General features: G+C 60.8%; 53 protein-coding genes (1 of these 53 running past the window's edge). 25 read left to right on the top strand and 28 right to left on the bottom strand.

From position 1 onward, the window contains the following. On the bottom strand, nucleotides 1-239 hold the start of the coding sequence (locus tag M6G53_RS19090) for a cytosine deaminase (protein WP_207188402.1). 1030 nt of this gene lie to the left of the window's left edge; only the first 239 of its 1269 coding nucleotides appear in the window; the start codon lies at nucleotides 237-239; the stop codon falls past the left edge of the window. Between the two features lie 303 nt (nucleotides 240-542). On the opposite strand from M6G53_RS19090, the gene nirB reads away from it, so the two are divergent. The 3 genes from nirB (at nucleotide 543) to cysG (ending at nucleotide 4926) form a co-directional block, all read left to right on the top strand. Then, nucleotides 543-3092: a nitrite reductase large subunit NirB gene (gene nirB / locus M6G53_RS19085; protein WP_253333764.1), complete on the top strand. Its 2550-nt coding sequence runs from the start codon at nucleotides 543-545 to the stop codon at nucleotides 3090-3092. Next, on the top strand, nucleotides 3089-3415 hold the full coding sequence (gene nirD / locus M6G53_RS19080; protein WP_253333762.1) for a nitrite reductase small subunit NirD: 327 nt from the start codon (nucleotides 3089-3091) through the stop codon (nucleotides 3413-3415). Before nirB ends, nirD begins: the two co-directional genes overlap by 4 nt. A 107-nt stretch (nucleotides 3416-3522) precedes the next feature. Next, nucleotides 3523-4926 carry a siroheme synthase CysG gene (gene cysG / locus M6G53_RS19075; protein ID WP_253333760.1) on the top strand — a complete coding sequence of 468 codons (1404 nt, stop codon included), beginning with the start codon at nucleotides 3523-3525 and terminating at the stop codon, nucleotides 4924-4926. Nucleotides 4927-4983: 57 nt separating this feature from the next. On the opposite strand, the gene trpS is transcribed toward cysG, so the two are convergent. The 12 genes from trpS to pilM all read right to left on the bottom strand — a co-directional run bounded on the left by trpS (nucleotide 4984) and on the right by pilM (nucleotide 14996). After that, a complete protein-coding gene (trpS, locus tag M6G53_RS19070) occupies nucleotides 4984-5991 on the bottom strand; it encodes a tryptophan--tRNA ligase (RefSeq protein WP_253333758.1) in 1008 nt (335 codons plus the stop codon). Between the two features lie 2 nt (nucleotides 5992-5993). After that, on the bottom strand, nucleotides 5994-6692 hold the full coding sequence (locus tag M6G53_RS19065; RefSeq protein WP_253333756.1) for a phosphoglycolate phosphatase: 699 nt from the start codon (nucleotides 6690-6692) through the stop codon (nucleotides 5994-5996). Beyond that, on the bottom strand, nucleotides 6685-7362 hold the full coding sequence (gene rpe, locus M6G53_RS19060) for a ribulose-phosphate 3-epimerase (protein ID WP_019456160.1): 678 nt from the start codon (nucleotides 7360-7362) through the stop codon (nucleotides 6685-6687). The genes M6G53_RS19065 and rpe overlap by 8 nt, the downstream gene beginning before the upstream one ends. 50 nt (nucleotides 7363-7412) lie before the next feature. Next, nucleotides 7413-8225 (bottom strand): adenine-specific DNA-methyltransferase, encoded by an 813-nt coding sequence (gene dam / locus M6G53_RS19055; protein ID WP_253333754.1) that lies wholly within the window; start codon nucleotides 8223-8225, stop codon nucleotides 7413-7415. 84 nt (nucleotides 8226-8309) lie between these two features. Next, the gene (locus tag M6G53_RS19050; protein WP_253333752.1) at nucleotides 8310-9320 is read right to left on the bottom strand and encodes an SPOR domain-containing protein; all 1011 of its coding nucleotides are present in this window, start codon (nucleotides 9318-9320) and stop codon (nucleotides 8310-8312) included. 160 nt (nucleotides 9321-9480) lie between these two features. Further along, the gene (gene aroB / locus M6G53_RS19045; protein ID WP_253333750.1) at nucleotides 9481-10575 is read right to left on the bottom strand and encodes a 3-dehydroquinate synthase; all 1095 of its coding nucleotides are present in this window, start codon (nucleotides 10573-10575) and stop codon (nucleotides 9481-9483) included. A gap of 106 nt (nucleotides 10576-10681) precedes the next feature. Then, complete coding sequence (gene aroK, locus M6G53_RS19040) at nucleotides 10682-11203, bottom strand: shikimate kinase AroK (RefSeq protein WP_004391482.1); 522 nt, start codon at nucleotides 11201-11203, stop codon at nucleotides 10682-10684. Nucleotides 11204-11552: 349 nt separating this feature from the next. Further along, complete coding sequence (gene hofQ, locus M6G53_RS19035; protein WP_253333748.1) at nucleotides 11553-12797, bottom strand: DNA uptake porin HofQ; 1245 nt, start codon at nucleotides 12795-12797, stop codon at nucleotides 11553-11555. Beyond that, nucleotides 12794-13153 (bottom strand): HofP DNA utilization family protein, encoded by a 360-nt coding sequence (locus tag M6G53_RS19030; protein WP_253333746.1) that lies wholly within the window; start codon nucleotides 13151-13153, stop codon nucleotides 12794-12796. Before M6G53_RS19030 ends, hofQ begins: the two co-directional genes overlap by 4 nt. Then, entirely contained in the window at nucleotides 13146-13640 is a 495-nt protein-coding gene (locus tag M6G53_RS19025; protein WP_253333744.1) for a hypothetical protein, read from the bottom strand. Before M6G53_RS19025 ends, M6G53_RS19030 begins: the two co-directional genes overlap by 8 nt. Next, nucleotides 13633-14163 carry a PilN domain-containing protein gene (locus M6G53_RS19020; protein WP_253333742.1) on the bottom strand — a complete coding sequence of 177 codons (531 nt, stop codon included), beginning with the start codon at nucleotides 14161-14163 and terminating at the stop codon, nucleotides 13633-13635. The genes M6G53_RS19025 and M6G53_RS19020 overlap by 8 nt, the downstream gene beginning before the upstream one ends. After that, nucleotides 14163-14996: a type IV pilus biogenesis protein PilM gene (gene pilM, locus M6G53_RS19015; RefSeq protein WP_253333740.1), complete on the bottom strand. Its 834-nt coding sequence runs from the start codon at nucleotides 14994-14996 to the stop codon at nucleotides 14163-14165. The genes M6G53_RS19020 and pilM overlap by 1 nt, the downstream gene beginning before the upstream one ends. 121 nt (nucleotides 14997-15117) lie before the next feature. On the opposite strand from pilM, the gene mrcA reads away from it, so the two are divergent. Next, complete coding sequence (gene mrcA / locus M6G53_RS19010; RefSeq protein WP_060443799.1) at nucleotides 15118-17676, top strand: peptidoglycan glycosyltransferase/peptidoglycan DD-transpeptidase MrcA; 2559 nt, start codon at nucleotides 15118-15120, stop codon at nucleotides 17674-17676. A gap of 51 nt (nucleotides 17677-17727) precedes the next feature. Here mrcA and nudE read toward each other — a convergent pair whose 3' ends face one another. Continuing rightward, nucleotides 17728-18282 carry an ADP compounds hydrolase NudE gene (nudE, locus tag M6G53_RS19005; RefSeq protein WP_253333738.1) on the bottom strand — a complete coding sequence of 185 codons (555 nt, stop codon included), beginning with the start codon at nucleotides 18280-18282 and terminating at the stop codon, nucleotides 17728-17730. A gap of 445 nt (nucleotides 18283-18727) precedes the next feature. Between nudE and M6G53_RS19000 the strand changes: the two genes are divergently transcribed. The 7 genes from M6G53_RS19000 to M6G53_RS18970 all read left to right on the top strand — a co-directional run bounded on the left by M6G53_RS19000 (nucleotide 18728) and on the right by M6G53_RS18970 (nucleotide 25624). Further along, nucleotides 18728-20860 (top strand): intracellular growth attenuator family protein, encoded by a 2133-nt coding sequence (locus M6G53_RS19000; protein ID WP_253333736.1) that lies wholly within the window; start codon nucleotides 18728-18730, stop codon nucleotides 20858-20860. A gap of 98 nt (nucleotides 20861-20958) precedes the next feature. Continuing rightward, the gene (yrfG, locus tag M6G53_RS18995) at nucleotides 20959-21639 is read left to right on the top strand and encodes a GMP/IMP nucleotidase (RefSeq protein WP_253333734.1); all 681 of its coding nucleotides are present in this window, start codon (nucleotides 20959-20961) and stop codon (nucleotides 21637-21639) included. After that, on the top strand, nucleotides 21636-22043 hold the full coding sequence (hslR, locus tag M6G53_RS18990; protein ID WP_015379306.1) for a ribosome-associated heat shock protein Hsp15: 408 nt from the start codon (nucleotides 21636-21638) through the stop codon (nucleotides 22041-22043). Before yrfG ends, hslR begins: the two co-directional genes overlap by 4 nt. A gap of 25 nt (nucleotides 22044-22068) precedes the next feature. Next, entirely contained in the window at nucleotides 22069-22947 is an 879-nt protein-coding gene (hslO, locus tag M6G53_RS18985) for an Hsp33 family molecular chaperone HslO (RefSeq protein WP_015379307.1), read from the top strand. Nucleotides 22948-23141: 194 nt separating this feature from the next. Beyond that, a complete protein-coding gene (gene pckA, locus M6G53_RS18980; RefSeq protein ID WP_015379308.1) occupies nucleotides 23142-24761 on the top strand; it encodes a phosphoenolpyruvate carboxykinase (ATP) in 1620 nt (539 codons plus the stop codon). A gap of 126 nt (nucleotides 24762-24887) precedes the next feature. Further along, nucleotides 24888-25148, top strand: a complete 261-nt coding sequence (locus tag M6G53_RS18975; protein WP_015379309.1) for a FitA-like ribbon-helix-helix domain-containing protein — start codon at nucleotides 24888-24890, stop codon at nucleotides 25146-25148. After that, nucleotides 25145-25624 (top strand): type II toxin-antitoxin system VapC family toxin, encoded by a 480-nt coding sequence (locus tag M6G53_RS18970; protein WP_015379310.1) that lies wholly within the window; start codon nucleotides 25145-25147, stop codon nucleotides 25622-25624. The genes M6G53_RS18975 and M6G53_RS18970 overlap by 4 nt, the downstream gene beginning before the upstream one ends. Nucleotides 25625-25658: 34 nt before the next feature. Here the strand turns inward: M6G53_RS18970 and envZ are convergent, their stop codons facing one another. From envZ to cbpA, 4 genes are all read right to left on the bottom strand, one after another. Then, on the bottom strand, nucleotides 25659-27029 hold the full coding sequence (envZ, locus tag M6G53_RS18965) for a two-component system sensor histidine kinase EnvZ (protein ID WP_038881686.1): 1371 nt from the start codon (nucleotides 27027-27029) through the stop codon (nucleotides 25659-25661). Then, nucleotides 27026-27745, bottom strand: coding sequence for an osmolarity response regulator transcription factor OmpR (ompR, locus tag M6G53_RS18960; protein ID WP_004709363.1), 720 nt, complete (start codon nucleotides 27743-27745; stop codon nucleotides 27026-27028). Before ompR ends, envZ begins: the two co-directional genes overlap by 4 nt. Nucleotides 27746-28002: 257 nt before the next feature. Next, entirely contained in the window at nucleotides 28003-28308 is a 306-nt protein-coding gene (locus M6G53_RS18955; protein ID WP_049202813.1) for a chaperone modulator CbpM, read from the bottom strand. Nucleotides 28309-28313: 5 nt separating this feature from the next. Continuing rightward, nucleotides 28314-29276: a curved DNA-binding protein gene (gene cbpA, locus M6G53_RS18950; protein ID WP_253333732.1), complete on the bottom strand. Its 963-nt coding sequence runs from the start codon at nucleotides 29274-29276 to the stop codon at nucleotides 28314-28316. Nucleotides 29277-29506: 230 nt separating this feature from the next. On the opposite strand from cbpA, the gene greB reads away from it, so the two are divergent. The 5 genes from greB (at nucleotide 29507) to M6G53_RS18925 (ending at nucleotide 35927) form a co-directional block, all read left to right on the top strand. Then, entirely contained in the window at nucleotides 29507-29980 is a 474-nt protein-coding gene (greB, locus tag M6G53_RS18945; protein WP_038878177.1) for a transcription elongation factor GreB, read from the top strand. Nucleotides 29981-30137: 157 nt separating this feature from the next. Next, complete coding sequence (locus M6G53_RS18940) at nucleotides 30138-32471, top strand: Tex family protein (RefSeq protein ID WP_253333730.1); 2334 nt, start codon at nucleotides 30138-30140, stop codon at nucleotides 32469-32471. Between the two features lie 605 nt (nucleotides 32472-33076). Further along, the gene (gene feoA / locus M6G53_RS18935; protein ID WP_253333771.1) at nucleotides 33077-33301 is read left to right on the top strand and encodes a ferrous iron transporter A; all 225 of its coding nucleotides are present in this window, start codon (nucleotides 33077-33079) and stop codon (nucleotides 33299-33301) included. Nucleotides 33302-33372: 71 nt separating this feature from the next. Continuing rightward, complete coding sequence (gene feoB / locus M6G53_RS18930) at nucleotides 33373-35688, top strand: Fe(2+) transporter permease subunit FeoB (protein WP_253333728.1); 2316 nt, start codon at nucleotides 33373-33375, stop codon at nucleotides 35686-35688. Continuing rightward, complete coding sequence (locus M6G53_RS18925) at nucleotides 35688-35927, top strand: FeoC-like transcriptional regulator (RefSeq protein ID WP_253333726.1); 240 nt, start codon at nucleotides 35688-35690, stop codon at nucleotides 35925-35927. The genes feoB and M6G53_RS18925 overlap by 1 nt, the downstream gene beginning before the upstream one ends. Nucleotides 35928-35970: 43 nt before the next feature. Here M6G53_RS18925 and M6G53_RS18920 read toward each other — a convergent pair whose 3' ends face one another. Both M6G53_RS18920 and bioH read right to left on the bottom strand, forming a co-directional pair. After that, a complete protein-coding gene (locus M6G53_RS18920; RefSeq protein WP_049202818.1) occupies nucleotides 35971-36255 on the bottom strand; it encodes a YdgH/BhsA/McbA-like domain containing protein in 285 nt (94 codons plus the stop codon). A gap of 270 nt (nucleotides 36256-36525) precedes the next feature. Further along, entirely contained in the window at nucleotides 36526-37296 is a 771-nt protein-coding gene (bioH, locus tag M6G53_RS18915; RefSeq protein ID WP_253333725.1) for a pimeloyl-ACP methyl ester esterase BioH, read from the bottom strand. Between the two features lie 40 nt (nucleotides 37297-37336). Between bioH and gntX the strand changes: the two genes are divergently transcribed. After that, nucleotides 37337-38020 (top strand): DNA utilization protein GntX, encoded by a 684-nt coding sequence (gntX, locus tag M6G53_RS18910; RefSeq protein WP_253333723.1) that lies wholly within the window; start codon nucleotides 37337-37339, stop codon nucleotides 38018-38020. A 58-nt stretch (nucleotides 38021-38078) separates the two neighbouring features. Next, the gene (gene nfuA / locus M6G53_RS18905; RefSeq protein ID WP_253333721.1) at nucleotides 38079-38654 is read left to right on the top strand and encodes a Fe-S biogenesis protein NfuA; all 576 of its coding nucleotides are present in this window, start codon (nucleotides 38079-38081) and stop codon (nucleotides 38652-38654) included. A gap of 185 nt (nucleotides 38655-38839) precedes the next feature. On the opposite strand, the gene malQ is transcribed toward nfuA, so the two are convergent. Further along, nucleotides 38840-40930, bottom strand: coding sequence for a 4-alpha-glucanotransferase (malQ, locus tag M6G53_RS18900; RefSeq protein WP_253333719.1), 2091 nt, complete (start codon nucleotides 40928-40930; stop codon nucleotides 38840-38842). Between the two features lie 9 nt (nucleotides 40931-40939). Beyond that, nucleotides 40940-43345, bottom strand: coding sequence for a maltodextrin phosphorylase (gene malP / locus M6G53_RS18895; RefSeq protein ID WP_253333717.1), 2406 nt, complete (start codon nucleotides 43343-43345; stop codon nucleotides 40940-40942). 460 nt (nucleotides 43346-43805) lie between these two features. Between malP and malT the strand changes: the two genes are divergently transcribed. Next, on the top strand, nucleotides 43806-46520 hold the full coding sequence (gene malT / locus M6G53_RS18890) for an HTH-type transcriptional regulator MalT (RefSeq protein WP_253333715.1): 2715 nt from the start codon (nucleotides 43806-43808) through the stop codon (nucleotides 46518-46520). A 3-nt stretch (nucleotides 46521-46523) separates the two neighbouring features. Here malT and M6G53_RS18885 read toward each other — a convergent pair whose 3' ends face one another. The 6 genes from M6G53_RS18885 to ulaA are packed head-to-tail and all read right to left on the bottom strand — an operon-like array spanning nucleotide 46524 to nucleotide 50949. Further along, complete coding sequence (locus M6G53_RS18885) at nucleotides 46524-47210, bottom strand: L-ribulose-5-phosphate 4-epimerase (RefSeq protein WP_253333769.1); 687 nt, start codon at nucleotides 47208-47210, stop codon at nucleotides 46524-46526. Between the two features lie 4 nt (nucleotides 47211-47214). Continuing rightward, on the bottom strand, nucleotides 47215-48069 hold the full coding sequence (locus M6G53_RS18880; protein ID WP_253333713.1) for an L-ribulose-5-phosphate 3-epimerase: 855 nt from the start codon (nucleotides 48067-48069) through the stop codon (nucleotides 47215-47217). A 9-nt stretch (nucleotides 48070-48078) separates the two neighbouring features. Further along, a complete protein-coding gene (locus M6G53_RS18875; protein WP_253333711.1) occupies nucleotides 48079-48735 on the bottom strand; it encodes a 3-keto-L-gulonate-6-phosphate decarboxylase UlaD in 657 nt (218 codons plus the stop codon). Between the two features lie 12 nt (nucleotides 48736-48747). Continuing rightward, nucleotides 48748-49218, bottom strand: a complete 471-nt coding sequence (ulaC, locus tag M6G53_RS18870; RefSeq protein WP_047729674.1) for a PTS ascorbate transporter subunit IIA — start codon at nucleotides 49216-49218, stop codon at nucleotides 48748-48750. A gap of 10 nt (nucleotides 49219-49228) precedes the next feature. Continuing rightward, nucleotides 49229-49537 (bottom strand): PTS ascorbate transporter subunit IIB, encoded by a 309-nt coding sequence (ulaB, locus tag M6G53_RS18865; protein ID WP_047729673.1) that lies wholly within the window; start codon nucleotides 49535-49537, stop codon nucleotides 49229-49231. Nucleotides 49538-49551: 14 nt separating this feature from the next. Further along, a complete protein-coding gene (gene ulaA, locus M6G53_RS18860) occupies nucleotides 49552-50949 on the bottom strand; it encodes a PTS ascorbate transporter subunit IIC (protein ID WP_253333709.1) in 1398 nt (465 codons plus the stop codon). Nucleotides 50950-51303: 354 nt separating this feature from the next. On the opposite strand from ulaA, the gene ulaG reads away from it, so the two are divergent. The 6 genes from ulaG to glpD all read left to right on the top strand — a co-directional run bounded on the left by ulaG (nucleotide 51304) and on the right by glpD (nucleotide 57217). Beyond that, complete coding sequence (gene ulaG / locus M6G53_RS18855) at nucleotides 51304-52368, top strand: L-ascorbate 6-phosphate lactonase (protein WP_253333708.1); 1065 nt, start codon at nucleotides 51304-51306, stop codon at nucleotides 52366-52368. Nucleotides 52369-52480: 112 nt separating this feature from the next. After that, nucleotides 52481-53236: an HTH-type transcriptional regulator UlaR gene (ulaR, locus tag M6G53_RS18850; RefSeq protein WP_253333706.1), complete on the top strand. Its 756-nt coding sequence runs from the start codon at nucleotides 52481-52483 to the stop codon at nucleotides 53234-53236. Nucleotides 53237-53320: 84 nt separating this feature from the next. Beyond that, nucleotides 53321-53647, top strand: a complete 327-nt coding sequence (glpE, locus tag M6G53_RS18845) for a thiosulfate sulfurtransferase GlpE (protein ID WP_004930790.1) — start codon at nucleotides 53321-53323, stop codon at nucleotides 53645-53647. 171 nt (nucleotides 53648-53818) lie between these two features. Further along, complete coding sequence (gene glpG, locus M6G53_RS18840) at nucleotides 53819-54655, top strand: rhomboid family intramembrane serine protease GlpG (protein WP_253333704.1); 837 nt, start codon at nucleotides 53819-53821, stop codon at nucleotides 54653-54655. Nucleotides 54656-54705: 50 nt separating this feature from the next. Further along, nucleotides 54706-55464: a DeoR/GlpR family transcriptional regulator gene (locus M6G53_RS18835; protein ID WP_004930797.1), complete on the top strand. Its 759-nt coding sequence runs from the start codon at nucleotides 54706-54708 to the stop codon at nucleotides 55462-55464. 244 nt (nucleotides 55465-55708) lie between these two features. Then, nucleotides 55709-57217, top strand: coding sequence for a glycerol-3-phosphate dehydrogenase (gene glpD / locus M6G53_RS18830; RefSeq protein WP_253333701.1), 1509 nt, complete (start codon nucleotides 55709-55711; stop codon nucleotides 57215-57217). Nucleotides 57218-57374 lie beyond the last annotated feature (157 nt).

The following is a 57374-nucleotide window of genomic DNA, read 5'->3' as shown; positions in this document are numbered from 1 at the left end:
CCCTCGAACAACGTGCCGGACTGGTTCCAGGCCGGCTGGCCAGCGGTTTGCGTGGTATCCAGATGGATATGCGGTTCGACGAACGCCGGCAACGCCAGCCCGCCCTGCGCATCCAGCACGTCGCTGCGCCACTCCTGCCCTTCCGGCTGCGGCACCAGATGCGCGATGCGCCCCTGTTCGATCGCCAGTTGCCACAACCCTTCATGCCCGCTTAAACGCAGGTTGTCGATAAACTTCAATGGACGTTTCGCCACCCTTCACCTCTGCCGTTGCGCTGGTTTTCTTCATCATACTGGCAGCGGATCGCACTGACAAAGTCGCCGTTCGTTTCAGGCCCCTCTTGAGTACCCCCTGAGGGGTAATTCAGACAAGGGTCGCGTCGCACCGAACAAAGGTGAATAAAATCCGCAACTTATAAAATATATATAAAAATCACTCACATACCACGTTGTGGGTAGATGAAAGGCCGCTTGATTTGCATCAATAAATCCCCTCCCGGGCGGGATAAGGTAGGCCCAGGAAACCCGAATTTTGAGGCAATAATGAGCAGAGTCAAACTTGCCGTCGTTGGCAATGGCATGGTCGGCCACCGGTTCATCGAAGATCTGTTGGATAAAGCAGACCAAGGCCGGTTCGACATCACCGTATTTTGCGAAGAGCCGCGCATCGCTTACGATCGCGTGCATCTCTCTTCTTATTTCTCGCACCATACCGCCGAAGAGCTGTCGCTGGTGCGCGAAGGCTTTTACGAAAAACACGGCGTGAAGGTGCTGATCGGCGAACGCGCTATCACCCTCAATCGAGACGAGAAAGTCATCCACTCCAACACCGGCCGCACCGTCTATTACGACAAGCTGATCATGGCCACCGGCTCCTACCCGTGGATCCCGCCGATTAAGGGCGCGGATAGCCCGGACTGCTTCGTTTACCGCACCATCGAAGACCTGAACGCCATCGAAGCCTGCGCGCGCCGCAGCAAACGCGGCGCGGTGGTCGGCGGCGGGCTGTTGGGGCTGGAAGCCGCCGGCGCGCTGAAAAGCCTGGGGGTGGAAACGCACGTGATCGAGTTCGCTCCGGTGCTGATGGCCGAACAGCTCGACCCGATGGGCGGTGACCAGCTGCGCCGCAAGATCGAGCGCATGGGCGTCAAGGTGCACACCGGCAAAAATACCCAGGAGATCGTCAACGGCGGCGGCACGGCGCGCAAAACAATGCATTTCGCCGACGGCAGCCTGCTGGAAGTGGATTTCATCGTGTTCTCCACCGGCATCCGCGCCCAGGACAAGCTGGCGCGTCAGTGCGGGCTGGAGATTGGCCGCCGCGGCGGCATCGCCATCAACGACAGCTGCCAGACGTCGGATCCGGACGTGTACGCCATCGGTGAGTGCGCCGCCTGGCGCGATCGCACCTTCGGCCTGGTGGCGCCGGGTTACAAAATGGCACAGGTGGCCGCCGATCACCTGCTGGGCCGAGAAAACGGCTTCCAGGGCGCCGATATGAGCGCCAAGCTGAAGCTGCTGGGCGTGGACGTCGGCGGCATCGGCGATGCCCACGGCCGCACCGAGGGCGCCCGCAGCTACGTCTATCTGGACGAAAGCAAAGAAGTCTACAAACGCCTCGTGGTCAGCGCCGACAACAAAACCCTGCTCGGCGCGGTGCTGGTGGGCGATACCAACGATTATGGCAACCTGCTGCAGCTGGCGCTGAACGGCATCGAGCTGCCGGAGAACCCGGACGGCCTGATCCTGCCGGCCCATGCGGGTAGCAAACCGGCCATCGGCATCGATTCGCTGCCGGAAAGCGCGCAGATCTGCTCCTGCTTCGACGTCAGCAAAGGCGACATTATCCAGGCGGTCAACAAAGGCTGCCACACCGTGGCGGCGCTGAAAGCCGAAACCAAGGCCGGCACCGGCTGCGGCGGCTGCATCCCACTGCTCACCCAGGTGTTGAACGCCGAACTGAGCAAGCAAGGCATCGAGGTCAACCATCACCTGTGCGAACACTTCGCCTATTCGCGCCAGGAGCTGTTCCACCTGATCCGCGTCGAAGGCATCAAGTCGTTCGAGGCGCTGCTGGCCAAATACGGCAAAGGCTACGGCTGCGAAGTCTGTAAGCCGACCGTCGGCTCGCTGCTGGCTTCGTGCTGGAACGAATACATCCTCAAGCCGCAGCATACGCCGCTGCAGGATACCAACGACAACTTCCTCGGCAATATCCAGAAAGACGGCACCTATTCGGTGATCCCGCGCTCCGCCGGCGGTGAAATCACCCCGGACGGCCTGCTGGCCATCGGCCAGATCGCCAAGGAATACAAACTCTACACCAAGATGACCGGCTCGCAGCGCATCGGCATGTTCGGCGCACAGAAAGACGATCTGCCGGCCATCTGGCGCAAGCTGCTCGCCGCCGGCTTTGAAACCGGCCACGCTTACGCCAAGGCACTGCGCATGGCGAAAACCTGCGTCGGCAGCACCTGGTGCCGCTATGGCGTCGGCGACAGCGTCGGCTTCGGCGTCACGCTGGAACATCGTTACAAAGGCATCCGCACTCCGCACAAAATGAAGTTCGGCGTCTCGGGCTGTACCCGTGAATGCGCCGAAGCGCAGGGCAAGGACGTCGGCATCATCGCTACCGAAAACGGCTGGAACCTGTATGTCTGCGGCAACGGCGGCATGAAACCGCGCCACGCCGACCTGCTGGCCGCCGACCTCGATCGCGAGACGCTGGTGCGCTACCTCGACCGTTTCATGATGTTCTATATCCGCACCGCCGATAAGCTGCAACGTACCTCGGTGTGGCTGGAAAGCCTGGAAGGCGGCATCGATTACCTGCGCCAGGTGATCGTCGACGACCGGCTCGGCATCAACGATCAGTTGGAAGCGGAGATCGCCCGCCTGCGCGACGCGGTGATCTGCGAGTGGAAAGAGACGGTCGAGCATCCGGAAACGCAGCTGCGCTTCGCTCACTTCATCAACAGCCCGCTGCGCGATCCGAACGTGCAGGTAGTGGCCGAACGCGACCAGCACCGCCCGGCGCGCCCGGACGAACGCATTCCCGTCACCCCGATCGATACCGAGGAGAGCCACGCATGAGCCAGTGGATTACCGTTTGTCCCGTCGCCGACATCTTGCCCGGCACCGGCGTGTGCGCCCTGATCGGCGATCGGCAGGTGGCGGTGTTCCGCCCTTATGCTGACGAGCAGGTATTCGCCATCAGCAATATCGACCCGTTCGCCCAGGCCAGCGTGCTGTCGCGCGGCCTCATCGCCGAGCATCAGGGCGAGCTGTGGGTCGCCAGCCCGCTGAAGAAACAACATTTCCGCCTGTATGACGGCCGCTGTCTGGAGGATGACAGCCGTTCCGTCGCCAGCTTCACCAGCCGGGTGGTCGACGGCATTGTGCAAGTCGCGGCATAACCCGTTCGCCGGCGCCCTAAACGGCGGGGAGACCCCTCGCCGTTCGTCAAGATCGCCTGAGTTGGGGGGGCATCTGCTCCCACATCGATTTATCCCGAGGAATGCCGATGGACTACCTGCCGATTTTCTGCCAACTGCAACACAAAGCCTGCCTGCTGGTCGGCGGCGGCGAGATCGCCGAACGCAAGGCCCGCCTGCTGCTGGACGCCGGCGCGGCGCTGACCGTCAATGCCCTGGCATTCAGCCCACAGTTCCAGCAGTGGGCGACAGCAGGCCTGCTAACGCTGGCCGAGGGCGAATTCAGCCCGGCCCTACTGGCGGATAAATGGTTGGTGATCGCCGCCACTGACCGGCTGGAAGTCAACGCGCGGGTGTACCAATGCGCCAACCAACGACGAGTGTTCTGCAACGTGGTGGACGATCCGAAACGCGCCAGCTTTATCATGCCGTCAATCATCGATCGTTCGCCGATTATGGTGGCGGTCTCCTCCGGCGGTAAAGCGCCGGTGCTGGCACGGCTGCTGCGCGAAAAACTGGAGGCGATGCTGCCACAGCACCTCGGCAAGCTGGCGCAACTGGGCGGCTCGCTGCGCCAGCGGGTAAAGCAACGCTTCCGCAGCCTCGGCGCACGCCGTCGCTTCTGGGAACGGTTGTTCGCCCACGATCGGTTGGCCCAGTCGCTGGCCAACGACGACGCGGCGCTGGCTGAACGCCAACTTGAGCAGCTGTTCAGCGAACGGCCGGCCGATCGCGGTGAAGTGGTGCTGGTGGGCGCCGGGCCGGGCGATGCCGGCTTACTGACGCTGAAAGGGCTGCAGCAAATCCAGCAGGCCGACGTAGTGGTTTACGACCGGCTGGTCTCGGAAGAGGTCATGACGCTGGTGCGCCGCGACGCCGAACGCATCTTCGTCGGCAAACGCGCCGGCCACCACTGCGTGCCGCAGGAGCAGATCAACCAAATCCTGCTGCAACAGGCGCAGCAAGGCAAACGCGTGGTGCGCCTGAAAGGCGGCGATCCCTTTATCTTCGGCCGCGGCGGCGAAGAGCTGGAGACGTTGGCGGACGCCAACGTGCCGTTCTCGGTGGTGCCGGGCATCACCGCCGCCTCCGGCTGCTCCGCCTACAGCGGTATCCCGCTCACCCACCGCGACCATGCGCAGAGCGTGCGACTGGTGACCGGGCACGCCAAGGCCGACGGCGGATTGGACTGGGCAACGCTGGCCGCCGGGCAACAGACGCTGGTGTTCTATATGGGGCTGTCGCAGGCAGCGGAGATCCAACGCCAACTGATCGCTAATGGATTGGCGACCACCACGCCGGTGGCGCTGGTAGAAAACGGCACCTCCTGCCGCCAGCGGGTAATGGAAGGCGAGCTCGGTCAACTGGGTGCCCTGTCTCGGCAGGCCGCCAGCCCCAGCCTGATCATCGTCGGCAGCGTGGTCAGCCTGCGCAACAAGCTCAACTGGTTCGCCAGCGAGGCGCCGCCCGCCGGCCTGGCGCAAATGGCGTGATAGCGACGTAAAAAAAAAGCGGCCTAAGGCCGCTTTTTCTATTTGCTTGCGCCGGCGTTACGCCTGCGGCGGTACGAAACCGACGGCCTGATAAACCTTCGCCAGAGTTTCCTGGGCGCGGGCGCGAGCCTTGGCGGCGCCGTCGCGCATCACCTGCTGCAGATAAGCTTCGTCGTTGCGGAAGCGGTGGTAGCGCTCCTGCAGTTCACCCAGCATGCCTGAGACGGCTTCCGCCACCGCGCCTTTCAGGTGGCCGTACATCTGGCCTTCGAACTCGGCTTCCAGCTGCGCGATGCTCTTGCCGGTCACGCCGGCGAGAATATCCAGCAGGTTGGAGACGCCCGCCTTGTTGGCCACGTCGTAACGCACGACAGGCGGCTCTTCCGAGTCGGTCATCGCGCGTTTGATCTTCTTGGTCACCGCTTTCGGATCTTCCAGCAGGCCGATCACGTTATTGCGGTTGTCGTCCGACTTGGACATCTTCTTGGTCGGCTCCTGCAGCGACATCACGCGCGCGCCGGATTTAGGAATAAACGGCTCCGGCACTTTGAACACGTCGCCGTACAGCGCGTTGAAACGCTGGCCCACGTCGCGGCTCAGTTCCAGGTGCTGTTTCTGGTCTTCGCCCACCGGCACCTGGTTGGTTTGATACAGCAGGATATCCGCCGCCATCAGCACCGGATAGCTGAACAGCCCGGCGTTGATGTTCTCGGCGTAGCGCGCGGATTTGTCCTTGAACTGCGTCATGCGGCTCAGTTCGCCGAAATAGGTGTAGCAGTTCAGCACCCAGCTCAGCTGCGTGTGCTCCGGCACGTGCGACTGCACGAAGATGGTGCTCTTTTCCGGATCGATGCCGCAGGCCAGGTACAGCGCCAGCGTATCCAGCGTGGCCTTGCGCAGCTTCTCGGCGTCCTGACGCACGGTGATGGCATGCAGATCGACGATGCAGTAGATGCAGTCGTAGTCATCCTGCATCTGCACCCACTGACGCAGCGCACCCATGTAGTTGCCGATGGTCAGTTCGCCGGACGGCTGCGCGCCGCTAAATACGATGGGCTTACTCATGTTTAAATTTCCTGATTCTCTAAAGATGACAGCCCAAGAGCGGGCAACAAATCGGCGAAGCGCTCCAACACCCGATCGGGGTGGCTCAGGGCGATCGATTCGCCGTAGTTATAACCGTAGGTAAAGCCGACGCTCGGGCAACCGGCGCCCTGCGCGGCTTGAATATCGTTGCGGGAGTCGCCGACGAACAACAGTTCATGCGCCCGCAGCCCAAGCTTGCCGAGCACCAGGAACAACGGCGCCGGGTGCGGTTTCTTTTCCGTCACGTCGTCACCGCCTATCACCAGCGAGAAATAGTCGCCAATGCCCAGCGCCGCCAGCAGCGGCGCCACGAACGGCGTCGGCTTGTTGGTCACCAGCGCCATCGGGTAGCCGTGCGCGGCCAGGCGGGCCAGCGTCTCTTGCACCTGCGGGAACAGGCGGCTGCCGCTGTCGACGGTCTGCGCGTAGAAATGATCGAAGCGTTCACGCAGCCGGCTGCACTGCTCCGGCGTACCTTCCGCTTCCGCCCAGCGCAGCGCGCGCTGCACCAGCACGTCGGCGCCGTTGCCGATCCAGGTGCCGACCCGCGCCTCACCGGCTTGCGGCAGGCCCCTCTCTTCCAGCGCCATATCGATGGCGGCCGCCAGGCCCGGCGCGCTGTCGACCAGCGTGCCGTCCAGATCGAAGGCCAGTGCGCGGATCGCGCTGAAATCAGCCATGGGAAACCTTCGCCAGCTCGCTGCGCATTTCGTCGATCACCTTGCGGTAGTCCGGCTGGCCAAAGATGGCGGAACCGGCGACGAACATATCGGCGCCCGCGGCGGCGATTTCGGCAATGTTGTCCACCTTCACCCCGCCGTCGACCTCCAGGCGGATATCGCGGCCGCTGTCGTCGATCAACTTGCGCACCTGGCGCAGCTTGTCCAGGGTGCCGTGGATGAACGACTGGCCGCCGAAGCCCGGGTTAACCGACATCAGCAGGATCACGTCGATTTTATCCATCACGTAATCGAGGTAGCTCAGCGGCGTGGCCGGGTTGAACACCAGGCCGGCTTTGCAGCCGTGCTCTTTGATCAGTTGAATGGTGCGATCGACATGCTCGGAAGCTTCGGGGTGGAAAGAGATGTAAGACGCGCCGGCCTTGGCGAAATCAGGCACGATGCGATCCACCGGCTTGACCATCAGATGCACGTCAATCGGCGCGGTAATGCCGTAGTTGCGCAGCGCTTCGCACACCATCGGACCGATGGTCAGATTGGGCACATAGTGGTTGTCCATCACGTCGAAGTGCACCACGTCGCCGCCTGCGGCCAGCACGTTGGCGGTATCTTCACCTAACCGGGCAAAATCTGCCGACAGAATGGACGGGGCAATCAAAAACTTTTTCATCCGCTTCTCCAAACGTAGGGTCGAGTTGTTATGCGCCGGGTGCTCCCGGCTTAGCGATACAGCGCCAAAAGCTCGTTCACTTTGCTGCGGCCGAGAATGTTGCGGCTGATCGTGCGGCGCGCTTTCACCACGTACAGCGAGGCATGCTGATACCAGTCGCGCGTCAGCTCGGTATCGTGATTGGAAATCAATACCGGCACCTGGCTCTCAAGCGAAAGCTGGTGCGCCAGATGCGCCAGGCTTTGCTGATCGGCGATGCTGAAGCTGTTGGTATGGTAGGCGGTGAAATTCGCCGTCGCCGACAGCGGCGCGTATGGAGGATCGCAATACACCACGGCGCCGGCCACGGCCTTTGCCATGGTATCGCGGTAATGCTCGCAGACAAAAGTGGCATTGCGCGATTTTTCGGCAAACCAGTAGAGCTCTTCTTCCGGGAAGTACGGTTTCTTGTAGCGGCCAAACGGCACATTGAACTCGCCGCGCAGGTTATAACGGCACAGACCGTTATAGCAGTGGCGGTTCAGGTACAGGAACAGCAGCGCCCGGCGGTAAGGCTCGGTGCTAGTATTGAACTCTTCTCGCAGCAGGTAAAACTGATCCGAGTTATTGAATTCATCGGCGAAAAGCATGCGAGCATCGCGCACGAAGTCATCCGTGCGCAGCTTAACGATGTTATACAGGTTGATAAGATCGCTATTGATGTCGGCGAGAATGTAGGCGTCGTAATCCGTGTTCAGGAAGACGGATCCCGCACCCACGAAGGGCTCGATTAAGCAGTCTCCCGCCGGCAGATGGCGACGAATCTCGTCTACCAGCGGGTATTTTCCACCAGCCCATTTTAAAAAAGCGCGGTTTTTCTTCATGCCGTCAATTAGCTACTTATACAATTCAGAGCGGCGGATTGTACTCTGTTTCAGACAGCACATCAGCGCACAAATTTAAATGATTTATTTTTTAAGATCTTGCTGTACCTGATGTACAGGTCGAACCCATGGTTTTTTCGCCTGCACATCCGCCGGCAGCGTAGCGATGGCGCGCTTCGCGTCCGCAGAAGACGCATAGTTGCCGCTCACCAGCACATACCACGGCTTGCCGTCACGCTTGGTGGCGTACACCAGGTAATTCTGCAGCTTCTGCTGTTTGGCGTAAGCGTTCAGCGTATCGGAACGCGAGGCACTGCTCAGTTGCAGCGTGTAATGGCTGCCCGGTGCAGACTGCAGCGAACCGCTGCTGCTGACCGCTCCCGCTTTCGCGGTGGAAGACGGCTTGGCCGGCGGCGTATACACCGTGGTCGGTGATTTATGCTGCGTCGCAGTCGGTTTGGCGGCGGCGGTTTTCGCCGGCGTTTTATGCTGTTGCTGCGCGGTACCTTGCACAGGGCGAGTCGCCTCGCGCGCCGCGGCGCCGCTCATCACCGTCGCCGGTGCGGTCGGCAGCGTCGAGGCTGCGCCGGTCATGCCCTGGGTCGCGGCGTCAACCTGCCCCTGCTGCTGCGACAGCGCATCCGCCATGTTGCCCGGCAGATCGACGCGCTGCTGCGCACCGCCCTGCTGAGGCTGAGATTGCGCTTCGGTCGGCGTGCCGGAGATCGGCGGAACGCTGACGTCCTGCGGTTGCTGCGGCTGAGTCGCGCTCACGCCGTTGTTGTCGTGGGTATCCGTGGTGCCACCCGGCACGCCATTGTTGGCGGTGGTCAGCGACGAAGAGCCGGACAGGTTGATATCGCGGGCCGCGCCGTTTTGCGCGCCGCTGTCCTGAGCCGCTTCATGTTTGGTCGGCGCCTTTAAGGCAGAACCGATGCCGATAATCAGCAGCAGCAGCACCAAAATGCCGATGCCAATCATCAAATGCTGGCGCGAAACGGCGAAGCGCGGCGCGGCGGCCGGCTTGCGCGAACGCGTAGGACGACGATCGCTGCTATCAGGTCTGAGATCGTCTTCCGGTTTAAACTCGTCCATCTGAAACCCTCCAACTAGAGGCAAAAGCCCACCACCGTAGACCTACCGTGGCACGGGCAGATTAACCCGATGATGGCAAAGCGACACCCGTCGTGCTCTGCTCACTGTATTAATATAGATGCAAATGGCGGCTAAGCCACTGTTACTTAGTCCGATTTAATTACGCTTCCGCAGGCAGGCAGGCGGCGATCGACGCCAACACCAGCTCATGCCCTACGCCGCCGCGCACTTCCGCCGCACCGATCGCGGTCGGCAGCACCAGACGCAGCTCACCCGCCAGCACTTTCTTATCGCGCAGCATGTGCGGCAGATAGGATCCCGGCGTCATTTCCTGCGGCCCGCAGACCGGCAGGCCGGCGCGCAGCAGCAGCGCTTTGATGCGTTCGATATCTTCAACGGAGAACTGGCCGAGACGGTGTGCGGTTTCCGCCGCCATCACCATGCCTGCGGCCACCGCTTCGCCGTGCAACCACACGCCGTAGCCCATTTCAGCTTCGATGGCATGGCCGTAAGTATGGCCCAGATTCAGCAAGGCGCGCAGGCCGCTTTCGCGTTCGTCGGCGGCCACCACCTCGGCTTTCAGCTCGCAGCAGCGGCGGATACAGTAGGCCAACGCCTGCATATCCAGCGCCATCAGCGCATCGATGTTGTTTTCCAACCAGACGAAGAACTCGCGATCGAGGATGATCCCGTATTTGATGACTTCAGCCAGGCCGGAAGAGAGTTCACGCCTCGGCAACGTTTTCAGGCAATCCAGATCAACCACCACCGAAGCGGGTTGATAGAAAGCGCCGATCATATTTTTGCCGAGCGGGTGGTTGACGGCGGTCTTGCCGCCCACGGAAGAGTCCACCTGCGACAACAGCGTGGTGGGAACCTGAATGAAACGCACGCCGCGTTGGTAGCACGCGGCGGCAAAGCCGGTCAGATCGCCGACAACGCCGCCACCGAGCGCAATCAGCGTCGTGTCGCGCCCGTGCGGTTTTTCCAGCAGCGCCGAAAACACCTGCTCCAACACCGCCAGAGATTTGTACTGCTCACCATCGGGAAGGATCACCTGATCCACCACGACGCCGCCCTGCTCCAACACCTGCCGGACGCGCTCCAGATAGAGCGGCGCCAGGGTCTGGTTGGTGACCAACATCGCTTGCTCACCCGCCTTCAACGGCATAAAAGAAGCCGGATCGTTAAACAATCCGGCGGCGATGGTAATCGGGTAGCTGCGCTCCCCAAGCGTTACAGTAATTCTCTCCATGTCGCGCTCAGTTCTCTGTATGATGCGGCGGTGGTTGCTCCCCGCAGCGGCGGGGAACACAAATCAGTTTTCCGCATTGGCCGACGGCGAACGCGAAAATCGGCAATCAGTTGCTTTCCAGCATGTTGATGATCTGGTTGGCAACCACTTTAGCGCTCTGATCGTCGGTGCGAATGGTGACATCGGCAATCTCTTCATACAACGGATTGCGCTCTTTCGCCAAGGCTTCCAACACTTCACGCGGCGGAGAATCGACCTGCAGCAGCGGGCGTTTTTTATCACGCTGGGTACGAGCCAGCTGCTTCTCGATCGTGGTTTCCAGATAGACCACCACGCCGCGTGCGGACAGACGGTTGCGCGTTTCGCGCGACTTCACCGAACCGCCGCCGGTCGCCAACACAATCCCTTGTTTTTCCGTCAGTTCATTAATGACTTTTTCTTCACGATCGCGGAAACCTTCTTCCCCTTCCACGTCGAATACCCAGCCCACGTCAGCTCCGGTACGTCGCTCAATTTCTTGATCGGAGTCGAAGAACTCCATATTGAGTTGCTGAGCTAACTGACGGCCAATAGTGCTTTTGCCGGCACCCATAGGCCCAACCAGAAAGATATTGCGTTTCTCTGCCATGTTTTTCGGTATTACTAAGACAATTCGTTAATGTTAACCCGCCCCGCCAATCAAATCAGCGGCGGGACCTAAACTGAAACCTCATGAGCGATAGTGCGAGATCAGACGAAAAATTATCTCAACACTCTTGGTAGTTTGGCAACCGAATAAATCGCAATCCACGCCGCGGGAGGGAAACCATATGTTTTTAACGGCGTCTTGGCGCTAACAAAAAACCTCGGTGCTCAATTCGGTAACCCTTGTAAGCTAAATCGGCCGCAGCGTCAAACGCAGATCCCCCCAAGGGGATAAAAAAGTGTATCTGCACATCAACTTTAGGCAATTTGCCACCCTGCCGACAGGCAGCCGCTTATCCCTTAATCAGGGTCGGCGTAATGAAGATCACCAGCTCGCGTTTTTTCTGCTGTGCGCCGCGTTGTCGGAACAAACCTCCCAATAACGGCGCATCCGCCAATCCCGGCACCTTGTCCGCCGTCTTGCCGCTATGCCGTTGAAAAATACCGCCGAGCACCAGCGTTTCACCGTTTTTCACCGTAATCTGCGTCTTAATCTCCTGCTTATCGATGGTCAACGCCTCCCCCGCCCCCCGGCTGACGGCGCGCCCCGGCATATTTTGGCTGATGTGCAGCGTCAGCGTGATGCGCCCGTCCGGCAGCACTTTCGGCGTCACCTCCATGCCCAGCACCGCCTCTTTGAACTCGATGGCAGTCGCGCCGCTGGCACCGCTCGACACTTCGTAAGGGATCTCCGTCCCCTGCTTGATGCTGGCGGTTTGCAGGTGCGCCGTCAGCAGACGCGGGCTGGCGATGATTTCCACCTGATTCTCCTGCTCCAGCGCCGTCAGCTCCAGGCTCAGCAAACGCCCGCTGATGCGCGCCAGGTGGAAACCGGCGTCCACCGCGCTGCGCTCCAGCGGCAGATTGACGCCGAGATTACCCGGCCGCAGCGGCTGCGCCGGCCTGTCGTCGGGCGCCAATCCCCACCGCACGCCGAGTTCGCGCAGGCTTTCGCTGTTGATGGTCACGATATGCGCCGCCAGCTGTACCTGCGCCAGGGGGGCGTCCATTTCCGTCACTCGCTTTTTCAACTGCGCCAGGATTGGCGCGGTGTCGCGGATCAGTAACGTATTGGTGCGCTTGTCCGCCAGCACGCTGCCACGCTCGCTGAGCAACGCGCCGCGTTGGCCATGCAGGCTTTCGGCAATCTCCGCCGCATCGCCATTCTGTAGCGTCAGAGTCAGGCTGTGCAGCGGTTGCCGCTGCGCCAACGCCTCTCGCTGCTGCCTTTTTTCCTGCGCGTCCGGCTCCGGCGAGATCAGCATCACGTTGCCCTCCCGCGTCATCGCCAGTTTGCCCATGCGCAAGGTCAGCGCCAGCGCCTGAGGCCAGGGCACACTCTCCAGCCGCAACGTCAGGTTGCCGCTCACGCCGGGTGCGGCGATCAGGTTCATCTGCCGATAATCCGCCAGCGCCTGCAGAATGACCGTGACCGGCGCGTCTTGAAACTCCAGCGAAATAACCTGTTTATCCTGCGCCTGTGCGGCGCCGAGCATCAGGCACCACAGCGCCATGCCCAGTCCAGCGCGTCCTTTCATGGTTGGCCATCCTTGTTGTCCATCACCAGCGAGATGTCGCCCTGGCTCGCCGGGCAATCCGGTTCGGCCGTCAGCGCCGTTAACGTCAGGCTGCGCGCCTGCACCTGTTTGACCTGCCAGCGCCCGGCAAGCACCCGCTGCTGCGGCCGCAGGCGCAGCCACTGCCCGGTCTGAGTCACCACCCAGCCATAGCGCAACGTCGGCTGCCCGATGAGGCCTTTCAGGCGCCAGCCGGCCGGCGATGCCGCCGTCTGGGCACAAACAGGTGACGGCGGCGGCGCAAACGGGTCGCGCGGTTCAGCGCATAAGGCCCACGGCCATAGCAGCCACCACCAACGGCCGGCTCTTTTACTCATCGGCCTGCTCCTCGGCAGCATCCTGCAACACCATGCGCGCCGTCATGCCCTGCGACAGCGTCTCCACGCTCAATTGTTCGAGGCGCAAATCAGCGGGCAGCGCCTCCAGCAGCGCCAGCAAACCGGCGTAATCAATACGCAGGCTCAGCGTTTGCCGCGGCGGTTTTTCCTGCCGCTGCCAGCGCAGCAAGGCGCCCCCCGCCCGCTGCAGCACGCTCGCCAGATCGCCGGCGGTGGGCGGGCCGTTCGCCACCGGCGGGGTAACGGCTTGCGGTGCTTCGTCCAATTGGCGCCGCACCATGGCGATCTGTTGCAGCAGATGCTGCTGCCGTTCCGCCGCGCTTTCCCGCTGACGCCATTCTTCTTGTAACATCCACCCGCCGCCCAACAGCGCCAACGTGCCGATGCCCAACCATTGCGCCACCGGCAATCGCCAGCCCGGCAAACTCAGCCAGAAGCGCAGCCCGGCGGGTAAACGGCTATTCATCACGCCCCCACTGCGCCGCCAGATGAAAGGTGAACAGGCCGTCGCCACGTTGCGCCACCTCCGCCAAGCGCAGCCCCGGCATCCCCGTCAGCCGCCGTTCAAACTGCGTGATGCCCGCAGGAGAGCGGCTCAACCCACGCAGCCGCAGGCCGTTCACCGCATCGCTTTCCAGCGTTGTGAGCCACAGCGGTGAGGGAACGGCGCTGGACAATCGCTGCAGCAGCTGCAAATAACGCCGGTTATGCTGGGCGTTGCGCGCCTGTCGTTCGGCGCGGGCACCCTGCCGTGCCCGCTGCGCCCGCGCTTGCTGCTGCTGACGGGCGAGCAACGTCAATGCCGCCAGCTCTTCATCCAACATCGCCAGCCGCTCCTGCCGCTGCGCCTGCTGCTGACGCAGTTGGCCGGCGACGAAGCCCGCAGCCGACAGCAGTACCGTTACCTGCAACAGCAGCACGCCCAGCCAAAAATAGAGGCGCCGGCGGTCGCGGCGTTGCCGCCAGGGCAGAAAGTTGACTTGATACATCAGCAGTCCTCCTCGCGCAGCGCCAGACCACCGGCCAATGCGAACGCCGAGGGATGCGCTGGCAACGGCGGACGCAGCTGCGTGAAGGCGCTGAGCGGCGACCAGGAAAGGCAGCCGGCGGGCAAAGCTCCCGCCAACACGCTGCCGGCATAGACCGGCCGCTCATCGTCCGCCGACGTCTGCGCGCGCAACGCCCGCAGCGCCCGTGCCTCGTCGTCGCCCGGCACCAGACCAAAGGCGAACGCGCCATCGGCCGGCGCTACCCACAGCCATTCCCGCTCGAGACGGTGCATCAGCCCCGCAGCGAGCGGCACGCCCGCCGCCGTCGCCATTACCCGCAGCGCACAGGGGGTAATATCGACCGCCTGCGGGTGCAGGCCGGCCTGGCGCAGGCAGTGCAGCCACTGCTGCAGCTCCTGCCGCCGCGCGGCGGTCAACAGCAGCGCCGCCTCATCCGCCGGCGCGGCGCGGTAATCAAGCGCCAGCGTCTGGCCGTCGAGCGGAAACTGTTTTAAGCCGTGGCCATCGATATAGTCGCTGCGTTCCGGCTCGCGCAGCCGCGCGTCCGGCTGCGCCATGCGCTGCTGCAACACGCGCTGCGCCGGCAGGGCAATGCGTAAGGAAATATGTCGCGGCAGTTGGACGCGCCATTGCCGCAGCGCCTGGATCAGGGCTTCGGAAGGTGCCAGGCAGCCATCGCGTAAAACCGCCTGCGGCAGCGCCTGCTGCCACCAGTGGCGCAACTGCCAGCCGTTGCGGCGGCGTTGGGCCGCCACCGCCCGCACGCAGTCAATTTGTATATCCAGCCCCACCTGCCATGCTTGAGGGAACATGTTTCGCAAGCCTCCATAACATCAGATGATAAAAGAACATATCCATGTCGCAGGCTTGCCTTTATACTACCGCGCGGTTGTTTATAAACTGCCCAAATGACTTAAAAATGGGAAATCTCAGGTGAAGTTCGTAAAGTATTTTCTAATCCTTGCAGTATGTTGCATCGTGCTGGGAGCAGCCTCGATTTTCGGCTTGTACAAATATGTCGAGCCGCAGCTGCCCGACGTCGCAACGCTGAAAGACGTGCGCCTGCAAATACCGATGCAGGTTTACAGCGCCGATGGCGAACTGATCGCCCAATACGGCGAGAAGCGCCGCATTCCGCTGAAACTGGATCAAATTCCGCCGGTGATGGTGCATGCCTTCATCGCCACCGAAGACAGCCGTTTCTATGATCACCACGGCGTCGATCCGGTCGGCATCTTCCGTGCCGCCTCCATCGCGCTGGTTTCCGGCCACGCTTCGCAGGGGGCCAGTACCATCACTCAACAGCTGGCGCGTAACTTCTTCTTAAGCCCGGAACGCACCCTGATGCGGAAAATCAAGGAAGCCTTCCTGGCGGTGCGCATCGAACAGATGCTCACCAAGGATGAAATCCTTGAGCTGTACCTGAACAAGATTTATCTGGGTTACCGCGCCTACGGCGTGGGCGCCGCCGCGCAGGTCTATTTCGGCAAAGACGTCAGCCAGCTGACCCTGAGCGAAATGGCAACCATCGCCGGCCTGCCGAAAGCGCCGTCCACCTTCAACCCGCTCTATTCGCACGATCGCGCCGTTGCCCGCCGCAACGTGGTGCTGTCGCGCATGCTGGACGAACACTACATCACGCAGGCGCAGTACGATCAGGCACGTTCCGAAGATCTGGTCGCCAACTACCATGCGCCGGAAATCAGCTTCTCCGCGCCGTATCTCTCCGAGATGGTGCGTCAGGAGATGATCAAGCGCTACGGTGAAAACGCCTATACCGACGGGTACAAGGTTTACACCACCGTCACCAAACGGCTGCAGCTGGCGGCACAGGAGTCGGTGCGCAACAACGTGCTGGCCTACGACATGCGCCACGGCTACCGTGGCCCGTCCAACGTATTGTGGAAAGTCGGCGAAGCGGCCTGGGATCGCAAACAGATTGTCGATTCGCTGAAAAACCTGCCGAACTACGGCCCGCTGGCGCCGGCGGTGATCACCGCCGCCAACCCGCAGGAAGCGACGGCGATGCTGGCCGACGGCAGCAGTATCGCCCTGCCGATGGCGACCATGCGCTGGGCGCGGCCATACCGTTCAGACACCCAGCAAGGCCCGACGCCGAAACGCGTCACCGACGTGGTGCAGGCTGGCCAGCAGGTGTGGGTGCGCAAAGTGAACGAGGCCTGGTGGCTGTCGCAGGTGCCGGACGTCAACTCGGCGCTGGTCTCGATCAACCCGAACGACGGCGCGGTGAAAGCGCTGGTCGGCGGCTTCGATTTCAACCAGAGCAAGTTCAACCGCGTCACGCAGGCTCTGCGCCAGGTGGGGTCGAACATCAAGCCGTTCCTGTACACCGCCGCGATGGATAAAGGCCTGACGCTGGCCACCATTCTGAACGACTTGCCGATTACCCGTTGGGATGCCGGCGCCGGCACCGACTGGCGGCCGAAGAACTCGCCACCGACCTACGACGGCCCGATTCGCCTGCGCCAGGGGCTGGGGCAGTCGAAAAACGTGGTGATGGTGCGCGCGATGCGCGCGATGGGCGTCGACTACGCGGCGGAATATCTGCAGCGCTTCGGCTTCCCGGCGCAGAACATCGTGCATACCGAATCGCTGGCGCTGGGCTCCGCCTCCTTCACCCCGATGCAGCTGGTACGCGGCTACGCGGTGCTGGCGAACGGCGGTTACCTGGTTGACCCGTACTTCATCACCAAGATTGAAGACGACAACGGCAATACGGTGTTCGAAGCCAAACCGAAAGTGGTGTGCAGCAGCTGTAATCTGCCGGTGATCTACGGCGATACCCACCGTTCGGCGGTGCTGTCCGACGACAACATCGAAAACGTCGCCACCTCGCAGGAAGGCAGCAACAGCACGGTGCCGATGCCGCAGCTGGAGCAGGTTACCCCGGCTCAGGTGCAGCAGGACGGCGACCAACAGTATGCGCCGCACGTGATCAGCACGCCGCTGGCCTTCCTGATCCACGACGCGCTGAACAGCAACATCTTCGGCGAACCGGGTTGGATGGGCACCGCCTGGCGCGCCGGGCGCGATCTGAAGCGTCATGACATCGGCGGCAAAACCGGTACCACCAACAGTTCCAAAGACGCCTGGTTCTCCGGCTATGGCCCGGATACCGTGACCTCGGTGTGGATCGGTTTCGACGATCACCGCCGCGACCTGGGCCGTTCGACGGTATCCGGCGCCATCCCGGATCAGATTTCCGGCGGTGAAGGCGGCGCCAAGAGCGCCCAGCCGGCGTGGGACGACTTCATGAAGACCGCGCTGGAAGGCATCCCGGAGCAGAAAGTCACGCCGCCGCCGGGCATCATCAGCGTCACCATCGACAAGAGCAGCGGCAAGCTCTCTGGCGGTGGCGGCGGCAGCCGCTCCGAGTACTTCATCGAAGGAACGCAGCCGACGGACTACCCGTCGCGCGATACCGGCACCACGTTGACCGATCCGGGCGGTGAAAGCCACGAGCTGTTCTGATCGAAAAGGGCCAGAGAAATCTGGCCCTTTTTTTGTTCGGCGCGAAGCGTATCAGCGCGCAGCGCGCAAAAACGCCTCTGAGAGGAACAGCGCGCTGACGTTGCGCGCCTCGCGGAAATCCGGTTCCGCCAGCAGCGCCATCATGTCGGCGATCGGCCAACGCACCTGCGGCAGGGGCTCCGGCTCATCCCCTTCCAGACTCTGCGGATAGAGATCGTGCGCCAGCACGATATTCATTTTGCTGGAAAAGTAAGAGGGCGCCATCGTCAGCTTGCTGAGAAAATCAAAGCGCTTCGCGCCGTATCCCACCTCTTCCATCAGCTCGCGGTTGGCCGCCTCCAGCACCCCCTCACCGGGATCGATCAGCCCTTTGGGGAACCCCAGCTCATAGGATTCGGTGCCCACCGCATATTCACGGATCAGCAGCAGATCATCGCCAATCACCGGCACGATCATCACCGCTTCACGATCCGAAGGCCGCATGCGCTCATACACCCGCCGAACCCCGTTGCTGAATTCCAAATCGACCGACTCGACGTTGAACAAACGCGAACGCGCGACCGTTTCCACTTTCAGAATTTTAGGTTTTTGCAGGTGTTTATCCATGATTGCCTCAAAGAGGTTACCCAGGCGTGGACGGGGCAACCGAAATAATGATTGGCGTAACGCACGGCTCGTTGGCGCTCAAACGCTGACCAAATTCGATCCTGATCACATTGTGCGTTAAGGGCAAGCTCCGCCGCAACGAGCATGAACAGTAATTTACTTTCTTTTAACAAGCGTAGCCAGAGGCCGGCGATTTTCCGTACTGATTCAGCAAACGGCGTACATGAAAATAGGATAATACCGATATCGACGGCGGAGCCCGGTTGCTAGTATCACGCAGGCAAGAATCAGTGATAAAATGGCCTTGCGTCATGAAGGAATGAGGTCCAGAGCGAGAATCTGTTTGTTCCCTCATTAGTTCTGGGTGCCTCCTGGCGGTTTACTCCGTATAATATTCAGCTTTTCATCAGGTTGGCGAAATTCACGGGTGTGAGATGGGGATTGCATGAGCACAATAGTGTTGATATTGGCCTTAGTGCTTGTCTGCCTGATTGCCGCCGGCCTGTACCTGTGGTTCAAAGCCCGCAACCCATCGGCGCTGGCGCACACGCTGCCGTTTATCAAACCCGCTCATCGCAAGCTGACCAACGAAGAACGCGCCGCGGTCGAGTATTACCTGAATCAGCAAAACAAGTTGAGCAACAAGCTGTTGCCCGGCGGCGCTACGTTGCCCGCAGCCAAACTGGCGCTTACCCCGCAAAGCGACAGCGTGTATCCCGTGACGCACGCCATCACCCGTTACGGGCTGGCCAGCGACGATCCCAATAAATGGCGTTATTACCTCGATGCCGAAGAGGTGCACCTGCCGCCGTTTTGGGAGCCCTATATCACCGCCGACAACCATGTGGAAGTGATCCGAACCCAGACGCTGCCGCTGGTGATTTCGCTCAACGGGCACTCGCTGAAAGATCATATTCACGACCGGCCGCAGCCGCCGGTAGTCACCGCCGCGCCGACCAAAAACGCCTCCATCCGCAAGGAAGAGAGCGAGCATGTCGAGCTGGTGAATATTCGCAAGGAAACGCCGGAAGAGCATGCGCTGAACCGGCCGAACGGCATCCGCGAAGCCGTCATCATTTCCGCCGCGCTGCTGCTGCTGTTCTTCAGCCTGATAAGCCCGGTGCTGGTGATCCCCTGGATGATTTTCGTCGCGGTGCTGACGATCGCCTGGGGATGCTGGAACCTGTTCCGCCGCCCGGCGGCGCGCGAATTGAAAGAGATCCACTGTCTGCGCGGCACGCCGAAGCGCTGGGGCCTGTTCGGCGAATCCGGCCAGGGGCAGATCAGCAACATTTCACTCGGCATCATCGATCTTATCTATCCGCCGCATTGGCAGCCGTACCTGACGCAGGATCTGGGCAAAACCACCGATGTGGACGTTTATCTCAATCGGCAGGTGGTGCGCCAGGGCCGCTTCCTCTCGCTGCATGACGAAGTGAAGAACTTCCCGCTGCAGCAGTGGGGCCGCAACGCGGTGCTGGTCGCCAGCTCGGCGCTGGTGCTGCTGCTGCTGCTGATCTATATCCCGCTCAACCTGCCGCTGACCCTTAGCATGGCCTGGCTGCAAGGCGCGCAAAAAGTGGAAGTGACCAGCGTGCAGGCGCTGGAAGCCACGCCGCTGCGCATCGGCGATACGCTGAAGGTACGCGGCAGCGGCATGTGCTATGTGCCCCCGCCGGCCAACGGCGGCGGTGCCGTCAATTTTGCGCCGTTCGACTGCTCCGGCATTTACTGGAACAACGCCGCCCCGCTGCCGCAGCCGGAATCGGAAGTCATCGATAAAGCGACCGCCCTGTTGGCCACGGTCAACAGCCAGCTGCATCCGAGCGGCGCCGATCAGAAGGTCAACCCGCAGTTGGCCAGCGCCATCGAGAAATCCGGTATGATTCTGCTGGACGATTTTTCTGACATCGTGCTGAAAACACAGGACTTGTGCCAGGCGGAAAGCGACTGCGTGCGGCTAAAAAACGCGCTGGTCAATCTGGGCAACGCCAAAAACTGGAACGGCCTGGTGAAACGCGCCAAATCCGGCGCACTGCAAGGCGTTAACGTCCTGCTGCGCCCGGTAAGCGCCGAGTCGCTGGAAAGCCTGACCAAAGTGGCCACGTCGTCGTTCATCTTCAATGAGACGCGTTTGGCCGCCGCAGCGCTCAACAGCCCGCCGCCGGGTGGCTTCCTGATCAGCAGCGACGAAGGCCGCCAGTTGGTCAGCCACCCGCAACCGCCGGTGCCGCAAAGCGAATACAACGCCCTCGACCAGTGGAATGAGCTGCAGCGCCTTTCCAATCTGCTGCTGCATACCCCGTTCCAGGCACAGGGCGTGATCACCAGCCTCAGCGTCGATGCCAACGGCACCCGCCACGTGGCGCTGCACAGCGAACCGGATATGATTACCCTGTGGCGCTACCTCGGCACCAGCCTGCTGTTGCTGGCGGTGGTCGTCAGCCTGGGTTATAACGCCTGGCGGCTGGTGCAACGTCGGCGCATCAATCAGCACCGTGTCGCCGATATCCAGCGTTACTACGACAGCTGCTTCAATCCGCAGCTCAATCCGATGTCGATGCGGCCGATGGCCTGAACCTGACGCCGGGGCCTCCGCCCTGTCATCTGCTTATGCTACGCTAACGCTATTATTCTCATCTGCGGACCGCCCGTCGGTCCGCCCGTGGAGTTTTTATGGTTCCCGAGTTTGACTGGCCGCAGATCGATACCGTACTGCTGGATATGGACGGCACCTTGCTGGACCTGGAGTTCGACAGCCACTTTTGGCTCAGCCTGGTGCCGCAGGCGCTGAGCGAGAGGCGCGCTATTCCGTTCGACGAAGCCCGTGGCATCATTGAGCGGGAATATCAGGCGGTGCAGCACACCATGAACTGGTACTGCTTCGATTACTGGAGCGAACGGTTGGATCTGGATATCTACCGCATGACCAGCGAAGTGGGCAGCCGCGCCCGGCTGCGGGAAGACACCGAGCCGTTTTTACGGGCGCTGCGCGACGCCGGTCTGCAAACCATTTTGCTGACCAACGCCCATCCGCACAGCCTGGCGGTGAAAATCGAGCATACCGGCCTCGATCGGCACCTTGATTTATTGTTTTCCACCCACACATTTGGTTATCCGAAAGAAGATCAGCGTCTGTGGCAGGCGGTGCAGCAGCACACCGGATTCAATCCGCAGCGCACGCTGTTCGTCGACGACGGCGAGCCAATCCTCGACGCGGCGCGCACTTTCGGCATTCGTTACTGCCTGGGCGTGCAAAACCCGGACTCCAGTACGGCGGAAAAAAGCTTCCAGCGCCATCCGTCGATGCGCGACTATCGCCTGCTGATACCGGCGCTGGCCAGGGGGGAAGCATGAAGGAAAAAGCAACGCGCGACGACGCGGTCCGGCTGGACAAGTGGCTGTGGGCCGCGCGCTTCTATAAGACCCGCGCGCTAGCGCGCGAAATGATCGACGGCGGCAAGGTGCATTACAACGGCCAGCGCGGCAAACCGAGCAAGATTGTCGAACTCAACGCCGAGCTCAAGCTGCGGCAGGGCAATGAAGAACGCACGGTGATCGTGCTGGCGCTGACCAGCCAACGCCGCGGCGCCGGTGAGGCGCAGCAAATGTATCAGGAAACCGAAGCCAGCATCGCCAACCGCGAAAAAATGGCGCTGGCGCGCAAGATGAACGCGTTGACCATGCCGCATCCGGACCGCCGTCCGGATAAAAAGGAGCGGCGCGACCTGATGAAATTTAAATTTGGTGAGCCGGAATAACCCCTCACCGCAATGAGAGAAGATTATGTCCAACCATGACCAATTGCACCGTTACCTGTTTGAAAACTACGCGGTGCGCGGCGAGCTGGTTACCGTCAGCGAAACCTATCAGCAGATCCTGAACAACCACGACTACCCGGCGCCGGTGCAAAAGCTGCTGGGCGAGCTGCTGGTCGCCACCAGTCTGCTGACCGCGACCCTGAAGTTCGACGGCGACATCACCGTGCAGCTGCAGGGCGACGGCCCGCTGAAGCTGGCGGTGATCAACGGCAACAACCGTCAGGAGATGCGCGGCGTTGCGCGCACCCAGGCACCTATCGCCGACGACAGCACCCTGCATCAGATGATCGGCAACGGCGTCATGGTCATCACCATTTCGCCAACGGAAGGCGAGCGCTATCAGGGCGTGGTCGGTCTGGAAGGTGAAACCCTGGCCGAATGCCTGGAAGCCTACTTCCGCCAGTCCGAGCAGCTGCCAACCCGCCTGTTCATCCGCACCGGCGAAGCGGAAGGCAACGCCGCGGCGGCCGGTATGCTGCTGCAGGTGCTGCCGGCGCAGGACGGCAACCTCGATGATTTCGATCATCTGGTGCAACTGACCAACACGGTAAAAAGCGAGGAGCTGTTCGGCCTGCCGGCCAACGAAGTGTTGTACCGCCTGTATCACCAGGAAGAGGTCACCCTGTACGAACCGCAGGACGTGCAGTTCCGTTGCACCTGTTCGCGCCAGCGTTGCGCCGACGCGCTGCTGACCCTGCCGACCGACGAAGTGGCGGACATGCTGGAGCAGGACGGCAATATCGACATGCACTGCGACTACTGCGGCAGCCACTATGTCTTTGACCCGGTTGATGTTGCCGCTTTGTATGCGGGTAACACCGGCGAAAGCGACCAGTTGCACTAAGTCACACCTCTTCGGCGGGCGCGCCCGGCGCCCGCCAACGCCCGCCGTTTGCACGTTTGCTTTTTTCCGTGTGCTATCTCTCAGATCGTAACGAAATACCGCCTAAAACGTTAAATATTTGATACCCATCGCGGTTACGCACCGTTAGATCCCTACAATTGCCGCCAGAAATTCTGTGACCAAGGAGTAGTAACATGCGCGTTAAAGGTATAACCCCTCAGGATCTGGCCGCTTACGGCATTCACGACGTTAGCGAAATCGTTCACAACCCGAGCTATGAACTGCTGTTTAAGGAAGAAACAGACCCATCTCTGGAAGGTTTTGAGCGTGGGGTAGTCACCAAGCTGGGTGCCGTCTCCGTCGATACCGGCATCTTCACCGGCCGCTCGCCGAAAGACAAATACATCGTCCGCGACGACATCACCCGCGATACCGTGTGGTGGGCCGATCAGGGCAAGGGCAAAAACGACAACAAACCCCTCAGCCCGGAAGTGTGGGCCGATCTGAAACACCTGGTCACCGAACAACTGTCCGGCAAACGCCTGTTCGTGGTGGATACCTTCTGCGGCGCCAACGCCGACTCGCGCCTGAAAGTGCGCTTCATCACCGAGGTGGCCTGGCAGGCACACTTCGTGAAAAACATGTTCATCCGCCCGAGCGACGAAGAGCTGGCTGACTTCGAGCCGGATTTCGTGGTGATGAACGGCGCCAAATGCACCAATCCGAACTGGCAGCAGCAAGGCCTGAACTCGGAGAACTTCGTCGCCTTCAACCTGACCGAGCGCATGCAGCTGATCGGCGGCACCTGGTACGGCGGCGAAATGAAGAAAGGCATGTTCTCGATGATGAACTACCTGCTGCCGCTGAAAGGCATCGCCTCGATGCACTGCTCGGCCAACGTGGGCGAGAAAGGCGACGTGGCGGTGTTCTTCGGCCTGTCCGGTACCGGCAAGACTACCCTCTCCACCGATCCGAAGCGTCAGCTGATCGGCGATGACGAGCACGGCTGGGACGACGACGGCGTGTTCAACTTCGAAGGCGGCTGCTACGCCAAGACCATCAAGCTGTCTGAAGAAGCCGAGCCGGACATCTATCACGCCATCAAACGCGACGCGCTGCTGGAAAACGTCACCGTACTGGCCGACGGCAGCATCGACTTCAACGACGGTTCGAAAACCGAGAACACCCGCGTTTCTTACCCGATCTACCATATCCAGAACATCGTCAAGCCGGTGTCCAAGGCGGGTCACGCCACCAAGGTGATCTTCCTGACCGCCGATGCCTTCGGCGTGCTGCCGCCGGTATCGCGTCTGACCGCCAACCAGACTCAGTACCACTTCTTGTCCGGCTTCACCGCCAAGCTGGCCGGCACCGAGCGCGGCGTAACCGAACCGACGCCAACCTTCTCCGCCTGCTTCGGCGCCGCATTCCTGTCGCTGCACCCGACGCAGTACGCCGAAGTGCTGGTGAAACGCATGCAGGCCGCCGGCGCCCAGGCTTACCTGGTCAACACCGGCTGGAACGGTACCGGCAAGCGCATCTCGATCAAAGATACGCGCGGCATCATTGACGCCATCCTGAGCGGTGAAATCGACAAGGCGGAAACCGTAACCCTGCCGATCTTCGATCTGGCGATGCCGACCGCGCTGCCGGGCGTGAACCCGGAGATCCTCGATCCGCGCAATACCTACGCCAGCCTCGAGCAGTGGCAGGAAAAAGCGCAGGATCTGGCCGAGCGCTTCATCACCAACTTCGACAAATACACCGACACGCCTGCGGGCGCCGCGCTGGTCAGCGCCGGCCCTAAGCTGTAATTCGGTAGCGTTACCTCTTCAGCTAAGGCGCGGATCCCGCGCCTTTTTTTATTTTCAGCGATTGCTTTTTAACCAGCAAGGCGAGAAAATAAGTCAATGCAATCATTGATAGCAAAGGAGGTTTCAATGGCTACTATCACCGTCAGAAATTTGGACGACGAAATCAAAGAGCTGCTGCGTATTTCAGCGGCGAAAAACGGCCATTCCATGGAAGAGGAAGCGCGCATGATCCTGAAACAGGCGCTGGTGAAAAAGCCGCCGCGCTATGGGTTAGGAACACGCATGCATCAGTACTTCGCCGAATTCGGCGGCGTTGAGTTGGAGATCCCCCCACGTGATGAAGCCCCTCATCGTATTGTCAACTTTGATGAAGACGATGAAAAATGATTGTGCTGGATACCAACGTCGTTTCGGAATTGCTGCGGCCGGCGCCTCACTACAATGTATTGCGCTGGTTAGATGAGCAGGATACGTATCGGTTCTATTTGAGCGCCATCGTGGTTGCGGAGCTGTATACGGGCATCGCCTGCATGCCTCACGGCAAGAAACAGCTCGAACTGCAAACTAACCTCGGCGACATGCTGCAGGAAGAGTTTTCAGACAGAATCTTACCCTTTGACGTCGGCTGTGCGATGCAGCATGCGGAATTAATGGGCGCCAATCGCCGCCGAGGCATTGGCGTCAGCATGCCGGATACCCAAATCGCCGCCACCTGCCTGCATTACGGTGCCGCCCTGGCCACCCGCAACACCAAAGACTTCCTCCACTGCGGCATCGAGTTAATCGATCCGTGGCAGGCGCCGACCGGCCGTCGGTTGCATGAGGATGCGGCGGAATACTACGTGATGAGCAGGAAGTCCTGACCGGGCCGCAGCGACGCGGCCCGCGCCAAGAGCGTCAGGCGTTTTCCCTGGCGGTTTGATGGCCGTTGGCCGACTCTTTCTTCTCCATCGGCAACGGAATATACGCGCGGATCAATAGCCCGCCGCGTTCGCTGGTGCCGATATCCAGTTCGCCGTCGTGCGCGTCGATAATGCGCTGCACGATCGCCAGCCCCAGACCTGTGCCGCTGGTGCTGCGCGCGCTGTCACCGCGTACGAACGGCTGCAACAGGTGCTTCAATTCTTCCGGCTTGATGCCCGGGCCGTCATCCTCCACCTGGAACCAGCCGCGCTGCAGCTCGCGGCCGCTGCTGACCTTGATCCAGCCGTTGCCGTAACGCGCCGCGTTCACCACCATGTTCACCGCCGCCCGCTTAATCGACAGCGGATGCACGTTCATCATCAGCTCGCCCGGCGACAGCGCGGTTTCAATCACCCGCTCATAGCCGCTCTCCGCCGCGACCACCTCGCCCAAAATGGCGTTCAGATCGCTGCTTTCGGTCGGCATCTCCTGCCCGGTGCGCAGGTAATCGATGAACTGCTCGATGATGGCGTTGCACTCTTCGATGTCTTTATTGATCGACTCGGCCAGATAGCCGTCTTCGGCGCTCATCATCTCCGTCGCCAGGCGGATACGCGTCAACGGCGTGCGCAGGTCATGGCTGACCCCGGCCATCAGCAAGGTGCGGTCATCCGCCAGCTGCTTGACGCCCGACGCCATCTGATTGAATGCGCGAGTCACCGACCGCACTTCGGAAGCGCCATACTCGCGCAGCGGCGGCGGAATGATGCCTTTGCCCACCTGCAGCGCCGCATGCTCCAGCTCCACCAGCGGGCGGTTTTGAATGCGGATAAACAGCCAGGCGCCGCCGATCGCCAGCAGCATGATCGCCAGCGTATAGCGGAACAGCGGAGAGAAGTCGCCCTGGTGGATTTCCGTCAGCGGTACGCGCACCCAGATATCGGGCTGCAGCCAGGTTTTCAGCCACACCACCGGGGAGTTCTTGTTCACCTCCACCCGCACATCGGTCGGCCCGCCGAGCTGCTGCGCCATCTGCTGGCTGAGGAACTGGTAGTGCTGCGCCCAGCGCAGGCCGCTCTCCTCCGCCGCCGAGTTGGTGTAGAGAGAGATGCCCAGTTCGCGGTAGATCTCACGGCGGAACGCCGGCGGCACTTCCAGCAGCGTGCCGTCCTCCAGCTGCAGCCGATCGGTCATCAGCATACGCACTTCGTACGCCAATACCTTGTTGAACTGCTGCAGACTGGGCAGGATGGCGAAGTTCAGCACCACCAGATAGGTCGTCACCAGGCTGACGAACAGCAAGGTGACGATCAACAACAGGGTTCGGGCAAACGAGCTACGCGGTGAAAAGCGCAATCGCCTCATGCCTTGCTGCCGTCCGGGACGAACACGTAGCCGAGACCCCAAACGGTCTGGATATAACGCGGATGCGCCGGATCTTCTTCCACCATGCGGCGCAGGCGCGAGATCTGCACGTCGATGGAGCGCTCCATGGCGCTGTATTCGCGGCCACGCGCCAGGTTCATCAGCTTATCGCGCGACAGCGGTTCACGCGGGTGGCTGACCAGCGCCTTCAGGACCGCGAACTCGCCGCTGGTCAACGGCATCGGTTCGTCTTCGCGGAACATCTCGCGGGTGCCGAGGTTCAGCTTGAATTTGCCGAATGCGATCACCGCCTCTTCCTGCGAAGGCGCGCCCGGCAGTTCGTTAGCCTGGCGGCGCAGCACCGCGCGGATGCGAGCCAACAGCTCACGTGGGTTGAACGGCTTAGGAATGTAGTCGTCAGCGCCGATTTCCAGCCCGACGATACGATCGACCTCTTCGCCTTTGGCGGTGACCATAATGATTGGCATCGGGTTACTTTGGCTGCGCAGGCGGCGGCAGATGGACAGCCCGTCTTCGCCCGGCAACATCAGATCAAGCACCATCAGATGGAAAGATTCACGGGTCAGCAAGCGATCCATTTGCTCAGCGTTGGCAACGCTGCGAACCTGGAAGCCCTGCTCGGTTAAATAACGTTCTAAAAGCGCGCGCAGGCGCATGTCATCATCGACAACCAGGATCTTATGATTCTCTTGCATGGTATTACTCCCAAAGGCTTTATTGCCTGACTCGAATATTGTTAGAAAACCGTGCCATTTGAGACAGCGTTTAATGGTATGTATTCTAGACGAAATTGTTACAAAGCTTATTCTTTTCCCCATTTATCAACAATTTTCATCGAATGTCGACGGGGGTTCGTCAAAATTCCGCCCTTTATCGGCGCAATGTGGGGCAGAGGCCCAATTTTGCGCACTTTCGCCACCGGCCAACCGCCCGGTGGCGTGTCGATAGCGAATCAGGACGTTTGCAGGAAACGCGCCAGCTGCCGGCGCAGCTGCCGGTTCTCTTGCTGCAGCGCATCAACCCGATCGAGCAGCGTCAGCGCCATGGCGATCCCCGGCCAATCCAGATCCAGCTCGGCCCGCAGCCTGCGCGCACGCTGTAGATGGCTGAGCGCCGGGTAATCGAACTCCCAGCTCGGCTGCGCCGGCTCCAGCGGCACGATCACGCCCAGCCCGACGATCTCGACCAGTTCATCCTCTGAAATCTCCACCCTCTGACACAGTTCCACCACGGTGAATGTGATCTCTTTTTTCATCATGTGCTTTACTCCCATTCCGCGCGCGGGTTGAACGCCGCCTGTTCAGCCAGTTCTCGCCACAGGGCGCTGGCCTTCTCGTTCGGCTTCGGCGGCATCACCACCTTGAGAATGACATACAGATCGCCGGGCTCTTTCTTGCCCGCCAGCCCCTTGCCCTTGACCCGCAGCCGTTTGCCGCTCTGGCTGCCGGCCGGCACGGTCAGCGCGATTTTGCCGGTCAGCGTCGGCACCTCGATGCTGGCTCCCAGCGCCGCCTCCCACGGGGCGAGCGGTGCCACGATGCTCAGGTTGTGGCCGTCAATCTCGAACAGCGGATGCGGCGCGAGACGGATGACCAGATACAGGTCGCCGTTCTGGCCGCCGCCCACGCCGGCAACGCCCTGCCCCTTGAGGCGAATGCGCTCGCCGTCGCCCACGCCGGCCGGGATTTTCACGTTCAGCGTTTTGCTGGCTTCGCTCACCTGCCGCCCCAGTTCGTCATACACCGGCAGCTTGTAGGAGATCTCGCGGCTTTGGCCATGCAGCGTTTCCTCGAGGAACAGCGGCACCTCCATCTCGAGATCCTGCCCGCGGAAGCCATGCCCGCCGTGCGAGTGCGAGGCGGAGCGATGCCCGCCCGCCGCCCGCTCGCCGAACATGCTTTCGAAGAAATCGGAGAAGTCTTGCGCGTCGGCGCCGCCGCCGTGCCATGAAGCGCTCTGCTGATAGCCGCCGCGATCGCCGCGCGCCTGGCGGCCAAAGTTCGGATCGTTGCGGTGTAGCCGGATCTGATCGTACTCGACGCGACGCTCTTCGTCCTTCAGCACCTCATAGGCTTCGGCCAGCTCCTTGAATTTGCTCTCGGCGTCTTCTTCGGTGCTCACGTCAGGGTGATATTTACGCGCCAGCCGGCGGTAGGCCGTTTTGATGGTTTTCAGATCGGCGTTGGGCTCAACGCCCATCGTTGCGTAGTAATCTTTAAATTCCATGCGGTAATACCTTCAATGTGTTGGGTTGTGCGCCAAAATTCCTTGTCTCTCTCGCCAGATATCCTCCTTTCGTCACATTCCTTTTCCGCTATCGCTAAGCATACTCCCGATTGTTAAAAGCTGCGCAACCTGAATAAAAACCGTGCGACAAGGCGCAGGCCCGCGCGCCATTTCTAAAGCCCCGCGCATTCACGTACACTGTGGCGGTGGCCCCATAAAGATAAATCGCGATGAGAACTCAACTGATAACCCGTGAAGGGTATGACAAGCTCAAACAAGAGCTGGATTATCTCTGGCGCGAAGAACGCCCCGAGGTGACCAAAAAAGTGACCTGGGCCGCCAGCCTGGGCGACAGAAGCGAAAACGCCGACTACCAATACAACAAGAAACGGCTGCGCGAAATTGACCGCCGCGTCCGCTATCTGACCAAATGCCTGGAGCAGTTGAAGATCGTCGATTACTCTCCGCAACAGGAAGGCAAAGTGTTCTTCGGCGCCTGGGTGGAAGTCGAGAACGAAGACGGCGAGACCAAACGCTTTCGCATCGTCGGTTACGACGAGATCTTCGGCCGCAAGGATTACATCTCCATCGACGCGCCGATGGCGCGCGCCCTGCTGAAAAAAGAGGTCGGGGACGTCGCCACCGTCAATACGCCGCTGGGCGAGGCGCAGTGGTATGTAAACGAGATAGACTACCCGAAGTAAGCTTTCAGCTTTTTCCGAACCGCCGCCAACGCCGCCGCCTGCGCAGTTCTTCACGCCGCAGCCGCGCGGCGGCGGCCCGCTCCGCTGGCATTTTCCGCGATCAATCCGTATAACTGTCCCCTGTTTATTCACCGTTCTCAATACAGATACCAGACCTATGAATGACCCACTGAGCCGCATTATTGCAACAGAACTGCAGGCCCGGCCGGAGCAAGTCGACTCCGCCATCCGTCTGCTGGATGAAGGTAATACCGTGCCCTTTATTGCACGCTATCGTAAGGAAGTCACCGGGGGCCTGGACGACACCCAACTGCGCCAGCTGGAAACCCGCCTGGGTTATCTGCGTGAACTGGAAGATCGTCGCCAGACTATCCTGAAGTCGATCGATGAACAGGGCAAACTGACCGAACAACTGGCGGGGGCGATCAACGCCACGCTGAGCAAGACCGAACTCGAAGACCTCTACCTGCCGTACAAACCGAAGCGCCGCACCCGCGGCCAGATCGCCATCGAAGCCGGTCTGGAACCGCTGGCGGACGCACTGTGGCAGGATCCGCAACAGCAGCCTGAGCAGCTGGCTGAGCGCTACGTCGACGCCGACAAGGGCGTAGCGGACGTCAAAGCCGCCCTCGACGGCGCGCGCTATATCCTGATGGAACGCTTCGCCGAAGACGCCACGCTGCTGGCCAAGGTGCGCGACTACCTGTGGAAAAACGCCCATCTGGTGTCCAAAGTGGTCGAGGGCAAGGAAGAAGAAGGCGCCAAGTTCCGCGACTACTTCGATCACCACGAACCGATTTCCCAGGTGCCCTCGCACCGCGCGCTGGCGATGTTCCGCGGCCGCAACGAAGGGGTGCTGCAACTGGCGCTGAACGCCGATCCGCAATTTGAGGAAGCGCCGCGCGAAAGCCAGGCGGAGCTGATCATCATCAATCACCTCAACCTGCGCCTGAACAACGCCCCGGCCGACGCCTGGCGCAAGGCGGTGGTCAACTGGACCTGGCGCATCAAGGTGCTGTTGCATCTGGAAACCGAGTTGATGGGTACGGTGCGCGAACGCGCGGAAGACGAAGCGATCAACGTCTTCGCCCGCAACATGCATGATCTGCTGATGGCCGCGCCGGCCGGCATGCGCGCCACCATGGGCCTCGATCCGGGCCTGCGTACCGGGGTGAAAGTGGCCGTGGTCGACGCGACCGGCAAGCTGGTGGCCACCGACACCGTCTACCCGCACACCGGGCAAGCGGCCAAAGCCGCCGCCATCGTCGCGGCGCTGTGCATCAAACACCACGTGGAGCTGGTGGCCATCGGCAACGGCACCGCTTCGCGTGAAACCGAGCGCTTCTATCTCGACCTGCAAAAACAGTTCGCCGAAGTCCGGGCGCAGAAAGTGATCGTCAGCGAAGCGGGCGCGTCGGTGTACTCCGCGTCCGAACTGGCGGCGCAGGAGTTCCCGGATCTCGACGTGTCGCTGCGCGGCGCGGTGTCCATTGCCCGCCGCCTGCAGGATCCGCTGGCGGAGCTGGTGAAGATCGACCCGAAATCCATCGGCGTCGGCCAGTATCAGCACGACGTCAGCCAGAGCCAGTTGGCGAAGAAGCTGGACTCGGTGGTGGAAGACTGCGTGAACGCCGTCGGCGTCGACCTGAACACCGCGTCGGTGCCGTTGCTGACCCGCGTGGCCGGCCTGACACGCATGATGGCGCAGAACATCGTCAACTGGCGCGACGAGAACGGCCGCTTCAGCAACCGTGAACAGCTGCTGAAGGTCAGCCGCCTGGGGCCGAAAGCCTTCGAACAGTGCGCCGGCTTCCTGCGCATCAACCACGGCGACAACCCGCTGGACGCCTCCACCGTTCACCCGGAAGCCTATCCGGTGGTGCAGCGCATTCTGGCCGCCACCGAGCAGGCGCTGCAGGATCTGATGGGCAACGCTTCGGCGGTGCGCAGCCTGAAAGCGGTCGACTTCACCGACGACAAGTTCGGCGTGCCGACGGTCACCGACATCCTGAAAGAGCTGGAGAAGCCGGGCCGCGATCCGCGTCCGGAGTTCAAAACCGCGACCTTTGCCGAAGGGGTGGAAACCCTCAACGATCTGCAGGTGGGTATGATCCTGGAAGGCTCGGTGACCAACGTCACCAACTTCGGCGCCTTCGTGGATATCGGTGTGCATCAGGATGGCCTGGTGCACATCTCCTCGCTGGCGGACAAGTTCGTTGAAGATCCGCACACCGTGGTGAAGGCCGGCGACATCGTCAAAGTGAAGGTGATGGAAGTCGATCTGCAGCGTAAACGCATCGCGCTGAGCATGCGCCTGGATGAGCAGCCGGGCGAAGGTTCACCACGCCGCGGCGGCAACGCGCCGGCACAGCCACGCGACAACGCCAACCGAACGGCAGGCGGTAACAAGGCCAAACCGCGCAACGCGGCGCCGGCCGGCAACAGTGCCATGGGCGACGCGCTGGCGGCGGCGTTCGGTAAGAAACGCTAAATCGGAACCGGAAGGGCGGAGCCAGCTCCGCCCTTTTTTGTTAAAAAATCTTGCGGCATTCTTTGACCCGGCTCAATAAACCACCGTCTTTTTATTTCCCCTATCTGTGTGACCGCCCTCCCATTATTCAAGCAACAAAAATCCCCTCCGCAGCCGTTTATTAACAACTTGGTTAACAGGCATGTTTCATTTTGCGAATTGTGGGCGAAACACAAATGGTTACCGCTCGCATTACGATGGAATAATGTTATTGAATTGCCTTTCGCAAGAAATAAATAAGAAAAGCACGCCATCAACATTTGCAAACGAGAAAACTCGGCTACAAATACGCAACTGATTTAACTCGCCATTCTCATTTGTTCCCGGCTACGAGCAGTGGTAAAACGGGGTTTATCAAGACGACGCAGCCAAAAACTGCCGCCGCCATAATAATTGGTTACAATACCCTTACTTTTTGTATTGAGTGGGATAATGATAATTACTATTATTTGCGCTCACTTTATTGCATGACCTTATGGATGAATGCGCCGACGGCGTGGCATTTTCGCCGGCAACGTCCAATTATCATCAGCCCGATGCTCATCGGCACCCGGAAGGTTAATCACATGCAGCTTCAACCTAAACACACGTATAAAATTGTCGGCTTTTCCGGTGAAATTGCGCCGGCCTACCGCCAGAAACTGTTATCGCTCGGCATGCTGCCCGGCTCTTCATTCGAAGTGGTGCGCGTCGCGCCGCTGGGCGATCCGATAGAAATTAAAACTCGCCGCGTCAGCCTGGTGCTGCGCAGGAAGGATCTGGCGCTGCTGCAGCTCGACGCCCAATCCTGAACCGGCACGCTCTCCGTTTGCCGACGCACCTTGCGCCGGCGCTGTTCTCCTTGAAGACGACACGCTGAACTATGAAAAAACTCACCATCGGCTTAATCGGCAACCCGAACTCCGGCAAAACCACGCTGTTCAACCAGCTCACCGGCGCACGCCAGCGGGTCGGCAACTGGGCGGGCGTGACGGTCGAACGCAAAGAAGGCCATTTCACCACCCCGCAGTCCGACGTGCGGCTGGTCGACTTGCCCGGCACCTATTCCCTGACCACCATTTCAGAGCAAACCTCGCTTGATGAGCAGATCGCCTGCCACTACATCTTGAGCGGCGACGCCGATCTGCTGATCAACGTGGTCGATGCCTCCAACCTGGAGCGCAACCTCTACCTGACGCTGCAGCTGCTGGAGCTGGGCATTCCCTGCATCGTGGCGCTGAACATGCTCGACATCGCCAAAAGTCAGCATATCGATATCGACGTCGCCGCACTGTCGGCGCGCCTCGGCTGCCCGGTAGTGCCGATGGTTTCCACCCGCGCCGACGGCATCGGCGTGCTGAAGCAGATGATCGACAATCATCGCATCAACGAACAGCAGGCGCTGGTGAACTACCCGCCGCTATTGCTGAAAGAGGTCGCCACGCTGAGCGATGCCATGCCACAAACGCTGCCGGCGGTGCAGCGCCGCTGGCTGGCGCTGCAGATGCTGGAAGGCGACATCTACAGCCACCATCTGGCCGGCGCCGCTGTCGCACTGTTGCCTGCGGCCACCCAGGCGTTGCAACAGCAGCAGCAAGAGGATCCGGCGCTGGTGATCGCCGACGCGCGCTACCAGTCCATCGCCGCCCTGTGCGACGCGGTCAGCAATTCGCAACAGGCGATGCCCAATCGCCTGACCGACATGCTGGATAAGGTGATCCTCAACCGCTGGCTGGGCGTGCCGATCTTCCTGCTGGTGATGTACCTGATGTTCCTGCTGGCGATCAACATCGGCGGCGCGCTGCAGCCGATCTTCGAGATCGGCTCGGCGGCGATCTTCATCCAGGGCATTCAGTGGCTAGGCTACACCCTGCACTTCCCCGACTGGCTGACCGTCTTCCTGGCGCAGGGGGTCGGCGGCGGTATCAACACCGTGCTGCCGCTGGTGCCGCAGATCGGCATGATGTACCTGTTTCTGTCGTTCCTGGAAGACTCCGGCTACATGGCGCGCGCAGCGTTCGTGATGGACCGCCTGATGCAGGCGCTCGGGCTGCCGGGCAAATCCTTCGTGCCGCTGATCGTCGGCTTCGGCTGCAACGTACCGTCAATCATGGGCACCCGCACGCTGGACGCCCAGCGCGAGCGCCTGATCACCATCATGATGGCACCGTTCATGTCCTGCGGCGCCCGTCTGGCGATCTTCGCGGTGTTCGCCGCCGCCTTCTTTGGCCAGGACGGCGCCGGGGTGGTGTTCTCGCTGTACCTGCTCGGCATCGCGGTGGCAATCCTCACCGGCCTGGTGCTGAAATACACCATCATGCGCGGCGAAGCCTCGCCGTTCGTGATGGAGCTGCCGGTCTACCACGTGCCGCACCTGAAAAGCCTGCTGCTGCAAACCTGGCAGCGGCTGAAAGGCTTCGTGCTGCGCGCCGGTAAGGTGATCGTGGTGGCCAGCATGTTCATCGGCGGCCTGAACAGCTTCTCGTTCAGCGGCAAGACGGTCGACAGCATCAACGACTCCGCGCTGGCCTCGGTCTCCAAGGTGCTGACGCCGCTGCTGCAGCCGATGGGCGTGCACAGCGACAACTGGCAGGCCACCGTCGGCCTGGTGACCGGCGCGATGGCGAAAGAAGTGGTGGTCGGCACGCTGAATACGCTGTACACCGCCGAGCACATCAACAAGGAAGCGTTCGACGCCGCCAGCTTCAACCTGTTGGGTGAGCTGGGCGGCGCGCTGCACCAAACCTGGGAGGGCCTGAAAAACACCTTCAGCCTGAGCGTACTCGCCAACCCGATCGAAGCCAGCAAGGGTGACGGCGAGATGGGCGTCGGCTCGATGGGCGTGATGAGCAGCAAATTCGGCTCGGGCATCTCCGCCTACAGCTACCTGATCTTCGTGCTGCTGTATGTGCCTTGCGTCTCGGTGATGGGCGCCATCGCCCGTGAATCGAGCCGCGGCTGGATGACCTTCTCTATTCTGTGGGGGCTGAACGTGGCCTACTCGCTGGCGACGCTGTTCTATCAGGTGGCCACCTTCAACCAACACCCGCAGTATAGCCTGACGGCGATCCTGGTGGTCGTGGCGGTGAACCTGCTGGTGCTGTTCGGCCTGCGCCGGGCGCGCAGCCGCGTTACGGTGCGCCTGGGCAACGCTACGCCGGCGGCCTGCTGCCAGGGTGCCAAAGGGAGCTGTCACTGATGGCCGGGCTGCTGCAGGTGCGCGATGCGCTGGCGCTGCTCGGCAGCGCCCAGGCGCAGCAGCTCAGCCAATCGCTGGCGACGCCGCTGCCGCTGGTGCAGGCAATGCTGGACCGTTTGACGGCGATGGGGAAAGTGGAGCGCATCGAACAGGATGACGGCGCCTGTCTGAGCGGCAGCTGCAAAAGCTGCCCGCAGGGCCAGGAGTGCAGCACGGTCGTCTATCGGCTGAAAGCCTGAAGATCAGGGCGCCGCGGATGGGCGCCCCTTTACCGTTGAAGGCTTATTGCTTGTCTTTGTACACTTCGGCGATGGCGCTGAATTTACCGTGCTCGCGGCCCGCCAGGATCACGTAGTATTGGCCGCCCTTTTCGTCCGCCAGTTTGGACAGCTCATCCTTGGCATCCATCGGCGAGGTGGTCTGCGCCGTGGTGGTCACGGTGCCGATCTTCTCGTATTTACCCGGGTTCTTATCCAGATCTTCCTTGGTCAGCAGGGTTGCCGCCATGGAGCCGAAAGACACCGAACCCAGCACTGCCGCTGCAATAATCATCTTCAATGATTTCATGACACTAACCTCTCAATGGATAATTTATCTGTTATGAAAGCCGTCAAGAATCCATGCGCAGTACAGCAGGCTGCCGCGACATCCTCAGGCCTCGTTGCTTTCCCTGACGGGGCCTGTTTCCCAGAGACGAAACGCCAAAATGAAAAGCGCCGCACGCGGTCTTTTCATTTTGCAGCCAACGCATTGACCCACTAAGTATCGAACAGCTTTGTCTTTTATCCACCCGGCGGCGTTTTTTTTCGCGCCCTATCGTGCGTTTTCACGCCGTATTCAATGTGCTGCAATAAACGCTTCGATCATCGTCACAAATTCTTCGGGGTGAGAGATAAACGGCGCATGAGCGGCCTTGGCCACGATCTGCGATGAGGAATTCGGCCAGGCGACATCCAGCAGCTCGGCGACCTTGCGCGGCACCAGCCCGTCCAGATAGCCGTAGATGCGCAGCAGCGGCAGTTCCAACGCCGCCAGAGGCGCGCGCAGATCGGCGGTGCGCAGGATCTCCAGCCCGCCGTTCAACACCTCGACGCTCGGCGTCGGCTGGTTGAGCACTACCGCTTTCAGCTGGCGCGCATCCTGACGCGCGCTCTCGGTGCCCAGCGTCTGCAGCGCCAGAAAACGCTCGACGGTGCGCTGAAAATCCAGGCTCAGCTGGTGCTGGAAACCGCTCAGCACGTCCGGGCGGATCCCCGGCCACTCATCGCGGGCGGCAAAGCACGGCGAGGAGGCCACGGTGATCAGCCCCTTGAGCCGCTGCGGCTGCATCAGCGCCGCCTGGCTGGCCACCAGCCCGCCAAGCGACCAGCCTAGCCACCAGGCCTGCTGCGGGGCGGCCGCCAGCACGATCTCCGTCATCTGCTCCAGCGACAGGGCGCCGAATCCCTGACTGCGGCCATAACCCGGCAGATCGACCAGGTGCAGGCGAAAATGCGGCGCCAGTCGCGCCTGAATGCAACTCCACACTTCCGCGTTCAATCCCCAGCCGTGCAGCAGCACAAGATCGCGTTCACCTTCACCTATTGTTTGCCAGTACAGCGCTGTCATTGGTTATTGTCCTTTCATACTTATCCGTCACGGGGGCTCTATGCTATCAATCCGCAGCCGCTGTTGGCTATGTCGGCAGCCGTTGAGCCTGATGCGTCATGGCATCTGCAGCTGCTGCCTGCGCCATCTGCCGGCCCGCCCGCCGTGTTGTCCGCGCTGCGGATTGCCCGCCGGGGAGACGCAAATGCCCTGCGGCCGCTGCCTGCAACGGCCGCCGCCCTGGCAGCGGCTGGTGTTCGTCAGCGACTACGTTGCGCCCCTCAGCCAACTGGTAAAAAGGTTCAAGTTTCACCGCGCGCCCGAGCTGGCACCGGCGCTGGCGCGCCTGATGCTGTTACGCTGGCAGCAGGCACGCAGAGAGCAGTATCTGAACAGACCCGACCTGATTTTAGCGGTACCCTTGCATGCATCACGCTGCTGGCGCCGTGGCTATAACCAGAGCGATCTGCTGGCCCGGCCGCTGGCGCGCTGGCTGGGCTGCGCCTATCGGCCTGCCGCCTTGCGCCGGGTACGCAAGACCGCCCTGCAACAGCGGCTGAGCGCCGGAGCGCGCAGGCGCAATCTGCAGCACGCGTTCGTCTGTACCGCCCCGGTCGCCAACCGACATATCGCCCTGGTGGATGACGTGGTGACCACCGGCAGTACCGTCGCGGAGATCGCGGCGCTGCTGCGGCGGCAAGGCGCCGCCTCGGTGCAGATCTGGTGCGTTTGCCGCACGTTGTAGTGCCACGGCAATGGGCGTATTATAACCGACTATAGAAGTCAACTATTGAGCTAATGCTATGATCCGTATAACAGATGCTGCACAGGAACACTTTGCCAAACTGCTGGCAAATCAAGAAGAAGGCACCCAAATCCGCGTATTCGTGATCAACCCGGGCACGCCGACGGCCGAATGCGGTGTCTCTTATTGCCCGCCGGACGCGGTAGAAGCGACGGATACCGAACTGACGTTCGACAAACTGTCCGCCTATGTCGATGAGCTGAGCGCACCGTATCTGGAAGACGCCGAAATCGACTTCGTGACCGACCAACTGGGTTCTCAGCTGACGCTGAAGGCGCCGAACGCCAAAATGCGCAAGGTCGATGACAACGCGCCGCTGATGGAGCGCGTGGAATACGTGCTGCAGTCGCAGATCAACCCACAGCTGGCGGGCCACGGCGGCCGCGTGACGCTGATGGAGATCACCGACGACAACATGGCGATCCTGCAGTTCGGCGGCGGTTGCAACGGCTGTTCGATGGTCGACGTCACGCTGAAAGAAGGCATTGAGAAAGAGCTGCTGCAGAAGTTCCCGGAGCTGAAGGGCGTGCGTGATTTGACCGAGCACCAGCGTGGCGAGCACTCTTACTACTGATTCCCCTTCTTACTTGAAGTTGCAGCGTTGTTGGCTGCGTGCGCGCACCCCAGTCACTTACTTAAGTAAGCTCCTGGGGATTTACGCACTTGCCGCCTAGCTGCAACTCCAATTAATTCGGGTATCCATCATTTGGATAGGGCTACGGTTCTCATCCTTTGTCTTAATACAACGACACTCGTTCGTTACCCCACCGACACCTTGCGCCGCCGCTTGTCCACATCCTTCAGCAGCCGGTTTATCCGCGGGTCGGCGAACATCTCCTCCAGCGTTTGGGTCAGCTTGCGCCGCCAGTTAGGGTACTGATCGCTGGTGCCGGGAATATTGACCGGATCGGCCATGTCCAGCCAGTCTTCCGGCTGCAAGCCGAGCAGGGCGCTGGCGCTGTCGGCGACATAACGCTGCAGGCCGCGGTTGAGCAGCGGGTTCATGGCGAGTGACGCCGCCTTCTTGCCCACCTTCTGCGGCACGCAACCGTAGTGATGCAACCCATCCAGCAACCCCTGCTTGGCGCGTTCCCGATCGGCGAACAGCTCCCGCAGAACCTCCGCGTCCGGGTAAAGCCCCAGCCGGTCGCCGAGCGTCAGATCGCCGCTTTGCCAAAAGCCGCGCAGCGTCGGCAAATCGTGGGTAGTGATAGTCGCCATCGCCTGCACCGGATACGCCTGTGGCGCGCGGAAATGGTGTTCACCGTCGCTTTCGAAATACAGCACTTTGTAGGAATAGACGCCGCTGTCGCGCAGCTTGCCGACGATCTCCACCGGCACCGTGCCAAGATCCTCGCCGATCACCATGCAGCGGTGGCGCTGGCTTTCCAGCGCCAGCACCGCCAGCAGATCGTCCACCGGGTATTTGACGTAGGCGCCGCGATCGGCGGTTTCGCCGTAAGGGATCCACCACAGCCGCAGCAGCGCCATGACGTGATCGATACGCAGCGCGCCGCAGCTGGTCATGTTGGCGCGCAAAAGATCGATAAACGGCTGATAACCGCGCGCCGCCATCACGTGCGGATCCATCGGCGGCAGGCCCCAGTTTTGCCCCAACGGCCCCAGGATGTCCGGCGGCGCGCCGACCGACGCTTTCAGGCAATACAGCTCGCGGTCGCACCAGGTTTCCGCTCCGCCCTCCGCCACCCCGACCGCCAGATCGCGATACAGACCAATCGGCATCTGCTGCCGCTGACTCTGCTCAAAACACTGCGCGAACTGCGTGGCCGCCAGCCACTGCAGCCACAGGTAAAAACGGACTTCATCCTGATGTTCGTCGCAGAACTGCCGCACCGCTTCACCCTGCCCCTGCCGATAGCGCTCAGGCCAGGCCGGCCAGCCCCACTGGCTGGCGTCTTTGGCCGCCAGATGGGCATGCAGCGCGTCGAATGCCGCCTGCTGATGCAGGCTGCCGCCGCCGTCCGCCACGAACCGTTCGAACGCCTGACGCTGCGCGTCGTTCGGCTTGCGCGCCTGAAACAGCGGGAACGCCAGCTTCAACGCCGCCAGCTTCAGCTGCATCACGGCGGTGTAATCCACCCACTCCGCCGCGCGCGCCTTGGCCAGCTGCTTTTGCGTCGCCGGCTTCTGCCACCAGCGCTGCGCCGCGTCGCTGCGCTGGAAATCCTCCACCGCGTTGACGTCGATATACGCCAGATTCAGCCAGCGGCGCGACGAGGGGCTGTAGGGGCTGGCGCTCTCCGGGTTGGCCGGATACAGCGCATGGATCGGATTGAGACCGACAAAGGCACCGCCGCGCTCCCCCACCTGCTCCACCATCAGACGCAGATCGCCGAAATCGCCGATGCCCCAGTTGCGATCGGAACGCAGCGTATACAGCTGAACGCAGGCGCCCCACAGTTTCTTGCCGGTCAACAAGGCGTCCGGCTCGAAACAGCGCCTCGGCGCGACGATCACTCGGCATGGCCACTGCCGTGCGCCCTGGCTCAGCGTCAACTGGTGGTAGCCCGCCGGCAGATCGCCGGGCAGCGTCAGGGTCTTGCGCGCGCCGACGCGCCCCTGCAGGCATGTGCCGTCTTCACGCTGCAGCGCCCACAGGTAGTCGCCTTCGCCCGCCGGGGTCAGCGCCAGCGGCGCGCCCTGATAGAACACCTTGACCGCCGGTAACGGCGATACCGCCCCTTCCTGCGCGGCATCGGCCCGGTTCATGGCCGCCAGCAGCTTGCGCTTGGTCTGCGGTTCAATCGCCTGCCGCTTGCCGTGGGCATTGATAAAATCGGCAGCGATCCCCGCCTGCGCTGCCGCCTGATCGATACGCTTGCGATCCATTCGCTCTCCTTAACGTTTGGCTTGCCAGATGCGCTGCTGGTAATCGCGGATCGAGCGATCCGAGCTGAACATGCCGACGCGCGCGGTGTTAAGGATAGTCCGCCGCGTCCATTCGTCCCGATCGCGATACAGTTCATCGATCCGGCGCTGCGCCTGGCAGTACGAGGCGAAGTCCGCCAGCACCAGATAGGGATCGCCGCCTTCCAGCAGGCTGTGCAGCATCATGTCGAACGCGTGCTTATCGCCGTGGCTGAACGCACCGCTCGCCAGCTCGTCCAAAATCGCCTTCAGGTGCTTATCTTTCTTGCGGTAGCTGAGCGGATCGTAGCCCTTCGCCAGTATCGCCTTCACCTGCTCCACGGTATTGCCGAAGATAAAGATATTGTCTTCGCCCACCTGCTCGGCGATTTCGACGTTGGCGCCGTCCAGCGTGCCGACCGTCAGCGCGCCGTTCAGCGCCAGCTTCATGTTGCCGGTGCCGGAGGCCTCTTTGCCGGCGGTGGAGATCTGCTCGGAGATATCCGCCGCCGGGATCATCAGTTCGGCCACCGACACGCGGTAGTCGGGAATGAACGCCACTTTCAGGCGATCTTTCACCAACGGATCGTTATTGATCTTCTCGGCCGCCTGGTTGATCGCGTAAATGATGTTCTTCGCCAGGTAGTAGCCCGGCGCCGCCTTGGCGCCGAACAGGAAGACGCGCGGCACGATGTCCAGATTCGGGTTGTCGCGCAGCTGGCGATACAGCGACAGGATGTGCAGCAGGTTCAGGTGCTGGCGTTTGTACTCGTGCAGACGCTTGATCTGCACGTCGAAAATCGCGTCCGGGTCGAGCGTCAGCCCCATCACGCCGTGCACGTAGTTGGCCAGCGCCACCTTGTTGTCGCGTTTGATCTGCTGATAACGCTGGCGGAACGCCGCGTCGTCGGCGAATTTCTCCAGCCCGCGCAACGCGTCGAGATCGTTCGCCCACTCCACCTTCAGCGTCTCGTCGATCAGGCCCGACAGCGCCGGATTGCACTGTTTCAGCCAGCGGCGCGGCGTGATGCCGTTGGTGACGTTATGGAATTTGTTCGGCCACAGCTGGTGATATTCCGGGAACAGATCCTTCACCACCAGATCCGAGTGCAGCTGCGCCACGCCGTTGACCGCAAAACCGCTGACCACGCACAGGTTGGCCATGCGCACCTGCTTGTTGTGATGCACCGCCAGTTTGGCCCACACCGCCTCGTCGCCCGGCCAGTGCTTATCCACCTGCTTTTTGAACCTGGCGTTGATCTGTTTGATGATGGAGAAATGGCGCGGCAGCAGGCTGCGCACCAGTTTTTCATCCCAGCACTCCAGCGCTTCCGGCATCAGGGTGTGGTTGGTATAGGCGAAGGTGTTGCTGGTGATCGCCCAGGCCGCCTCCCACTCCAGCTGGTGTTCGTCCAGCAGAATACGCAGCATTTCCGGAATGGCAATGGTCGGGTGGGTGTCGTTCAGCTGGATCACTTCGTACTTCGGCAGCTCTTCAATCTTGCGGCCGGCCTGATGGTGCTTGCGCAAAATGTCCGCCACCGAGCAGGCGCACTGGAAATACTGCTGCATCAGGCGCAGGCGCTTGCCGGCCTGATGGTTGTCGTTCGGGTAGAGCACCTTGGTCAGCTTGTCGGCTTCTACGCCCTGCTTCTCCGCCTGCAGGAATTTGCCGTCGTTGAAATCGCTCAGGTTGAACGGATGCTGATGGGTCGCCTGCCACAGGCGCAGCGGCTGCGCCACGCCGTTGCGATACCCCAGCACCGGCAGATCCCAGGCTTCGCCACGCAGGGTGAAGGCCGGGCGCCACAGTTCGCGGCCGTCAGCCTGCTTTTCCAGCTTGCCGCCGATGCCCACGTCCACCGCCAGCGCGGCGTTGTGGCGGAACCACGGGTAGCTCTCGCGCTGCCAGTTATCCGGCGCCTCTTGCTGCTGCCCGCCCTGGAACGACTGGCGGAACAGCCCGTACTGGTAGTTCAGCCCATAGCCGGTGGCCGGTTGTTCCACCGTCGCCATCGAATCGAGGAAACAGGCCGCCAAACGCCCCAGCCCGCCGTTGCCCAGCGCCGGATCGGTTTCCTGCTCCAGCAGATCCGCCAGCTTGACGTTCTGTTCCGCCAGCGCCTGCTCGACGGTGTCGTACCAGCCCAGGTTGATCAGGTTGTTCGCCGTCAAGCGGCCGATCAGAAACTCCATCGAGATGTAGTTCACGTGGCGCAGCGGTTTGGCGCTTTTGCGCGGCGCCGGCTGCGCGGCCAACTGCTCGGCCAGCGCCGCACTGACGGCTTCCCACCATTGATGTTGCGTCATCTGCTGTGCGGAACTGAGGCCGAAACGTTGCCACTGGCGGGCAAGCGCCGCCAGAAAAGCATCCTTCTTGAGCGTAGGCTGTGACATAAGGAAAACTCTCTATCCAGTAAGTGGGTCAAATTGCCGCTATCGTGCCGGTGAGAAAGCCTGACGGCATCATCCCGCCTGGGGATTAGCTGGGGAGGAGGATTGGGGCGTAGCTGGAATTGTGATCTCAGGCACTGTTTGACTCCCTTGCAACGATGCAAAAAAGCCCGCCACCACGTGCGGCGAGCACTGAGAACGTTAACCATGACGTTAGCACAAGTATTCGCACTGCTGAAGTTTTGTCCATGGCCGGAAATGCGATTCACAGCCGCATCGCCGCGCGCCGGCGCCAAACGTAAAAAAGTGTGATCGATAGCAACTTAACTCCAAGCCGATGCGGAAGCTTGTTGCAATACGTTTAGGGTTGGCAGAAGTTAGGGGGAGCTATTAATTACGAACCATAAAATAATTAGCGCCACTCCAATCCCGGCGGGAACCGCGATTTATACCCTGGAATACTATGCTGATCCCATCAAAACTGAGCCGCCCGGTACGGCTGCAAAATACCGTGATCCGCGATCGCCTGCTGGCCAAACTGGCCAGCGCGGGCAACTATCGCCTGACACTGGTCAATTGCCCGGCGGGATACGGGAAAACCACGCTGATCGCCCAGTGGGCGGCCGGCAAGGCCGATCTGGGCTGGTATTCGCTGGATGAGAGCGACAACCAGCCGGAGCGCTTCGCCAGCTACCTGATCGCCGCGCTGCAGCAGGCCAGCGGCGGCCGCTGCGTCAAGAGCGAGGCGCTGAGCCAGAAGCATCAGTACGCCAGCCTGTCGGCGCTGTTCGCCCAGCTGTTTATCGAGCTGGCCGACTGGCACCAGCCGCTGTACCTGGTGATCGACGACTATCACCTGATCACCAACGACGCCATCCACCAGGCCATGCGCTTTTTCCTGCGCCATCAGCCGGAAAACCTGACGCTGATCCTGCTCTCGCGCACCCTGCCGCCGCTCGGCATCGCCAATCTGCGGGTGCGCGATCAGCTGCTGGAAATGGGTACGCAGCAACTGGCGTTTACCCATCAGGAAGCCAAACAGTTCTTCGACTGCCGCCTGACGGCGCCGATGGAACAGCAGGACAGCAGCCGCCTGTGCGACGAAGTCGAAGGCTGGGCCACCGCACTGCAGCTGATCGCGCTGTCGGCCCGTCAGTCCGCCTCGTCGGCCCAGCTGTCGGCCAAGCGGCTGGCGGGGCTGAACGCCAGTCACCTGTCCGACTACCTGGTGGACGAAGTGCTGGATCACGTCGATGCCGATGCGCGCGCCTTCCTGTTGCGCTGCTCGGTGCTGCGCTCGATGAACGACGCGCTGATCGTGCGGCTGACCGGCGAAGACAACGGCCAGCAACGGCTGGAGGAGTTGGAGCGCCAGGGGCTGTTTATCCACCGCATGGACGACACCAGCGAATGGTTCAACTTCCACCCGCTGTTCGCCTCTTTCCTGCGCCAGCGTTGCCAGTGGGAACTGGCGCTGGAGCTGCCGGGGTTGCACCGCGCCGCCGCCGAAGGCTGGCTGGCGCTGGGATATCCGGCAGAGGCCATTCACCATGCGCTGGCGGCCAGCGACGTCAGCATGCTGCGCGATATCCTGCTGCAACACGCCTGGTCGCTGTTCCACCACAGCGAACTGGCCTTGCTGGAAGAGTGCCTCAACGCGCTGCCCTATGAGCGCCTGATCCAGAACCCCAAGCTGGCGCTGCTTCAGGCCTGGCTGGCGCAGAGCCAGCACCGCTACGGCGAGGTCAACACCCTGCTGGCGCGCGCCGAGCGCACCATGCGCGAACAGAAAATCGAGATAGACCAAACGCTGCACGCCGAATTCGACGCCCTGCGCGCCCAGGTGGCGATCAACGCCGGCAAACCGGAAGAGGCCGAGCGGCTGGCAACCGAAGCGTTGAAATTCCTGCCGCTGTCCAGTTACTACAGCCGCATCGTCGCCACCTCGGTGACCGGCGAAGTGCACCACTGCAAGGGGGAGCTGGCGCGCGCGCTGCCGATGATGCAGCAAACCGAGCAGATGGCGCGTCGCCATCAGGCCAACCATTACGCGCTCTGGGCGCTGCTGCAGCAGAGCGAAATCCTCATCGCCCAAGGCTTCCTGCAGGCCGCTTACGAAACCCAGGACAAGGCGTTCGAACTGATCCGCGAACAGCACCTGGAACAGCTGCCGATGCACGAGTTCCTGCTGCGCATTCGCGCGCAGATCCTGTGGTCATGGTCGCGGCTGGACGAGGCGGAAGACGCGGCGCGCACCGGGCTGAAAATCCTGGCGAACTACCAGCCGCAACAGCAGCTGCAGTGCATCGCCATGCTGGCCAAATGCTCGCTGGCGCGCGGCGATCTGGACAATGCCAATACCCATCTGCAGCGCTGCGAAACCCTGCTGCACGGTGCCCACTACCATCGCGACTGGCTGACCAACACCGACAAGTCGCGGGTGATCCACTGGCAGATGACCGGCGACACCGCTGCCGCCGCCCAGTGGCTGCGCCACACCGAAAAGCCCGGCATGGCGGACAACCACTTCACCCAGGGCCAGTGGCGCAATATCGCGCGGGTGCAGATCCTGCTCGGTCAGTATGACGAGGCCGGCGTGGTGCTGGATGAGCTGAACGAGAACGCCCGCCGCCTGCGGCTGGTGAGCGATCTCAACCGCAACCTGCTGCTCAGCAACCAGCTGTACTGGCTGCAAGAGCGCAAGGGCGAAGCCCAGCAGGCGCTGATCGAAGCGCTGTCGCTGGCCAACCGCACCGGCTTTATCAGCCATTTCGTCATCGAGGGCGAAGCGATGGCGCAGCAGCTGCGCCAGCTGATCCAGCTCAACACGCTGCCGGAGCTGGAACAGCATCGCGCCCAGCGCATCCTGCGCGACATCAACCAGCATCATCGGCACAAGTTCGCGCATTTTGACGAGAACTTCGTCGATAAGCTGCTGACCCATCCGCAGGTGCCGGAGCTGATCCGCACCAGCCCGCTCACCCAGCGCGAATGGCAGGTGCTGGGGCTGATCTATTCCGGCTACAGCAACGACCAGATCGCCGGCGAACTGGACGTGGCGGCCACCACCATCAAGACGCACATCCGCAACCTGTACCAGAAGCTCGGCGTGGCCCATCGCCAGGAAGCGGTGCAGCAGGCGCAGCAGCTGTTGAAGATGATGGGGTACGGTGCCTGAGAGTCAGCGCTGGCCGTAATAGGCGCCGGCGCCATGTTTGCGGCTGAAATGCTTTTCCAGCAGATAGTCATCGATCCGCCTTAGGCCGGGGTTAATATCCCGGCTGATCCACGCCATTTTCGCCACTGCCTCCAGCACCACGGCGTTATGCACCGCCTCATCCGGCGTCCTTCCCCAACTGAACGGGCCATGCTGATACGCCAGGATACCGGGAATGTGCAACGGTTCACGCCCTTTCAGGGTTTCGATAATCACCCGACCGGTGTTCAGCTCATATTCCCGCACCACCTCTTCTGCCGTCAGCCCGCGGGTACAAGGAATATCGCCGGAAAAATAGTCGGCGTGGGTGGTGCCGAGCACCGGTATCGCTTCCCCCGCCTGCGCCCAGGCGGTGGCATGGGTGGAGTGCGTATGCACCACACCGCCGAGTTGAGGGAACGCCCGGTACAGCGCCAAATGCGTCGGCGTATCGGACGAAGGCCGCAGTTGCCCCTCAACAATCTCACCTCGCGCATTCACCACCACCATATCCTCAGCACGCATCGTTTCATAAGGTACGCCGCTGGGTTTGATCACCACCAGCCCACTGGCCCGATCGATGCCGCTGACATTGCCCCAGGTATAGGTCACCAGCCCGTGCTCAGGCAACGCCATATTGGCTCGGTACACCTGACTTTTCAGTTGCTCCAGCATGCTACCTCCTTATTTCCAACCCGGCCTCGGCCATGCGTTCAACCACCCAGGCACGCGCCTCCCGCACCGCCCGCAGCGGATCGTTCGCTTTCTCGCTCCACATCTCGAGCAGATAGGGGCCACGATAGCCGCTCTGCAACAGCGTTTCGAAACAGCATACGAAATCCACCACGCCCGCGCCGAACGGCACATTCTTAAACTCCCCCGGCCGCGTATCCTTAACGTGTACCGCAACGATATGTCCGCGCCCGGCCATGAGCTCCATCGGCACATCGTTGTCCCAGGCAGACAAGTTGCCGATATCCGGGTACAGCTGAAACCACGGGTTATTCAGGTAGTGGGCATAGCCCAGCGCCTTGCTGATCGAGTTCATCAGCGGATAGTCCATGATTTCCATCGCCAGCATCACCTGCGCGCGGCTGGCCATCGCTACCGCCTGCACCAATCCAGCGCGGAACCGCGCGCGGGTCTGCGCAGTAGACTGCGGGTAATAAACGTCATACCCGGCCAGTTGGATCACCCGGATGCCGGTATCCTGCGCCAGCCGAATAGCTTTTCGCACGATCTCCAGTCCCCGTTCGCGCGTCGCGTCGTCTTCACTGCCCAACGGAAAACGCCGGTGGGCGCTAAGGCATAAAGAAGGGACGCGCACACCGCTCGCCGCAACGGCGCTAACCAACGCGAGCCGCTGTTCAGCGCTCCAGTCCAGCCGCGCCAGGCGGCCGTCGCTTTCATCGATCGACATTTCAACGAAATCGAATCCCAACTCCCCCGCCAGTTGCAGGCGCGTCAGCCAGTCCTCGCCCGGCGGCAACGCTTTCTCATAGATGCCCAACGGCACGGATTTGTGCAACATAACCGCTCCTCAGCCCCACCGCTGGGCGATGACACGTTTAAATTCCCGCGCCGCCGCGACCGGATCGGCGGCATCGCGAATGCTGCGCCCGGCGATAAAGACATGGATGGGAATACCTTGGAACAGAGGCAAATCCTCCAGCGCCAGTCCGCCGGTGACCGTCACCTTAAAACCCATCTCGCTCAGGCGACGAACCGCGCGGATATCGTCATCGCTCCAGGATACTCCCGCCGCCTGCGCGTCACGGCTGCGGTGATACACCACCTGGCCAATTCCCGCTTCACGCCACGCCTGCGCCTGTTCCCAGGTCCAGAACCCCGTCAGTTCTATCTGCACGTCACCACCGAACTCATGTGCCACCTGCAGGGCTCCCTTGGCCGTATTGATATCGGCGCAGCAGATCACCGTGATCCAATCGGCATTCGCCTCGAAGCACATTCGCGCCAAAATCTGACCCGCATCGGCGATTTTTGCGTCCGCCAACACGATGCGATCCGGATACAGCGCTTTTAAATCGCGCACGGCTCGCACGCCTTCCGCCACGCACAAAATAGTGCCGACTTCGATGATGTCGACTTCGGCCGCGATCAGGCGAGTCGTGTCGTAAGCCGCAGCCATGGACAGATTATCCAGCGCCACCTGCAACATCGGTAAATGCGTGTTCATTGGTTGTCTCCTTCAATTCGCCGCCGCCGTAGACGTTTTGTCGATCAACGCCAATACCTCGCTCGCGTGGCGACAGGCCCGCAAGCGATCGAAATTCGCCTCATCTTCAAACAGGTTCACCACCTGCATGATCCCCACCTCCTGATGCGTTTTGGCGTCCACCGCCGCCATGGTGATCAAGATGTCTATCGGATCGTTGTCCTCATCGCCGAAACACACCGGCGTCTTCAGGGTGACCAAGGCGAAGCCGGTTTTCAGCACCCCTTCCTCCGGCCGGCCGTGCGGCATCGCCAGGCCCGGCGCCAGCACGAAGTAAGGGCCGTGCCGTTCGACGCCGGCCAAAATGGCGTCAAAATAGCGTGGTTCCACCACGCCGGCGGCCACCAGCAGATCGACCCCCAGTCGCACCGCCTGGCGCCAGTCGGCAGCCTCCGCCTGCAGTTGGATAGCGTTATTCTGCGCCAACGAATCGCTCAGCTTCATCACTCACTCCTCACTGCTTCAAATCTTGCGGAAAATGCGCGCCGATGACGTCCATCAGCTTCGGGCCGAAGTCCGCCGCCGAGAGCATATTGCGTACCCCAACCACGTATTTGTTGCCGCTGACGACGATTTCATCCGCGACATGGGTGGAAGCAATGATGATGTCAGCCCCATTCAACTCGGATTTGTATTCCCCCACCGCACAGCTGTTGACCGAATGATCCACGCCTTGCTGCGTTAGAAATTGGTCGACTTTCATTTTCATGATCATGGAACTGCCTTGTCCGCAACCGCATACCGCCAGGATTCGTACCGTCATAATCTGCACTCCTATTAACGTGACGCCGATTCAACAGATTGTTTTTCAGCATCTTCTTCCGCACGCAGGGTGCGTCCGGCGAAGAACATGTACAGCAGGGCGATAATGATCACCCCCCCCATAAACCACAGGCCCAGACTCAGCCCCTGCATCAGCGGCGGCGCCAGAATCGACCAGTCCGCCATGCCCATCCAGGCGCTTAGCCCGGTCAGCTTGATAGCCCACACGCAGCCGAAGATCTCTATCATTCCCATCACCAGACAGATCTTCATCGCCGCGCGCCAGCCACCAAAGTGGTTAGCGAATACGCCGATGGTGGCGTTAGAAAAGAACATGGGAATGAAACCGGGAATAATCATGATGGAAGAGCCGAGCGCTAACAGTATGCCGACGGCGATCAGTTGGCCGATGGTGCCCCACATAAAACCCCACACCACGGCGTTGGGCGCGAAGCTATAAATGGCGGCACAGTCGATGGCCAGTACCGCGCCGGGGATCAGACGTTGGGAAATACCGTTAAAGGCCTCGGTCAATTCGGCGACGAACATGCGCACGCCCTGCACGATGATGAAAATCGCCACCGCAAACATCAGCCCGGTTTGCAGGATATAGATGCTCCAGTGAGTTTTACCGGCCATCGCCTGCAGAGTGTCCAAGCCGAACGAGCACAGAATGATGCCGAAAAACAGCGTCATCACGATGGCGGTGGACACGATGTTGTCATGGAAAATGTTCAGCCACCCGGGCAGCTTCAGATCTTCCACGCTGTCCTCTTTTTTACCGAGATACGGTGCGGCCTTGTATGCCAACCACGAAGCGAACTGCTGTTGGTGCCCGATCGAGAAACCGCTGTTTTCCGTTACCGCCTGCGTCGGTTTGAACATCATGTTGGAGGTGATGCCCCAGTACAGTGAAGCCAAGAGCGCGCTGCACAATACCGTCGTCCACATGCCGTAACCCAGAATGTAGAAAAATACCGCGATCAGCCCAACCTGCTGAAACATGATGTGGCCGGTGAGCATAATGGTACGAATACCGGTAATACGCCGCAGCAGTACGTAGAGAATGTTCAGCGCCAATGCCAGCAATACCGCGTAGCCGACCCAGCTGTAGGCGTCCCCCATACGTTCGATGGTGGCCATCATCGAAGCATAGGTGTCCGAAATCGCCCCGTTGATGCCGTAGACCTCGGACAACTTCGCCACAACGGGTTTGAACGTGCCGGTCAGGATGCCGGAGCCGGCCTGCAATAGCATGAAACCGATAATGGTCTTGATCGTGCCTTTGATAATGACCGCCGCACTTTTGCGCAGCAACGTGTAACCCAACAGCGTAACCAACCCCAACAGCAGCGGTGCATTGGTCATCACCTGGTTAAAAAAGACGGTGAAGATGGTGTAAAGAGTTTCCATACGGCTCTCCCGAAAAGGTTGGCATGCAGGTAACGCCCTCACCATACCAATCACAATAAATCACAAAAAGATCATAAATGATTATTTGTGAACAACCTCGCAAGTTAAAAATCAATTCCACTAACATTCAATGAATTAGGCAACGCACATTTTATTACCCATTGAATTTAATAGCAGTAACCTGGAGAAACATAAGAGCCAAGGGCAGCGCCATACGCGAATAAGGCGGCGTTAACGTGAATTAAGATCGTTGTCAGTTGAAAAAAACGGTGCTAGATTCGATCAAGATAAATCACATAAAATCTTTAAATGATTATTTGTGATTTTATTATCACCACCAACGAGGAAAGACCCATGAGTAAAGTCAACGACATCACCCGCGAGTCCTGGATATTGAACACCTTTCCCGAATGGGGCACCTGGCTGAACGAAGAGATAGAGCAGGAGAACGTCGCGCCCGGCACCTTCGCCATGTGGTGGCTGGGCTGCACCGGCATCTGGCTCAAGTCCGAAGAAGGCGCCAACCTGTGCGTCGATTTCTGGTGCGGCACCGGCAAGCAAAGCCACGGCAACCCGCTGATGAAAACCGGCCACCAAATGCAGCGCATGGCCGGGGTGCGGAAGCTGCAACCGAACCTGCGCACCACCCCATTCGTGCTCGATCCGTTCGCCATTACCCAGCTCGACGCCGTCTTGGCCACTCACGATCACAATGACCATATCGATGTGAACGTCGCGGCGGCAGTGCTGCAGAACTGTCCAGACACCGTCCCGTTTATCGGGCCGAAAAGCTGCGTGGATATCTGGATCGGCTGGGGCGTGCCGCCGGCGCGCTGCATCACCGTCAAACCTGGCGACGTGATAAAAATCAAAGACATTGAAATTCATGCGCTGGACGCCTTCGATCGCACGGCACTCATCACATTGCCGGTGGAACAAAAAGCGGCGGGCGTTCTGCCGGACGGCATGGACCTGCGTGCGGTCAATTACCTGTTCAAAACACCGGGCGGCAACCTTTATCACAGCGGCGATTCTCACTACTCCAACTATTACGCCAAGCACGGCAACGATCACCACATTGATGTCGCCCTCGGCTCCTACGGCGAGAACCCACGCGGCATTACCGACAAGATGACCAGTGCCGACATCTTGCGTATGGCGGAGTCGTTGAACGCCCAGGTCGTGATCCCCTTCCACCACGATATTTGGTCGAATTTCCAGGCAGACCCTCAGGAGATCCGCGTGTTATGGGACATGAAAAAGGACCGGCTCAAGTACGGTTTCAAACCGTTTATCTGGCAAGTTGGCGGCAAGTTCATCTGGCCACAGGACAAAGACAATCTGGAATATCACTATCCGCGTGGGTTCGATGATTGTTTCACCCAGGAACCCGACTTGCCCTTCAAGTCTTTCTTGTAATCAACCGGTGTTGCATATTGATGCGCGCTTTTGAACGGCAATGATTCAAATCGTCAAACGGCGCGCATATAATCGAAGGCAACGACGTTCTTCTCACCCTGATGGAGCCCGCATGACAGAGTCCCAACGCCACAATGCCATTCTCGATCTCTTGCAGCGCAAGAGGCAAATCTCCGTGGCGGACGTGATCGCGGCGTTTGACATCTCTCCGGCCACCGCGCGCCGGGACATCAACAAACTGAATGAAATTGGCAAATTGCGCAAAGTGCGCAACGGCGCCGAAGCCACGCAAACCCCGCGTCCGGCCTGGACGCCGCTTAACATCCACCAGACCCAGCATCTCGACGAAAAAATGCGCATCGCGGCAGCGGCGGCGCAACTCTGTCAGCCGGGCGAAAGCGTGGTGATCAACTGCGGTTCTACCGCATTTCTGCTGGGGCGTGAGATTTGCGGCAAGCCGGTTCAGGTGATCACCAACTACCTGCCGCTGGCCAACTATCTGATCGAACAGGATCATGACAGCGTGGTGATCATGGGTGGCCAGTACAACAAGACTCAGTCGATTACCCTGGCGCCTCAGGACGGCGACGCGACGCTGTACGCCGGGCACTGGATGTTCACCAGCGGTATCGGCCTTACCGCCGAGGGTTTGTATAAAACGGATATGCTGACCGCCATGGCGGAGCAAAAGATGCTCAACTACGTCGGTAAACTGGTGGTGCTGGTTGACAGCAGTAAAGTCGGCCAACGCGCCGGCATGCTGTTTAGCCGCACCGAGCAAATCGCCATGGTGATCACTGGCCGGGCCGCCGATCCGGCGATCGTTGAGCAACTGCGTCAACAAGGCGTTGAAGTACTGCTGGTGTGACAAAACCACATCCTTGATCTGGTCTTAAACGCCGCAGAGTTGGTTACAATAGCGGCGTCCCCCAATTACGAGGCAGTCAGCAGTATGGAACAGTTCGAAGCGATCAACGTTGAGCAGGCGTACACCCGCTGGAAAGAGGGCAGCGCCGCCCTGGTCGACATCCGCGATCCGCAAAGTTTTGAAGCCGGGCATACGCCGGGCGCCTTTCACCTCACCAACGCCACCCTGTCGGCCTTTATGCAGCAAAACGACTTCGAGCGGCCGGTGATGGTGATGTGCTACCACGGCAACAGCAGCCGCAGCGCGGCGCAATACCTGCTGCACCAGGGGTTCGACGCGGTCTACAGCATCGACGGCGGCTTCGAAGCCTGGGCCCGCCAGTACCCGCAAGACGTGGAAACCTCTGCCTGATTCCCTCCGCCCGCCGTGCGCCGGCGGGCTTCCCCTTCATTTTTGTGCGCGTTTTCGCGGGTTTTTCGCAGATCCGTTTGCCAGCGCTCAGGATTTCGACGCTATAATCGGCCGTCAGGGTCGCCGGCGAGCAAGCCGCGGCCAAAATCATTCACTTACGACGGAAGAGCAATGGTTAGAGTAATCGCCATATCCAACCCGCGCCTGGCGCTGGCCTTTGTCGACTATATGGCGACTCAGGGCATCCGGCTTGAGCTGCGCAACAGCGGCGAGGCGGCGGAAATCTGGCTGGCCGACGACGGTCACCTCGATCAGGTGCAACACGAGCTGCAGCAGTTTCTGGTCGATCCGCTCAACCGCCGTTATCAGGCCGCCAGCTGGCAGACCGGCCATACCGACGCCGGCCTGCATTATCAGAGCGAATCCTACCTGCACACCCTGCGCAGCAAGGCCGGGCCGCTGACGCTCGGCGTGATGGTGCTGTGCATCGCGGTCTATATTCTGATGCAGGCGCTGGGCGACGACACCGTGATGTACTGGCTCTCCTGGCCGCAAGACAGCAGCCAATACACGCAGCTGTGGCGCTGGGTCAGCCATGCGTTCCTGCACTTCTCCCTGCTGCATATTCTGTTTAACCTGATGTGGTGGTGGTATCTCGGCGGCCAGATGGAAAAACGACTCGGCGCCGGCAAGCTGTTCGTGCTGGCGGTGGTGTCGGCCTTCTTCAGCGGCTGGGCGCAATCGCTGTTCAGCGGCGCGCTGTTCGGCGGGCTGTCGGGCGTGGTCTATGCGCTGATGGGCTATGTGTGGCTGACGGGCGAACGCGCACCGGAGCGCGGCCTGATGCTGCCACGCGGCCTGATGGTGTTCTCGGTGCTGTGGCTGGTGGCCGGATATTTCGATATTTTAGGAATGTCGATCGCCAACGCGGCACACGTAGCCGGTTTAGTGTTAGGGTTATTGATGGCATTTTGGGATACGCGTCATCGCGCACACAACGAACAATAACAGCCGGGAGCTGTGCCCAGCGGGCATAGCGGGCGTTTTAGGGGATTATCGTGAAGCAAACACAGCGTCATGACGCAATTATCGAGCTGGTGCGCCTGCAGGGTTACGTCAGCACGGAAGAGCTGGTCGAACATTTTGACGTCAGCCCGCAAACGATTCGCCGCGATTTGAATGACCTGGCCGACCAGAACAAGATCCAGCGTCACCACGGCGGTGCGGCGCTGCCTTCCAGCTCGGTCAACGCTGCCTATAACGATCGCAAGGTGATGTGGTCGGAAGAGAAAGCCCGCATCGCGCAGCGCGTCGCCAGCCAGATCCCGGACGGCGCCACGCTGTTCATCGATATCGGCACCACGCCGGAAGCGGTGGCCCATGCGCTGATGAACCACAAGAACCTGCGCGTGGTCACCAACAACCTCAACGTCGCCACCCTGCTGACCGCCAAGGAAGACTTCCGCCTGATCCTGGCCGGGGGCGAAGTGCGCACCCGCGACGGCGGCATCATGGGCGAAGCCACCCTGGACTTCATCTCCCAATTCCGCCTCGATTACGGCATTCTCGGCATCAGCGGCATCGATATGGACGGCTCGCTGCTCGAATTCGACTATCACGAAGTGCGTACCAAACGCGCGATCATCGAAAATTCCCGCTGCGTGATGCTGGTCACCGACCACTCCAAATTCGGCCGCAACGCCATGGTCAACCTGGGCAACATGAATCTGATCGACTACCTGTTTACCGATCAGCTGCCGCCGCCGAGCGTGATGAAAATCATCGAGCAGTACGACGTGCAGCTGGAGCTGTGCTGATCCGCTGTTAACCTGCGGGGCGCGCCGCCGCCCCGTTTCACGCCCCCACTCGCCTCACCGGCCGCCGTTGGCGCGCTCGCGCATACCCATGTCATTTGTGTGACTATCATCACCAAACTGTTACCTCTATCACGCCTAAATGTTTTTGTTTGGTTAAGTCTTGGCTTGCCTGTTGGTTTTTGATTACAATCATGAGCGAAAACGAACATGAAAGAGCTATTTCGAACATCTGGAGGAAGATGACGTGGAAACCAAAGACTTGATCGTTATCGGTGGCGGCATCAACGGTGCCGGCATCGCGGCGGATGCTGCCGGGCGCGGGCTGTCGGTACTGCTACTGGAAGCGCAAGACTTGGCCTGTGCTACGTCTTCCGCCAGTTCCAAACTGATCCACGGTGGCCTGCGCTACCTGGAACACTACGAATTCCGTCTGGTGAGCGAAGCGCTGGCCGAGCGTGAAGTGCTGCTGAAGCTGGCGCCGCACATCGCGTTCCCGATGCGTTTCCGCCTGCCGCACCAGCCGCACCTGCGCCCGGCCTGGATGATCCGTATCGGCCTGTTCCTGTACGATCACCTGGGCAAACGCACCAGCCTGCCGGGCAGCAAGGGCTTGCGCTTTGGACCAGAGTCGGTCCTCAAACCTGAACTGAAGCGCGGTTTCGAATATTCCGACTGCTGGGTCGACGATGCTCGCCTGGTGGTGCTGAACGCGCAGGAAGTGGAAAAACGCGGCGGCGAAGTGCGTACCCGCACCAAAGTGACCCGCGCATGGCGTGAAAACGGCCTGTGGATGGTGGAAGCGGTCGATATCGACAGCGGCAAAACCTTCACCTGGCGCGCCAAAGGCCTGGTGAACGCTACCGGCCCGTGGGTGAAAAACTTCTTCGACGACGGCCTGAAGCTGAAATCGCCTTACGGCATCCGCCTGATCAAAGGCAGCCACATCGTGGTGCCGCGCGTGCACGATCAGCCACAGTCTTACATTCTGCAGAACGAAGACCACCGCATCGTGTTCGTGATCCCGTGGAATGACGAGTTCTCCATCATCGGCACCACCGACGTGGAGTACAAAGGCGATCCGAAGGACGTGAAGATCGACGAAAACGAAATCGCCTATCTGCTGAAAGTGTACAACGATCACTTCAAGAAGCAGCTGGGCCGCGACGACATCGTCTGGACTTACTCCGGCGTGCGTCCGCTGTGCGACGACGAATCCGATTCACCGCAGGCGATCACCCGCGATTACACGCTGGACGTGCACGACGAGCAAGGTCAGGCGCCGCTGCTGTCGGTCTTCGGCGGCAAGCTGACCACCTACCGCAAGCTGGCCGAGCACGCGATGGAAAAACTGGCCCACTACTACCCAGGCTGCGGCCCAGCGTGGACCAAAAACGCCATCCTGCCGGGCGGTGACATCAACGGCGATCGCGACGGCTACGCGGCTAAACTGCGCCGTGCGCACGGCTGGTTGCCGGAAGCGCTGGCGCGCCGCTATGCCCGCACCTACGGCAGCCAGAGCGAGCTGATCCTGGCCGGCGCCAACAGCCTCGGCGATCTGGGCGAGGATTTCGGCCACGGTCTGTATGCAGCCGAGCTGCGCTACCTGACCGAGAAAGAGTGGGTCGTTGAGCTGGATGACGCCATCTGGCGCCGCACCAAGCTGGGTATGTGGCTGGATGAAGCGCAGCAGGCACGAGTGAAGGCCTGGCTGGCGGAACACGCGAAAACGAAATCGCTGTCTCTGGCTTCCTGAGCCGTAGCGTAACGAACAAGGGCCGGTTATCCCTGTCTCTTCTACACAAATCCCCAGGTCAGTTGTCTGGGGATTTTTTTGAATCTTTTCACCTGTTCCCGATCTGATATGAAAATTATCGGCGGGAGATAGCTATGTTTTTATCCAATACTGCACA

The organism is Serratia nevei, assembly GCF_024160145.1.
In the GTDB taxonomy this organism is placed as follows: Bacteria; Pseudomonadota; Gammaproteobacteria; order Enterobacterales; family Enterobacteriaceae; genus Serratia; species Serratia nevei_A.
Note: the sequence above shows the minus strand (reverse complement) of the source record. Positions and strands in the feature narration are given on the sequence as shown.

Excerpts from the sequence above, each read along its gene's own strand:
- M6G53_RS19000 (WP_253333736.1), top strand. The coding sequence starts at position 18,728 with ATGAGCACAATAGTGTTGATATTGGCCTTAGTGCTTGTCTGCCTGATT.
- greB (WP_038878177.1), top strand. The coding sequence starts at position 29,507 with ATGAGAACTCAACTGATAACCCGTGAAGGGTATGACAAGCTCAAACAA.
- M6G53_RS18875 (WP_253333711.1), bottom strand. The coding sequence starts at position 48,735 with ATGAACACGCATTTACCGATGTTGCAGGTGGCGCTGGATAATCTGTCC.
- aroK (WP_004391482.1), bottom strand. The coding sequence starts at position 11,203 with ATGGCAGAGAAACGCAATATCTTTCTGGTTGGGCCTATGGGTGCCGGC.
- M6G53_RS19050 (WP_253333752.1), bottom strand. The coding sequence starts at position 9,320 with ATGGACGAGTTTAAACCGGAAGACGATCTCAGACCTGATAGCAGCGAT.
- malQ (WP_253333719.1), bottom strand. The coding sequence starts at position 40,930 with ATGGATCGCAAGCGTATCGATCAGGCGGCAGCGCAGGCGGGGATCGCT.
- glpE (WP_004930790.1), top strand. The coding sequence starts at position 53,321 with ATGGAACAGTTCGAAGCGATCAACGTTGAGCAGGCGTACACCCGCTGG.
- ulaC (WP_047729674.1), bottom strand. The coding sequence starts at position 49,218 with ATGAAGCTGAGCGATTCGTTGGCGCAGAATAACGCTATCCAACTGCAG.
- malP (WP_253333717.1), bottom strand. The coding sequence starts at position 43,345 with ATGTCACAGCCTACGCTCAAGAAGGATGCTTTTCTGGCGGCGCTTGCC.
- envZ (WP_038881686.1), bottom strand. The coding sequence starts at position 27,029 with ATGAGGCGATTGCGCTTTTCACCGCGTAGCTCGTTTGCCCGAACCCTG.
- ompR (WP_004709363.1), bottom strand. The coding sequence starts at position 27,745 with ATGCAAGAGAATCATAAGATCCTGGTTGTCGATGATGACATGCGCCTG.
- nirD (WP_253333762.1), top strand. The coding sequence starts at position 3,089 with ATGAGCCAGTGGATTACCGTTTGTCCCGTCGCCGACATCTTGCCCGGC.
- cbpA (WP_253333732.1), bottom strand. The coding sequence starts at position 29,276 with ATGGAATTTAAAGATTACTACGCAACGATGGGCGTTGAGCCCAACGCC.
- M6G53_RS18970 (WP_015379310.1), top strand. The coding sequence starts at position 25,145 with ATGATTGTGCTGGATACCAACGTCGTTTCGGAATTGCTGCGGCCGGCG.
- M6G53_RS19025 (WP_253333744.1), bottom strand. The coding sequence starts at position 13,640 with ATGAATAGCCGTTTACCCGCCGGGCTGCGCTTCTGGCTGAGTTTGCCG.
- M6G53_RS18925 (WP_253333726.1), top strand. The coding sequence starts at position 35,688 with ATGGCCGGGCTGCTGCAGGTGCGCGATGCGCTGGCGCTGCTCGGCAGC.
- feoA (WP_253333771.1), top strand. The coding sequence starts at position 33,077 with ATGCAGCTTCAACCTAAACACACGTATAAAATTGTCGGCTTTTCCGGT.
- ulaB (WP_047729673.1), bottom strand. The coding sequence starts at position 49,537 with ATGACGGTACGAATCCTGGCGGTATGCGGTTGCGGACAAGGCAGTTCC.
- M6G53_RS18975 (WP_015379309.1), top strand. The coding sequence starts at position 24,888 with ATGGCTACTATCACCGTCAGAAATTTGGACGACGAAATCAAAGAGCTG.
- M6G53_RS18880 (WP_253333713.1), bottom strand. The coding sequence starts at position 48,069 with ATGTTGCACAAATCCGTGCCGTTGGGCATCTATGAGAAAGCGTTGCCG.
- rpe (WP_019456160.1), bottom strand. The coding sequence starts at position 7,362 with ATGAAAAAGTTTTTGATTGCCCCGTCCATTCTGTCGGCAGATTTTGCC.
- hofQ (WP_253333748.1), bottom strand. The coding sequence starts at position 12,797 with ATGAAAGGACGCGCTGGACTGGGCATGGCGCTGTGGTGCCTGATGCTC.
- ulaA (WP_253333709.1), bottom strand. The coding sequence starts at position 50,949 with ATGGAAACTCTTTACACCATCTTCACCGTCTTTTTTAACCAGGTGATG.
- M6G53_RS18940 (WP_253333730.1), top strand. The coding sequence starts at position 30,138 with ATGAATGACCCACTGAGCCGCATTATTGCAACAGAACTGCAGGCCCGG.
- M6G53_RS18920 (WP_049202818.1), bottom strand. The coding sequence starts at position 36,255 with ATGAAATCATTGAAGATGATTATTGCAGCGGCAGTGCTGGGTTCGGTG.
- nfuA (WP_253333721.1), top strand. The coding sequence starts at position 38,079 with ATGATCCGTATAACAGATGCTGCACAGGAACACTTTGCCAAACTGCTG.
- pilM (WP_253333740.1), bottom strand. The coding sequence starts at position 14,996 with ATGTTCCCTCAAGCATGGCAGGTGGGGCTGGATATACAAATTGACTGC.
- hslR (WP_015379306.1), top strand. The coding sequence starts at position 21,636 with ATGAAGGAAAAAGCAACGCGCGACGACGCGGTCCGGCTGGACAAGTGG.
- dam (WP_253333754.1), bottom strand. The coding sequence starts at position 8,225 with ATGAAGAAAAACCGCGCTTTTTTAAAATGGGCTGGTGGAAAATACCCG.
- bioH (WP_253333725.1), bottom strand. The coding sequence starts at position 37,296 with ATGACAGCGCTGTACTGGCAAACAATAGGTGAAGGTGAACGCGATCTT.
- trpS (WP_253333758.1), bottom strand. The coding sequence starts at position 5,991 with ATGAGTAAGCCCATCGTATTTAGCGGCGCGCAGCCGTCCGGCGAACTG.
- glpG (WP_253333704.1), top strand. The coding sequence starts at position 53,819 with ATGGTTAGAGTAATCGCCATATCCAACCCGCGCCTGGCGCTGGCCTTT.
- M6G53_RS19065 (WP_253333756.1), bottom strand. The coding sequence starts at position 6,692 with ATGGCTGATTTCAGCGCGATCCGCGCACTGGCCTTCGATCTGGACGGC.
- malT (WP_253333715.1), top strand. The coding sequence starts at position 43,806 with ATGCTGATCCCATCAAAACTGAGCCGCCCGGTACGGCTGCAAAATACC.
- nudE (WP_253333738.1), bottom strand. The coding sequence starts at position 18,282 with ATGGATAAACACCTGCAAAAACCTAAAATTCTGAAAGTGGAAACGGTC.
- pckA (WP_015379308.1), top strand. The coding sequence starts at position 23,142 with ATGCGCGTTAAAGGTATAACCCCTCAGGATCTGGCCGCTTACGGCATT.
- ulaR (WP_253333706.1), top strand. The coding sequence starts at position 52,481 with ATGACAGAGTCCCAACGCCACAATGCCATTCTCGATCTCTTGCAGCGC.
- feoB (WP_253333728.1), top strand. The coding sequence starts at position 33,373 with ATGAAAAAACTCACCATCGGCTTAATCGGCAACCCGAACTCCGGCAAA.
- cysG (WP_253333760.1), top strand. The coding sequence starts at position 3,523 with ATGGACTACCTGCCGATTTTCTGCCAACTGCAACACAAAGCCTGCCTG.
- ulaG (WP_253333708.1), top strand. The coding sequence starts at position 51,304 with ATGAGTAAAGTCAACGACATCACCCGCGAGTCCTGGATATTGAACACC.
- gntX (WP_253333723.1), top strand. The coding sequence starts at position 37,337 with ATGCTATCAATCCGCAGCCGCTGTTGGCTATGTCGGCAGCCGTTGAGC.
- hslO (WP_015379307.1), top strand. The coding sequence starts at position 22,069 with ATGTCCAACCATGACCAATTGCACCGTTACCTGTTTGAAAACTACGCG.
- M6G53_RS18955 (WP_049202813.1), bottom strand. The coding sequence starts at position 28,308 with ATGATGAAAAAAGAGATCACATTCACCGTGGTGGAACTGTGTCAGAGG.
- yrfG (WP_253333734.1), top strand. The coding sequence starts at position 20,959 with ATGGTTCCCGAGTTTGACTGGCCGCAGATCGATACCGTACTGCTGGAT.
- aroB (WP_253333750.1), bottom strand. The coding sequence starts at position 10,575 with ATGGAGAGAATTACTGTAACGCTTGGGGAGCGCAGCTACCCGATTACC.
- M6G53_RS19030 (WP_253333746.1), bottom strand. The coding sequence starts at position 13,153 with ATGAGTAAAAGAGCCGGCCGTTGGTGGTGGCTGCTATGGCCGTGGGCC.
- nirB (WP_253333764.1), top strand. The coding sequence starts at position 543 with ATGAGCAGAGTCAAACTTGCCGTCGTTGGCAATGGCATGGTCGGCCAC.
- M6G53_RS19020 (WP_253333742.1), bottom strand. The coding sequence starts at position 14,163 with ATGTATCAAGTCAACTTTCTGCCCTGGCGGCAACGCCGCGACCGCCGG.